The organism is Ensifer sp., from assembly GCF_031989085.1.
Classification (GTDB): domain Bacteria; phylum Pseudomonadota; class Alphaproteobacteria; order Rhizobiales; family Rhizobiaceae; genus Ensifer.
In genome coordinates this window covers 57,672-112,968 of sequence record NZ_DALZXU010000010.1, presented here as the reverse complement: position 1 = coordinate 112,968, position 55,297 = coordinate 57,672, and the positions used below count along the sequence as shown (strand labels likewise).

Here is a 55,297-nt window from a genome sequence, read left to right as displayed (position 1 = left end):
ATACATCCTCGAGAAGGCGAAGGGCGACGCCCTTCTGCCGGCCAGTGGAACGACAACGCACGCGCGGGATCAACCAGTCTTCGCACGCGGTCGGCGTCGCATTCGATAAATCGGGCCATAAGTAAGGTCTCGCATCGCGGTAAATCGCCCCTTGGATTAACGCCGTTCCATTCGGCCACACGCCGCAACTCTGGCAAGGTCCTTTGGCCGCGCGCGCGGCCAAAGGGAGTCTCGGATTTTTGCCATCTCGGAACATCCGGCGGGCTGAAAGCGCGCTCTTTATCGATGGCCCTCGGCGCTCGCGAGTAGGAATGCTCTCCCGGGCTTGCCGAACATGGCGGCCTTCAAACGCAGCCCAAAGATGGAGCGCTCCCAAATGACTGCACTAGCATCAGTCCAAACGCGAAAAAGCCGGAGACTTTTGCCCATGATCGGGCACCGTTTCGGGGGCCGGGAACGCTTGTTCCACGATGTGGAGGCTTACCGGCCCTGTTCGACCGGCAGGACGAAGAGTTCGGCCACGTTTACGTGGGCCGTCGCCTGCGCCGCAAACAGGATGGTCTCGGCAATGTCGCCGCTCTGCAGGAAGGTCATCTGCTTGGCGAGATCATCCATCTGCCGGCGGTAGCCGGGATCGGTGATCTGGTCGTAAAGTTCGGTCGCGACGGCGCCGGGCTCGATGCAGGTGACGCGGATGTTGTGTTTCTGGCCGACCTCCATGCGTAGACCGTCCGAGAACGCGGTCACCGCATGCTTCGTGGCACAATAGACCGATAGTCCCTTGAAAACCTTGCGGCCGGCGATCGAGGACGTGTTGAAGATGTGGCCGGAATGCTGCTTGATCATTTGCGGGAGGCCGCCGCTGTCGTGTTCAGCAGCCCCTTCACATTGACGTCGACCATGCGAAGCCATTCGGCCGTCTTTAACTGGTCGATGTCGGAGAGCGGCATCAGGCCGGCATTATTGAAGAGAATGTCTATCGCGCCATAGGCTTCGACGAGTTTTTTCACGCCAGCCTCCACGAAATCCGGATCGACGACGTCCATTTCGATGTCTAGCGCCTCGCCGCCCTCCCCGATGATTTCAGCCTTGAGTTCTTTCAGACGATCGGCGCGACGGGCGGCAATGCCGACCTTCACGCCGGCTCTTGCAAGCGCAAGCGCCGTTGCCGCGCCGATGCCGCTCGAAGCACCGGTGACCAGTGCGACTTTTCCGTTGATATCCGTCATGGTTCTGTCTCCTTGTTGCTATTTAGGGCTTTTCCGGAAGGGAATGGCCATCGATTTCGACAAGGAGAACTCTAGAAGGCTCGGGCTTTTCGCTCTCTCGGCGCCTTGCGGGGACTGTCGGGATCTTGCTCAAATCGCCGGATGCGAAAAGGCAACCCTAACCTTTGCGGTAGTCGCTGGGTGAGAGACCGGTTTCGCGCCGGAAGATCTGGGCAAAATGGCTAGGGCTGGAATAGCCGACCGATAGGCCGATCTCGATGATGCTGGCTTCTGTTTCCTGCAGCAATCGCTGGGCCCTGGCGACCCGCTGCCGGATGAAGTAATGCGAAGGAGGAAGACCTGTCGCCTTCTTGAACAACCGGCTGAAGTGGAACTCGCTGATGCTCACCTCCTGCGCCAGCAGACCGAGGTCGAACGGGTCTTCGAGATGTTTTCCATGAAGGCGATCGCCCGCCTGAGCTTTGCACCCGGCAACGCATTTTGCGGGCGTGTATGGGTCTCGGCGGCCGCATAGTGTCGGACGAGATGGACGGCCAGGCTCTGCGCCGGCCCTTCGACATAGAGCGGACTGCCGCGGCCCTCCGCTGTGAGCTCTTCGTAAAGCAGGCGCAGGATGTGGGAAAGTGTCTCGTCACGGTCGCCTGAAACATCCCTCAAGGCCACAGTGCCGGCGAAGTCGCCGAAGACCGCCTCGACCCCGCGTTCGAACATCGGCACCGAGACGTAAAGATGCATCACCCGAAACGGATCGCCACCCTCGGCCCGCCATCGCAATTCATAGGGTGTTCGCGACCGCGTCAGGAAGAAATCGCCGACTTCGACGCGGTTTAACAACCATTCGCCGCCAATGTCCCGTTCCTCAACGACAGCACTGCCGGACATCACCCAGACAATCAGCGGCTCGGCAACCGCCGGCACCAGAAAGGGGTGCTAATTGCGGTCGCGGGAGAGCACCTGGACGAACACATCTTTCCAGGCCGGACCGTCACCGCTCATCAGCGTGTTGCCGCTGATATAGCTTTCGAGCCCGACCGGGGAGGTTCTTTCGGAAACAGGGAGTTCCGCGGATGTTTTCTCCAAGAGGGTGGTCATAGTGCTCCTCGGGTACCGGTAGGAGATTGCTTTTCCGGGTGGTGATTTGCCAGCAACAGGTCACGAAAATGAGTGAGCCAGGTTCGCATGTCCGCAATCAACGGCGCTGATCGCTCGTGCCACCCGACCAAGCGAGATTTGAAGGAAATGCAATGGCAACCGCACGCCTGATCACTGGTGCGATCCGATAATCCTGCGCGCGCCTCGAGCGCCGATCGCGAAAATCTTCTCCTACCGTCAGAAGTTCCTGCCCCCAGCGGTGAAAGTCTCTCCGCTGAAACACATCGGTAGGAATACGCTTCATTTTGCTTCGCTCAGCGGCGGCTGCGCGGTCGGAGAGAGAGGCGGAATTGTGAGGATGTTGAGGGTTTGACTCAGCAGCTGTATGGCCGAATTTACGCTCGCGTTCGTGCGGCTGGTGACGAACAAGCCGTAGCGATGAGACAGTGCCGGAGCCTCCCCTGGTGATATCGTGACGATCCTGGTCCTATCCTCGACGAGGTTGCTGGAGGTCAACAGGCTGACGCCCAAGCCACTTTCGACGGATGCGGCAATGGCCTGCAGATTGAAACTGGTCACGGCGACGCGAAACTCGCGACCCGCCTTGGAAAGGCTCTCAAACATCAGGCGTCTGCGTTCGGATTGCCCGCCGTAGACGATGATGTCAAGCGGTTGCGTTTCATCGATCTCGTAGTCAATCCCTGCGACCCAATGCAGATCCATTTGCCACGTGTTCAGCGGCTCTGACGCGAAGGCAGAGGTCGAGGCGATGGCAAGATCGTAATAGCCTTCTCCCCACCGCTGCGCCAACGCGTCCGCCTCATCTATGCAGATGTCGAGATGGATATGCGGGTGGGTGCGGCGCAAACGTGCCAAAGCTGATGGTAAAAGGGATGGCGCGATATCCTCGCCGAGCCCCATCCGGACTGTCGCGGTGGACTTACTTTTGTCAAGCCGTGACGCCGCCGCTTCGCCCAGTGCCAGAATTCTCTTGGCGAAACCCAAAAACACCTCACCCTCGGTCGTCGGCACGACGCCGCGACCTGTCCTGCTAAGGAGGCGATGTCCGACAAGGTCCTCCAACTTTCGGATCTGAGTGCTGATGGCGGACTGTGCCCTGCCTGACTGGGCAGCAGCGCGGGTAAGACTTCCATGGCTGCACACGGATACGAATGTCCGCAATAAAGCCGGGGCAAAAGCATCTGACATTATCATTGTGCGAATTCTGATATCGTTGGCAACGGCCTACAATAATACCGGCCACCCCCCACCTGTCTAGCAGTCGACGACGTAAGAGTAGGGCCACCCGTGCACGCATCGGTCCCGTTCACTTTGACGATCCATCGATTTTTGTCGTCCGATTAGGAGAAAACTATGCTGACTGGGAAAATTGCAATCGTGACCGGAGGTGCATCCGGTATTGGCAAGGCCGTGGTTAAAAAGCTGGCGACCGACGGCGCGCGTGTGATCGTCGCGGATCTGGACATTGATCGCGCGACAGCGCTTGCGACAGAAATCGGCAAGGAATCCGCCCGGGCCTACCAAGTCGACGTCGCCAATCCAGCTTCGGTCGAAGCAATGGTAGGTTTCGCTATGACGGAGTTCGGGCGCCTGGATCTGGCGGTAAACAATGCCGGCGTCGGCGTCCAGACCAAATCCATCGCCGATGTTTCGGTGGAGGAATGGCAACGCGTGATCGACATCGACCTGTCGAGTGTCTTTTACAGTCTCAAGTTCGAAGTCCCTGCCATGTTGGCCGGTGGCGGCGGCGCGATCGTCAACATGTCGTCAATCCTCGGGCTCGCCGCGGTGGCTGGTTCGGCCTCCTACACGGCCGCAAAACACGGCGTCGTCGGCCTGACCAAAGCTGCGGCGCTCGAGTACGGGGCGCAGGGGATTCGCGTCAATGCGATCGGACCGGGTTTCATCGATACGCCCCTTCTGGCGAAGGAGATGACAAAGGAAGAACGGGCGACGCTGGCCGATCTTCATGCGCTAAAGCGTATCGGCCAGCCGGACGAGATCGCCGGGCTGACAAGCTTTCTGCTGTCCGATCAGGCGTCGTTTCTGACAGGCGGTTTCCACGCCGCCGACGGGGGATATCTCGCACAGTAGGCAAGCTTGCCCCAGCAATGATGCTTCTTGCCCTTGATGAGATGATCCGCGCAGGCGCGGCTCAGGTGGTTCCTCGGCGGTTTTGGCGGAGATCATCTTGTCCAGGGCATTCTCCGCTTCCGACCTTCAGTCGGCTCAACTGGTGTTCCGGCTGAACGGCAGTCGTGAGCGGCGACGTGTCTAGAATCGACGGAAAATGATTCGTCTCCGAACAACAAGGTAGAAACTGTGACAACTCAACCCGAACATCGGCGCGGAGACGCGCCATCCCTTTCCCGACGGCGCGTTCTCGCTATCGGGACAGCGGCAGCGGCCTTTCCTCTCATTGGCCCTGACGTTGCCAAGGCGGCCGAACGGCCCGCCGCGAAGCTCAGTCACCCCACCCCTCAAGGAGCAACGAGCATGTCCACCATCACCACTACCGACGGAACGCGCATCTTTTACAAGGACTGGGGAGCGAAGGATGCCCAGCCGATCGTCTTTCACCACGGCTGGCCGCTCAGCGCCGACGATTGGGATGCCCAGATGCTGTTCTTCCTGTCGCAGGGCTATCGCGTGATAGCCCATGATCGCCGCGGCCATGGCCGGTCCGACCAAACCGATACGGGCAACGAGATGGACACCTACGCGGCTGATGTGGCCGAACTCGCCCGCCAACTCGATCTCAAGAACGCCGTGCATATCGGCCACTCGACGGGGGGCGGCGAGGTTGTGCGCTACGTTGCCCGCGCCGAGCCCGGACGGGTTGCAAAGGCGGTCGTGATCAATGGCGTGCCGCCGATCATGCTGAAGACCGAAGCCAATCCCGACGGTCTGCCGATGGCGGTGTTCGACGGCTTCCGCAAGGCGCTGAGCGCCAACCGGGCGCAGTTCTTCATCGACATTCCCACAGGCCCCTTCTACGGCTTCAATCGTGAGGGCGCCAAGATCAGCCAGGGGCTCATCGACAACTGGTGGCGTCAAGGCATGGCGGGCGGCGCCAAGGCACAATACGATTGCATCACGGCTTTCTCGCAGACGGACTTCACCGAAGATCTGAAAGCGATCTCCATGCCGGTTCTGGTGATGCACGGGATCGACGATCAGGTCGTTCCGATCGACAACTCGGCTCACAAAGCAATCAAGCTGCTGAAGAATGGTACGCTCAAAACCTATGAGGGCCTTTCGCACGGGATGTTCGCGACCCATCCGGATCTGATCAACGCCGATTTATTGGCCTTCGTCCGCTCCTGATCCAAGACCGTTGTCGGACCGATTGGACGGTTCGGCAATTGGTGGCCCGGACGCTCGCGATCCAAACTTCCACCAACCTCCCTGTAGGAGATTTGCTGTGCTTAAAAAGAAGCTCATGGCTGCGATGGCGACGACCCTCGCGGTCACCTCGGCGGCGCCGGTTGCGGCGGCCGAAAAGCCCCGTATTGTTCTGGTTCATGGCGCCGTCATGGACGGTTCGACCTGGCGGCCGGTCCACGACCGCCTGGTTGGACAGGGATATCGCGTCAGCATCGTACAAATGCCGTTGACGGGGTTCGATGAGGACGTCGCCGCCACCAAGCGCGTGCTCGCGATCCATGACGGTCCGGTCGTTCTCGTCGGTCACAGCTACGGCGGCGCCGTCATTTCGGTTGCCGGCGTCGATCCGAACGTCAAGGCTCTCGTGTTCGTCGCCGCGTTTCAGCCCGACGAAGGAGAAAGCATCGCCGCTCTCAACGCCAGATTCCCGATGGAGAGCCACATCCGCGATGTTGGCGACGGATATATGATCGTCGAACCAGCGTCGCTTCGCTACGATGTTGCCGCCGATCTTTCCGAGGCTGACGCCGCTTTCCTCGCGGCTGCGCAGACACCGACGGCGATTTCATCCTTCGGGGTCGAATTGCCGGTAGCCGCTTGGCGCCATAAGCGCAGCTACGGCATCGTCGCGACGAAGGACAGGACCGTTTCCGCGGATCTTCAGCGCTTCATGTTCGAACGTTCCAGAGCAAAGACGAGCGAAGTCGCTGCCAGTCATAGCGTTCATATCTCGCAGCCGGATGCGATCGCACAAGTCATCATCCAGGCCGCCGAAGAATAAAAACCAGGCCGGCCCTTTATCCGGTTAAGTTCACAATAGAAATGGAGAGAAAAAATGCGGGTAACCGTTGAAAACAAGGTTGTCATGGTGACAGGGGCCGGCGGTGGCATAGGTCGTGCGACTGCCCGTCTCTTCGCCGACGGCGGCGCAAAGGTCGTCGTTACAGATATCACGGAAGCGGCGGCGCGACAAACGGCGGAGCTGATCGAGCGGAGCGGCGGCGAAGCCCTGGCTCTGGTTCAAGATGTCGCGTCCGAAGCCGATTGGCTGAGGACTCTAGCCGCCACTGTCGAACGTTTCGGCGCGATCGATGTGCTGGTCAACAATGCCGGCATCTATGTCATCGCTTCGGTGGAGGAGACAAGCCTCGAGCAATGGAACCGGATGATAGCGGTCAACCTCACCGGCACGTTCCTCGGCGCCAAGTACGTCGCGCCGTATCTGCGGAAGCAGGGTGGCGGCTCGATTGTCAATCTCTCATCGATCGCCGGCCTCCAGGGCTCGGCTGAGCACGCGGCCTACGGAGCGGCCAAGGGCGGGGTCCGTATCCTGACCAAGCATTTGGCGGCGGAGTTCGGTCGTGACAACATCCGTGTCAACTCCGTTCACCCGACCTACGTGCGAACGCCGATGGTCGAGTATGCGTCGGGAAGAACGGGACTGTCTGCCGAAGAATATGGTCGAATGCTCTCACCGCTCGGCCGGCTGGCAGAGGTGGAGGATGTGGCAAACATGATCGTCTTCCTGGCCGCTGAAGAGTCGCGCTATCTGACCGGCTCGGAATTCCTCGTGGACGGGGGTGGCACATCCACAGAAGTTGATCCTTCACCCACCGGACTGGCAGCATAAGGAACCGTCATGTCTAACATGTCTCACACTCCTGCCGACGCAAGTATCCAACTCAGCCCCCCGCAACTCTCGTTCCTCTTCGAGGCTCGAATTGCACTGCATGACGAGGTTCTGGACATTGGCCAATATCCAGGTGGCCATCGCTCGGTCTATCTGATCAAAGGAGGCCAATTTGCAGGTCCCGCCATTCGGGGCGAGGTCATCGCGGACAGCGGGGGAGATTGGGTTCGCGAGACCCCGGACGGAACCCTGCATCTCGATGTTCGGCTGGTTCTGCGCACGGATGATGGCGCTCTAATCTATGTAACGTGGCGCGGCCGATTTTGGGCTGAACCTGAAGAGCGAGAGCATGCCCTTGATCTTCATAAGCCCGATATCGGGCCACAGCCCGAGAGCTTCTACTTTAGGACAGCAGTTGAATTCGAAGTCTCGGATCCACGTTACGCATGGCTGAACAGGACACTCGCCGTGGGCACGTCGCGCCTCGCAGATGGCAGTGCCATCCATCGTGTTTTCTCTTTGGAGTAGCATTGGTACAAGTACACGGAGTGCAGTTGGCTTGTCGCTTGTCATGGTCTAATCCGCAGTATCGTCAGATCAACCTGAAAGGCCTGCGGCAGCGGCGTGCTCGACGTCGCTGCTTGCAGTCTTCAGCGTTCACAGTAATCGGTGCGGTCGACAGGCGTTCCTCTGCCGCTTGATGGCGAAATGCTACGCGTTAGAGAACCTGTCGGCGTGATTTCCTTCAGCTCTTGCTGCCAGCTGATCGGGGGTATGTATCCCAAATCTCTTTGAGCTTTAGCGATATCGAGCGCAATTTCGACGGCGCTGGTCGCATTCGTCTTCGCATCTCGATATCCTCGATTCCGTAACTTTACATGTTTCAGAAAGACGAAAGGCTAAGTATGCGTAAGACCCAAAAATGAAACGGGATGATCGCGAAGCGCCAGCCCCGATACGCCCCGGTCGTTTCGCGCGCTGGCTCTATTCCTACTCATTGGGTCTTGCTTTGGGACTGCAGACGATCACGGACTGGATCTCGACTCCCGCGACGCCGTGATGCTGGAGGTTGCACGTATTCTCGTCGACGTGGCGCGCGACGAACTTCCACAGGGAGACGGGACTGAGATTTCCGTTTCAGTGCGAAGTGAGTTCGGGAAGCCGATCTCCGTTGCCACTCTGACGTTCCGCAACCGCTGGCTGACTTGACTCCGCACCCAGCGTGCGAGGCGTTATCTGAACCTGCCCTCGAGTCGATTCGTCAGCATGGGTACGATCGCTGCTCCCGCCGTGCCCAACCGGAGATGCTGCAACAAACGGGCGAGAGCAAACGTGGTCGCCGCCGTTATGACAATCCTTAGCCAAGGGTGAACATCGGTTCGTGGTGGAGGGAGGGACACCCCCTCGGTCTGTTCCCGTATGGCAGCCAGCCGCTCCTGCAGGTCAATGACCTGCCGGCGCAAATCTGCGATTTGCTCTTCCGCGGAAAGCGTAGCGACGGATGGGGGATCTCCCGCGGGGCTTTCCTCTTCGAGCTCGGCAAAGTGCTCGCGTAATTCCTCTGACCCGCCGATAGTCTTGCTAGGGGACTGCGCCATTGTACCCTCTTTCTCTTTGGAGTGTGTTTTGCCGCCGCTTGGCCTTTGGTGAAACTCACGCACGAGGGGGTAGTTCCGTCTCGGAGCGAAAAGACCAGGCGGGCTTCCTAGGACAACTCCGGCGCCGGCTTAACAAGTGACCCGCATGTTTCCGACTTCGCGCTGTCCATGGCCGCAAGCTTTACGGGCATCGTCCCCGACAATCCTCAATGAAATCAGGAACGAAAGCCGGCCTTATTGAGTTTGTTAGACAGCTTTACTGAGGGCGGCTACAGCGAGATCACCGGGCCAAAACTCGACGAGACCGGCGTCTGGCGCGCCACCGCGATGAAGGGCAGCAAGTCAATGCAAGTCGCGCTCGATTACCAAGGCAACATTGTCGCCAACTAATGCGCGCAAGGAGATCCCTGATGAAAACCGTTACCGGACTTTTTGATGATTATGCCGACGCACGCGCAGCAGTGAGCGCTCTCGAAGAGCGCGGCGTGCCTTCCGACGATATCAGCATCGTTTCCAATAATGCTTCCGCGCGTTATGGGACTGCGCATGACAGCAATGCGGCTGAGGGGGCAGGGACCGGCGCGGGCGTCGGTGCGGCAATCGGCGGTGTCGGCGGGTTGTTGACAGGCCTCGGCGTCATGGCAATTCCGGGCGTCGGACCGGTCGTGGCAGCGGGTTGGCTTGCCGCCACGGCAGCAGGTGCAGCCGCAGGGGCTGTCGCCGGCGGGGCCGCCGGCGGAATCATCGGTGCGATGACGGAATCTGGCGTTCCGGAAGAACATGCGCATGTCTATGCTGAAGGCGTGCGCCGCGGCGGCGCGGTCGTCACGGCTCGTGTGGATAACGCGCTCTACGCGGATGCGGAAGCCATCCTGCGCCGGGGCAGCTGGGTTGATCCGGTCCAGCGCCGCGCCTCTTACGCCGAGCAGGGCTGGACGCAATTTGACGAGGCGCGCGATCCCTATACAGCCGAGGAGATCGAGAAGGAGCGTTTGCGCCTCGAAAGCATGCGCTGACACGATAAACCCCATCGTTAGACGCGGCCCCGATGGGGCCGTTTCTTTTGGCGATTGCCGCGGGACCTTAGTTTTCGTCACCCGGATATACAGATTTCTTCAGCAGACCGGCAAGATGGGATGCATTGCGGGCGAGCATTGCGATCATAGTTTTCACTGTATCCGGGGTCTTTCTCAGATCGACGAAGTTGGTAGAGCCCATCGCTTCGCCAACCCAGTACGCGACAGCATTGGCCGGAATCGTGAAGCCGACGTCATTGAGTGCCTGGAAAACCTCCGCGGAAACGTGATGGGCGCCATCTTCGTTGCCGACAACGGCAACGGCGGCAATTTTGCCATAAGAAACCATGCGCCCTCTGTCGTCCGTTTCATCAAGAAATGCGTCCATGCGCTCCAACGCACGCTTGCATACACTGGATGGCTGCCCGAGCCAGATGGGCGTGCCGATAAGCAGAATGTCGGCATCGAGTATCTTCTTGCGTATATCGGGCCAGTCATCTCCCTCGCCCTCGTCGGAGGTCACGCCTGGTTTGACGTTGTGATCCGCCAACCGGATTGTCTCGGTGTCGACGCCATGCTTTTTGAATTCCGCCGAAATAAGCTTCACGAGTTTATCGGTGGACGACGCCTCGGAGGCGGCGGAGGATTTTAAGGTGCAGTTGAAGGCAAGCGCTTTCAGGGACATCGACGGATCCTTTCGCTGGAAACGGGCTCACCGGGTCGAAAAAGCGACCAGACGACTTCTGGATGTCGCCGTTAACGCTCCGAACTGCATTACGTTTCACGGCGAGAGATCGCCGATAGGAATTCTTCGGTCTTTACGAGGTTGAGCTGGACCGAAAACCGCTCGCTGAGCAGATCGATGGCGGCATCGTGCGTTTCATCGGCGCCGCTATAGATCGCATCGCGAAGGACCGTGACCCAAAATCCGAGATCGATCGCGCCGAGAACGGTCGCCAGAACGCACATATCCGTCTCGCCGCCAGTCACGACGACAGTTTCTACGCCCTCCTGTCGCAACTGGGAAAACAGCCTGCCATCGACCCAGGGCGAATAGGTCGTTTTGTCAAAGACGCGGGCCGCCGGCACAAGGTTCTGAAGCACGGGCGCCAGCTCGAGCAATTCTTCGGGCAGGTGTTCGCCGGTCATCATCCACCACTTTTGATAGTAATCCCTCCAACTTCCAGCGGCGTCGCCCGCATGCTGAGGTGGCATAAATCGGGTGAAGATTGTCTGGCATGCATGGCGTTCCGACACTTCGACAAGCTGCGGTAGCACCTTGGTCATCCACGGCACGTGCCAGGGCGACTGCTCCAAAAACATCTGCTGGGCATCGACGCAAATATGCCGCCAGTTGCCGAGTGGTTTCATGCGCGGTTGCCTCCTTGAGATTTGACCGAACCCGCAAGCCGCCGGACAGGTTCCCAGATGCCGGCGTTTTTGCCATAGGCCAATCACCATGGGCATTTTGCGAACCTTCTTGCAGGCTTCGCGTTCTCTCGTGAGACAGGAGAGCGTCAATGGCCTCACATGCGGACACGCCCGATTTCGACCCGATCCTCACCCCGCGAAAGGGCATGCCCAGTCCGAGGCTCAACAAGCGAGAATTCACGCGACGATATCTCATGCAGTTTGAGGACCCAGCGTTTGAACCGCTGAAATCGCAGCTCACTGACGTCGCCAATGCCGCATGGGATGCCTACAAGCACTCGAGAAAGAGCCCCCACACCCGCAGCGCGGGATCCGGCTTTAAAGATCCGGCCTACGAACTCTCTGTTGACTGGATTGCCGCGAAAAAGGCGATCGATGGCGCGAAAGCACGTCATGACGACAAGACACGGACGCCTAGAATTCTGTTGATCAACGCCTCGGCTCGAAGCGAGCACACCTGTCCGGGCGAAGAATCCAAGTCATACCGCATGGTGGAGCTGGCCAAGGCGTCGATCGAGGAAAAGGGAGGTGTTGAGGTCGATATCCTGTCGCTCGACCGGCTCGCCTCTGAGTACGGTCGGAACATCCACCCCTGCAAGGCTTGCTTCTCGACCTCGCCGGCACTCTGTCACTGGCCATGCTCCTGCTATCCGAACCACAGCCTCGGCCAAGTGCAGGACTGGATGAACGAGATCTATCCGCTCTGGGTCGCGGCGCATGGCGTCATGATCATCACCCCGGTTAACTGGTATAGTCCGACCTCACCGCTCAAGCTGATGATGGATAGGTTGGTATGCGCCGACGGCGGCAACCCCGATCCCACGAGCACGCAGGGAAAGGACGCGGCGATTGCCAAGAAAATCGAGATGGACGGTTGGGCTTACCCGCGTCATCTCAAGGGTCGGATTTTCTCCGTCGTTGTGCATGGCGACACCGAAGGCGCGGAAAACACGCGGCGCGGCCTGGTCGACTGGCTTCGATCGATGGAACTGGAATCGGCTGGCGCTCTCGCTGAGCTCGATCGCTATATCGGCTATTGGAAGAACTACGCCGAGGGCCATGCCGACTTGGACAAGGACGACAATCTGCAGGACGAGGTCAGGAACGCGGCCCTGACATTGAGAGAGGCCGTATTGGCCAAGCGCAGCGGACGGATGATCTCTGCTGGAGCGCGCCTCAAACAGCCCCGTGAGAAGTAGGTACTGCGAGCGGCTTGTCCGGGAAACCCGATCGCGTCGCTCGGAACCAGGGTCTCTTGAGATAGGCGGCTGTGACGCGGGAGACATGAGGACCTCGACGATTTGGAACCCTGACGCGGACTGAACGTTCGCGATAAAATTTGGGAGGCTACGATGAACAAGAAGCCAAAAACCGACACTTCATCCAACACCGAAAAAGATCCGGACGACTGGGTGAGCGGCGACGAGCCAATGACCGGCGCACAGCGCTCCTATCTGAAAACACTGTCGGAACAAGCGCATCTTCCTGATGCCTACGCCGAAGCCTTGACGAAGGCCGAGGCATCGAAACGGATCGATCGACTGAAGCAAAAACTCGATCTGGAGTGATCTTGTGCCATCGGAGCAACCGGGGCTGTGACCGGCTCCCCCAAAGCCCGATCAAGACCGACATTAGAGCCGGAGAGTCAGGGCCTTCGCTCTCTCGAGCCAGCCAGAAACTAGATTGGCCTGAAGGGAACATTGCCTGTCATCGATGAGTTTGAGCCGAAGGTAGCCAGAAGGAGCGAAACGATGCCTCGAGGTGACAAGTCCGCATACACGGACAAGCAGAAGCGCAAGGCCGAACATATCGAAGAGGGCTACGAAGACCGTGGCGTTCCGAAAAAGGAGGCCGAGCGTCGTGCCTGGGCCACAGTGAACAAGGAGAGCGGCGGCGGCAACAAGTCCGGCTCGGGCCGTGGACATGAGGAAAGTCATGCCTCATCTGAAAAGGGCGGAAGAACAGGCGGAAAAGCGGCCGCAGCAAGACCGAAAGCAGAAAGGTCAGCGTCCGCAAAAAGAGCCGCTGCAACCCGTAAGCGAAAATGCGGAAAGCGCCCATCATTGAGCATGGCGAGCGCCACGCATAGTTACCATTTTGCCCGCTGCTGGCGGGGCGTACCGTAGGCTTTCCTGGCTTCGGATAGGACATGAGCGTCTGCCGCTTTGGTCCCGAAGCCACGGGAAGCCGCCGCCCATGCATTTTGGAGGATCTTCATTTGGCAAACGAACCACCCGGAATTCCGGCGCCGTCTTCGACCGCGCGGCATATCGACTGGCCAAGGTCGTAGCGAAGGAAGAGTGGGAGCATGCGCGACACGCGCTGCTTGCCAAAGAGAAGGCGTTGATGAAGCAAAACGACGCGCTGGCGGCCGAGCGGAGACGGCTGCCGATGATGGAAGTGGCGACCGACTACAGGTTCCTGACGGCCGACGGCGAAACGGACCTGCTGGGTCTTTTCGCTGGCAGACACCAGCTCATCATCTACCGCTTCTTTTATGCTCCCGACGTGGAAAACTGGCCGGACGGCGCATGCTCAGGCTGCTCGATGTTTGCAGACAGTGTCACTCATCACGAGCACTTGGCTGCACGCGACATCTCCCTCGTCTTCGCGTCGACCGCGCCTCAGGAGAAGATCGCCGCCTATAAGCAGCGAATGGGTTGGTCGACGCCTTGGGTGACGTTGTCGGACGATCGCTTCTCTCGGGATTTCGATGTCGATGAAATGTTTGGCATCAACGTCTTTGTTCGAGATGGAGCCCGCGCCTATCGTAGCTACTTCATGAACGGACGCGGTGTGGAAGCGATCGGTCCGATCTTTACGTTCCTGGACCTCACGCCACTTGGCCGACAGGAAACCTGGCAGGACATACCACCCGGCCGACCGCAGGCAGAGCCGTACACGTGGTGGCGACTTCACGATCACTACGGACCTGCGAGTAGGGCCTGACATCGTTGGTCGCCGGTTGACAACTGGGGCACTTTGGCCGGCGAGCCGACCTGTCACTTACGCAACTGAAACCCGTGTCGACTTATAACCATCCGATTTTTTCTTTGTGCCTCGATGTTTTCTCGCGGTTGCCGCAAGTCTGCATGCTGCACCACCGCCGTTTCCCGCCTCGTGACGTGTCGACAAACAGCCATCCACATCGCGGGCAGGCATGCAATCTCCCTCGTGGCAGAACGAAGTACGCCTTGCTCGAGATAGTTGCCAAAAAAGCGACAATGGCTTCAGGGTCATCGAAGCGCAGGACTTGGGGCGCACTCTCGCGTTCAATCAGCTTGAGTCGTCCTTCTTCTGCAAGCCCGTTTGCTGCCAGTTCGAATAGGCGGCCAAGCCCCTTCGTCAATGGTGGTTTCCCGGCAGCGAGCGCATCGAAAACCGAAAAGGACGCCTCACGCAGTTGCCTAACGCTGTTCAGGAAACCCGTGGCGGGAATGCTCGAAACTGCGTTCGCCTGAACTCTGGTGGCCAGTCCAGCGAAATGAAGCCAGTTTCCGACATCCCGTGGGGAGTTGAACAAATCGTTGTCGTGATCCGGCTTGTGCCGAGTGAAGACAGTGTTGACGAGGTCGATCCCCGAGTCTCCACCTATGAAATGTCCGGGCGTCCAACAGGTATCCGCATTATTCGACATGGATCTCAACCAGATAAGAGCAGTTATCCGGTTGCCAAGAAGCTAACCGGTATAGTAGTCTTAACCGGTTTTCCTAGCTATGGATAGCAGTTGAGGAGATCCCATGCAGACCGTTGAGAAAACCAGACATCGCACCATCAATTTGAACGGCGTAAGTCTCTTCTATAGGGAAGCGGGACGGCGCGACACGCCGGGCTTGCTGCTCCTGCACGGCCAGCCCTGCTCGTCTTTTTATTTTCGCAACGTCATCGGCCCGCTGTCCGAGGTTGCCCATGTCGTTGCACCCGACCTGCCGGGGTTCGGCTTCACCGAGGCGCCCGATGACTATCCCTACACCTTCGACGCCATGGCCAAAACAATCGACTCATTACTGCGCGAGGTCGGCATGGATCGATTCTTTCTTTACGTGCATGATTTTGGATCTGCCGTGGCCTATGCCTTGGCGATAAAGTATCCAGAACGCGTGCTCGGCCTGATTGTTCAAAACGGCAACGCCCATGACGAGGGTCTCGGGGAGCCTTGGAACCTCGTGAAATCGTACTGGGAAGATCCTACCACCGAAAACCTGGCGAAAATTCCCGAATGGCTGAACTTTGAAGGCGTGAAGCACACCTATGTCGGAGATATTCCAGAATATCTCGTTCCGCTGGTGGCACCGGATGGCTGGCATCTCGACTGGGAGCGCATGAGCCAGCCCGGACGCATTGATTTGCAACTGAGGATTTTTTCAGACTACAGTTCTCACGCGGCCAATTTCCCGGCCTGCGTATCATATCACCGCGACCACCAACCTCGGACGCTGCTCCTTTGGGGACGCCACGACCCCTATTACGATATCGCAGAGGCTGATGCATATGTCCGGGATCTCCACCGGATCGACATGCATTTTCTTGATGGCACTCACCTTCTGCTGGAAACTCATCCAGAGGAATGCATTCATCTGATGCGTAAATTCATCGCCGATGTGACGCGCGAAGATAATCTTTGATTAGTGTTGGAAGCTGAAAGGCAGCTTCCAACCCCGATCATGCCGCTGCGGGGAACGGGGCGACGGCGAGACGCGGTTCAACCAGTGCACATAACTCTGAAAATAGCGCTTTGCTCTCCGCACCCTGCGTCTGCAGCGTTACGAAAGAGGTCGAACCGGAGAAATGCGGTGTTAATGTTCAAATCTTCAGCTATCGTCGTTTGACCTAGCTCGGGCCAACTCACATCAGGTGAACGGGAGTGTCCATCGTCACACGCAAAGTTATCGCAGAGCGTGTCATTACGAAGTGGCGCGATCTCGGATTTCCGGTGGACACCCATGCGGAATTCCAGGCACTGCTCGGGCTATGGATCATTGGAGACGTATCCGTCGATGATGTGAGGCGCAGATATGTGAAGCTGCTGCGGGAACGCTACAGCAAGAGGAAGCCCGATTAACAAGATAGGACTCTGCCCCCTTGCTCGGAGAGTCACCGGAGCTCGACCCTCTTCACCTTCCCGGCCTTGCCAGTGACCGGGCGATATCGATGATATCGTCCCGCGACGCAGTTGGATCCTCTTTGTTCCAGGCAACTCCAAGCCCGATCTTCAGATCGACACCGCGCACGGGCCGAAGCTCGAAACCACGGTTCGGAAGATCCTTCGTCCATTCCGGAGCAAAGCCGATACCAAGGCCGGCGGAGACCAGCGACACCAGCGAAAAGGTGTCGTCGCAGCTGTAGGCGATGTTGCCCGTCAGCCCATGGGTCTCGAACATCTCCGAAAAGTAGCGCTCCGAATATGAAAGGTTCTGACGGGAAAAGGCGATGATCTTCTCTGCCCTCAGATCCTCGATATCGATCTCGCTTCGAAGGGCCAGCGGGCTCGCCTTTTCGACCGCCAGCAGATAGCGCTCATGCGCGATCGAGAAGAAGCGCAAAGAGCCGATGTTTTCGACCGGGCGGATGAAGCCGAGATTGATCTGGCCGTTCTCCAGTCCGCGGATGACGTCGCTGGTCGAGCCGCTCGTGACATGCAGCGCGACATCAGGGAACTTACGGCCAATCCGCGACAGAAACGCCGGCAGCACGCCTATCGTTGCCGGATAGACGGTTCCAATCTTGATCGTACGGGCCGACTTGCCCGCCGCCGATCGCGCCACATCTATCGACAGACCGACATCGCCGATGATCCTGACTGCCCGATCGTAGAACACCTCCCCTGCCCGCGTCAGCTCGACCCGCCGCGTCGAGCGCTCCAGAAGCCGAACGCCGAGCTCCTTCTCCAAAGCCTGGATGTGCGCGCTCAACGCCGGCTGAGCGATACACATCCGCGCAGCCGCTCGATTGAAGTGCAGCTCCTCGGCGACCGCAACAAAGAAGGACAGTTGGCGAAGTTCCATAGCAACCTCCTTTGAAGGTGCAGCTACGCGACGCCACACGTAATGGTCGCTTTCATAGTTCTATAATACGTGGTTTCATAGGTTGTCAAATGCTGTTTTGCAGCGATGGACGTACGGCAGCTGGTCGCTCTGAATCTTCGACGATTGCGGGTTGCGCGGCAGATATCGCAGGATGATCTGGCGCTGGCGGCAGGTATTGAGCGTTCGTACGCAGGTCACCTAGAGCGTGGCAGCAAGAACCCCACGATAGTCACACTCGAAAAGCTCGCGCTAGCGATGGAGTGTGAGATCGCCGAATTTTTTCAGAAGATACCCGATGGGACGACCGGTATTGAACCGCTCAAGAGTGGACGTCGCCCGCCGTCGGCAAGAAGCTCGAAGTAAGCTTCCAGCGACGAAGGCCGCCGTATTCCAATCGATACATTATGCGATCTGGCCCAACCACGGGGCGCTACTTTTCTCTCCCCACCGGACCAAGTCAATCTCCCGCAGCCACGCCGATATCGGTGCGGTCGCCGAGTTGTCACTGGATTAACCCTACCACCGTTCAGGTGATGCTCCACGAAAGTCTACCTGGACGCCGTAGGGGGACACCCCGCGGCAACTGTCGTCCTCGTATCGCTTCCGCTTGGCTGGCGTCTGGCGGCCTGGTAGGTGCGCTGCGACACATCCATTTGCGCCTCAGTGCAACGAGTAAAAGCGCCGATAGATCATGTAGGTCGAAGAAATGTGCGCTCTTGCACATTTCTCGGCCTGTGAGGGGCTACGCTTGCTGAGCGCCTCGGTGATTTCATCATGTTGTGATTGGACAACGCCGATTCTGCGGGCGTGACCAAGTGGCAGAGAACGGCGACCTCGCCAACTGGATGATCCCCGGCAAGATGGTCAAGGGCATGGGCGGCGCGATGGACCTTGTCGCCGGTGTCAAACGGGTCGTCGTCGTGATGGAGCACGAGGCACACGGCGAATCCAAGGTGATGAAACGGTGCACCCTACTGCTTACCGGCAGCCGCGTCGTGGACCTCGTGATTACCGACATTGCCGTCTTCGAGGAGGCAAAGGGAGGCGATGCAGCGCTAACCCTGGTGGAGCTTGCCCCAGGTGTGACGGTCGACGAGCTGCAGGCCAAGACGGAAGCGCACCTTTTCCATCGCGCTTTGACTTGTAGCAGCTGCTCGACACCCAACCGCTTTTCCGCACGTCTGTGGGAAAGGCCTGACTGCTGACGCCCAGACGAGGTTCAATCCCGAGGAGTGAGTCGCCAAGTGAGGTGGGGCAGTTCAGCAGCTTTTGCTGATTGTCGAAATGAAGTTTCTATCCCGGCCGGGTCATGCAGTTCCAGCTAGAGTGGCCCTTTCCTGCGGCTGGTGTGCTGACCGGGTGGGGCAGCCGAGGGGCCGCCGGAGTGGTGATAACGGGCCAGATCCTCCTTGGCGACGCGCTGTCCGTCCCCCGCCGGCATCCAACCACGGGAAGTATGTCCGGGTTGGAGATTAGCACCGCATGACTTCCGCCTTGGCGCTCTTATCACGTGAGGGTTTTTGGTGGTCGGCGCGGGCTCGGGCGATTCGGTCTTGGCGGGGCATGCCGGATTTTCAGCCTCCAGCTGGGAGCCCGGCTTGTCGTCTGGAACGCCCTTGAATGCGGCTTGTCGGACCTGTCCATCCGCAGCCGAAAAAAGCGCATGGACATTGAGGCCCATTGCAGATCGCGTTCGCTTGCCCGACCGCATACGCCAGCACGTGGCCGTCAGTCATCAGGACAACGGCGTCGACGGCCACCAGCGAGAATTACTGCCCGTGATAATAATCGAGGTTGTCATTTCAGCCTCGAGCGCAGTGTCGCGGAGTTCGCGAACCAATCAAGAACTGCCCGCACGCGCGCCGTGTTTCGCAGGTCTGGATGCGTCAGCAGCCAGAGATCCGTGTCCAGTTCCGGAAGCGGCGCCGTTCGGCGAGCCAACAGTGGATCATTGTCGCCTAGATATGTTGGCAAGATACCGACACCGGCACCAACGCGAATGAGGTGATATAGCGACAGAATCGAATTTGCCCGTATCGAGCACACACCGAGGCCGATGTTGCGAGTGGCTGTATGTAGAGGGAGATAGGAAAGCGTCTCACTCGGGCCGACCAAGGGAGTATCGGGTCGCCTCTCGAAAGACGTGGCGGCAAACGCCGCCTGTCTGATGACACCGAGTTTTCGGCCTAAAAGGCTTTCAGGCGGACCGTTCGTAGGGCGCACAGCCACGTCGGCTTCACGGTTTATAAGGTCCTGCAAGTCGTTGGAAACTTGCACGTCCAAAACGATCTTTGGAAATCGCTCGCGAAATCCGATCAGCTCGGACGCGAGCAACCCAGCAAAGAGCGTATCCGTCGTCGTCAAGACGACCCTGCCTGCAAGATGCCGATCCCGATCACTAACGTCACGCTCTGCGTCACGGGCAAGAGCTTGAATCTTTAGTGCCGCATCAAGAAGACCCTGACCCGCATCGGTTGGAGTGTAGCCAAGGCGAAACCGCTCGAAGACGCGAGCCCCAAGACGCCTCTCGATCGAGTTCAGCCGACGCATCAGCGTCGGCCGGCTTTGCCCGATCGCACGGGCAGCGCCGGCAAGGGAACCTGCTTCGGCAATCTGGAGAATTGTAAAAAAATCCGCCCAGTCGAGTTTCGCGTTCAACTTTGATCGCTCCGTGTTCAAAAACGAGCCTTTCGCGTTCAATCCTGCACACCTAACCTGGAACCAGCAACCGAAAAGGCAAACGACATGCAGGTTCACATCGTCCACGCCCATCCCGAGCCGAAGTCCTTCAACGCGGAACTGACAAACCGTGCACGAGCGGTCTTCACCGACAATGGGCACGGGGTCCATATATCTGATCTCTATGCCAAATCGTTCGACCCGATAGAACGCGGCCACCATTATCTTGAGCGAATAGACGATGGCGTCTTCTCACCGCTCGCCGAGCAACGGCATGCCTACGCGACCCATACCGTCCCTCATGACGTGCTAGAAGAGCTTCTTGAATTGGAACGGTCGGACCTGCTCATCTTGCAGTTTCCGCTTTGGTGGCATGCGCCGCCTGCGATCTTGAAGGGCTGGTTTGACCGTGTGTTTCTCAATGGCGGCATCTACACGAACCGAAAGAGATACGATGCCGGTCACTTCAGCGGCCGACGCGCGCTGGTATCGGTTACGAGTGGCGCGCCGGAGGCGGCCTTCGGCCCGGGTGCACGTGGCGGCGACCCTGAGGTCATGCTTTGGCCCGTTCAATACTCCCTTCACTATCTCGGCTTTTCGGTCTTGCGTCCACAATGGACGTTCGGAGTGCAGGGACACGGCTATTCGTACGAAGACGAAAGCCTCGCCAGGCATCGGTTGGAAAATGGCCTCAGAGCGTGGGAAGACCGATTACTCGCCATTCACTCTGAACCTTGCTTGCGTTTTCCGGGATGGCAAGACTGGGATGATCGGGGCCGACCAAAGAGCGGTTTGTGAACAAAGCGCCGATCGGGTTCCCGTCATTCCTTGCGCGCTCGTTGCCAAGCCTCGAACTCGGCGAGCGTATGGATGCCATGATCCAGCACAGCCTCATACACCGCAGCGCTCGAAACCGTGTCAGCGTTCCGTGGATGTTCGGCCAAGGGAGTCTTGATCCTCAATATCGCTTCCCTATGCGCTTCGGTCAGCCGCGGCATTAGGGTTTGCAAATGAGAAATGTCAGGCTGTCGCTCCGGCTGATCGATAAGCCAGATGTCGACGGTCCAGCTCTTTTGCTCCGGGGTCTGGACGGACAGCCATAAGTAGAGCCCATCTGGATATTTGTCAGGCTCGCGGTTCCACTTTCCGCTATCGTTACGGAAGCGCACCTCGACGACGAGATCTGATTCCTGCATCAGGCGAGCGCCTATAGTGGTAAATTCTTCAAATATTTGCGTATCGATTTTCGGGCAGATGACCGTAATATCTATGTCGCGGCGAACCATCAGACCCATAGCAGAGCTACCAACGCGGACAGGTTGTCCCACGCGAGAAAGAATTTCGTCCAGCCGCAAAGCCCGCACGACCTCGTCCGCCTCAGCCTGAAGGCGGTGTTGAACCTCAAACAGATCAGACATTCCGTTTCCTACACTCCAGAATTTCGAACAATCGATTCGGCCCCGATCGATCAGCCTGTAGGATCGCTCCATCGTCGCGTCAAAAGATCATTGGCCGGCGCCGAATGCGGCAATCTTTCAGGACCGACGCGCAACCCATCCAATGCGATCGCGATAAGGCGATCGCGAGCGTTTCGAGCATCTTCCAGCCAATCGTCACGACCCAAAGCTTCAAACTGATCGACCAGCGACCATTTTCCGAACTGCTCCAGGAGTAACGCTATATCGACCTTTGTTACGTCGTCTCGCAGCACACCGGCGCGGTGACATCGATCGACAAGGACGCCAACGAGTTCGTCCAGCCTCGTGAATCTGGACGCCATCTCATCGGTGATTGAGATCGTGCCAGCGATTGGTCCCAGCGAGCCGCCACCAAAGGCGATAACCGCGCGAATGTAGTCCGCGAAACCTTCCCAAGGGTCGCTACTCGCCAAGCCAGCTTCAGCGGCGCTGACCCATTCCTGCAGCGACAACTCACACAGATACTGGAAAAGCTCGTCCTTAGTTCTGTAGCGCCGGTAGAGGCTGGCTATGCCGACGCCGGCCCGCTTGGCGATCATGGCAACGCTCGCGTGACGCCCCTCCAGCGCCAAAACCTTTTTTGCCGCTGCCAGCAGCGCTTCGTCATTTCGTTCGGCTTCCGCGTGCCGCGCAGCTTTCCGGTTCATATCTCAATGCCTCTTGCGGAGTAAATCGCTCCGTTATAGCTTCGAATCAAAACGGAGTAAAACGCTCCGATTGGTTTGCAAAGGAGAAACGATGCGTGCAGTCGTCATGAAAGAGTTCGGCCCGCCAGATGTCCTGGAACTCGCCGAACTGCCGGATCCTGTTGCCGGTCCCGACCAAGTCGCCATCGACGTAGCCTATGCGAGCGTCACCTTCGTCGAAACGCAGGTTCGAGCCGGCAATGGCCCATTTGGTTCCCCCGTGCTTCCGCGAGTTCCCGGCAACGGTGTCGGTGGCGTCATTGTGGCCACCGGCCCAGGTGTCGATGTGTCGCTAATGGGAAAATGCGTTGTCGCAACAACAGGGGGGACTGGAGGTTACGCCGAGCGCGCCGTGGCTCGATTGAGCGACGTCGTTCCAATTCCAGAGGGCATTGGCATGAGAGACGCTGTTGCCCTGCTTGCAGATGGTCGAACGGCGCTCATGCTGTTCAAGCAGGCTGCAATCAAAGCCGGTGAGCGGGTGCTGATTGAGGCTGCCGCAGGTGGCGTGGGGAGCTTGCTTGTCCAGCTTGCGCTCCAGGCCGGTGCTTTTGTCGTTGGCGGATCAAGCAGCGGACAAAAAGCGGAGGTCATTCGTTCCCTTGGAGCGCATTCCGTCGACTATAGCAGGCCTGATTGGATTGAGCTCACACGAGAAATCCTCGCGCGACAGGGCGGCACATCGTCCCTGGATCTTGTGTTTGATGGAGTGGGAGGCACGATTGGAACGCAAGCATCGACACTTCTTCGTCCTGGGGGCCGGCTCAGCCTTTACGGTGTCGCAAGCGGTTCCGAGACCGACACTACGAAGAGCCACCCCATCCAGGTTATCGGACTCTCCAGTGCGCCCAGTGCCTCGGAGACAATCGCATTAGTCAAGGAAGCTCTCGACCTTGCCGCGATCGGCAAAATCCAGCCTCTGATCGGACAGATCTACACCTTGGCCAATGCCGCACAGGCGCACGCAGCGATTGAAGCGCGCGCAACCGTCGGCAAGACGCTTCTGACAACAAACCGACCTAGCGTGTCGCCATGAACATTTCGGCACAGAAATTGCCAGAGCGAGCCGGTCTGCGCGCGTGGTGCGCCCTGGCAGTGCTCGCAACCACCGCTGTCCTCGTCATGATGAACATGTCGATTCTGTATCTGGCACTTCCGACGATCAGCAAAGCCCTGGCGCCAAGTGGTGCCCAAATTCTCTGGATCATGGACGCTTACGGCCTGGTCATCGCCGGTTCTCTGATCACAATGGGCGCGCTCTCCGACAGGTTTGGCCATCGTCGCCTGCTTCTGGTCGGTTCGGCAATTTTTGCCGGAGCCTCAGTCCTTGCGGCTTGCGCGCCGAACCCTTCGACACTCATCGCGGCGCGTTCGCTCCAGGGGTTGGGCGCTGCCGCACTCGCCCCGACCTCCCTTGCGCTCATCAAGGCGATCTTCCATGAGCCTGGCCAACGCACGCTGGCGATAACCATTTGGATGGTCGGCTTTCTTGTCGGCGGAGCTATCGGCCCGGTGATCGGAGGCCTAGTCCTTACGTACTTTGCCTGGACTGCTGTCTTCCTTCTATTTGTCCCCGCCATGGTGGTCCTGATTTGTACGGCACCCATGCTCATTCCGTCACAACGATCCTGCAGAGCTGCTGAGTTGGACTTCCAAAGTGCGCTCTTGTCCATTTTGACCCCGCCGTTGATCGTTCTCTCGATCAAGCAGACCACGTTGTCTGGCTTTGATGCACTAACGGTCGTCGCGCTGCTGACAGCCTTGTTCCTCACGGCGGTGTTCTTCCGCCGGCAATCTAGGCTGGCACGTCCCTTTCTGCCTCTCTCTATCCTCCAAGACCGCACATGCGCATTATTGCTCGTAGGCATGACCCTGGTCGGCGCGATACTCTTTGGCACCAGCCTCATCACCTCACAATATCTGCAACTGGTGTTCGGGTTCACGCCGCTCAAAGCAGGCTTGTGGCAGCTCCCAGGCGCCACTATCAACGCAGTGCTTGCCGTATGGGTTTCAACCTTGACGGCACGATATAGGCCTCAAGTACTGATGGCAGTGGGTACCCTGGTGGCACTGGCCGGGCCCCTCCTTCTGCTGCTCGGAGGCCAGGATCCATTGGTGCTCGTCGCCGGGTCAGCATTCCTGCTTGCTGGGCTCACGCCATTTATGAGTCTTGGAACCGGTGTGTTTCTACAGGCCGTCCCGGAGGGTTCGGCTGGATCAGCCTCTGCAATCACTGAGACCGGTGCCGAGCTGGGTGCAGCGCTTGGGATCGCCGTCTTCGGCAGCCTGGCGACGTCTGCTTATCGAACGTACATGGCAGACCGCCTCACGGGTGATCTGCCTGACAAGGTTTCCATTGCCGCGCTGGAAACACTTGCCGGAGCAATCTCGTCCGCCGAGATGTTGCCCGTTGACCAAAACGCCGTGCTTGTTTCCCTCGCCCGGGAGGCATTCTCAAGCAGTCTTTACATCCACGCGCTGACGCTTTTGCCCGTCGTGCTCAGCCTCTCACTCATCGCACTCACCCTTCCAGGAAAAACACAATGCAACCGAACGCCCTGAGCAAAGCTCGTCAATCGATCATCGTTCCGGCCCAATCGGGCCGATCGGTTCGTGTATCGAAAGGCGACCTCGTTCGCATTACCGATCCGAAGGGCCAGCAGGTCGCCGATCTCTGGGCCATCGTAACGTCACCGCAGCTTGATTGGCTTAGTACGTCACAGACCCGCGACATCGGTGAGCGCATGTTTCCAGCGGTTGGCGAGTGGTTCTACAGCAATCTCGGCCGACCATTGCTAAAGCTTGTCGAGGACGGCTCGCCCGGGCCCCATGATATGTTGTTTCCTGCTTGCAGCCGAGAGCTTTACGAGCGCGTTGGCTTACCCGATCACCCTAATTGTCGGGACAACATGCTGCAGGCTCTTCGAAACGAAGGCATCACATGTCCCTTCGTTCCTGATCCTGTTGATCTCTTCCAAAATTCGCCGCCGCAGCCAAACGGTCGACTTGACGTTCTGCCATCCGTCAATCCGCCGGGTGGTTACGTTGTATTTCAGGCAGAATGCGATCTTCTGTTGGTGGTTACCGCATGCGCGGTAGACTTTCATCCAACCAATGGCTCTTGCTGCACGGAGATCGCGATCGAGATCTCCCGCGGCACCCAATCTCAAGAACCCCCATTCTGATCGTGCCCTTCCGCACGGGCGGGAGCATGGCTGGGAGCGACCTTTTGCTGCAAGGCCACAGGTCGCATCGCTGCTGCCGAATCCAATCATCCATCAGCGATAGGTCATTCGCTGACATTCAGTAGGAGAATAGAGATGCCGATCATCCGTGAAATCGTCTTCGAATCGTCGATACCGTCGCGCCTTGCTGCCTTCTGGGCGTCCGTTCTCGACGACTATGCGGTCCGCCCCTATGACGACGCCGAGATTGCCCGCCTGGCTGGGCTCGGCTTAACACCTGAGACCGATCCGACTGTGATGGTGGATGGACCTGGTCCGTCGCTCTGCTTTCAGAGGGTGCCATCGCGCGACTACACCAACAACCGTATCCATCTGGATCTCGCGGTCGATGACGTAGCGACATGGGTCGAGCGTGTTGCTTCCCTCGGCGCTCGCATGGAACGGCGCGAAACTGGGTACACCGTGATGAAGGATCCCGAGGGCAACCAGTTCTGCATCACCCTGACAGGCGTGGCTGAGTGCCTGCCTATGGGAATTGCGCCGGGGCAACAGCGAAAAGGATAAAACCTGGCTCGCTTGTGCTGGCGGCTGAAAAATGGACCGGCGCAGCAAGAGGGCGACATGGTTTCGCTCATGGCAACGGCCATCCGCGTGCCGTTGTCGTCGTGGACGTTATCGCCGATGCTGTCCTGGAATCGTTTCCTCAGCGACGACCATAACTTCGGCGGCCGTCGTTCCGGAAAAAATCGGGCCCGTTGATGCGATTGCTCTATCCAGCGGTGTATCCGCCATCGATCGGGTAGAACCCACCCGTGCAGAAGCTTGCGGTGTCAGACAGAAGAAAGGCGATGAAGTCGGCTACCTCTTGACGCGTTGCCATCCGATCCATCGGGTGTGACGCGGCAAATTTTTCAAGCACCTCAGAAGGTCTTTCTCGCATCCGTGGAGTGTCCACGTATCCGGGGCCTACAGCGTTGACGCGAACAGAATGTTGAGCGAATTCTATCGCTGCCGTTTTGGTCAGTCCCACGACACCATGCTTTGCCGCTGTGTAGGGGCCCACACCCGATATGCCCACAACCCCGTTCGCCGCTGATAGATTAACGATGGAGCCTCCACCGCTTTCGATGATCGCTGGAATCTCGTATTTCAGCCCATAAAATATCCCGCCGAGGCTCGTCGAAATTACAGTCTGCCAGTCCTCGACCGTCTGCTGGGGAATGGTTTTTCCCACTGTTCCTGGAGTGCCGGCGTTGTTTACGGCCAGATGCAGGGCACCAAACGTTTCTACGGTTTTTCGGACCAGGTTTTGAACGGCCTCAGGGTCAGAGACATCGCAGACAACGCCAAATGCTGTTTTTAGCTCAGGATCCAGCTCACGCGCCTTGGACACAACCCGCACGGGGTCACGGGCTGCGACAACAACTTTTGCACCGAGGCGATGCAGGGTTTCAGCGACGGTTTCACCAATGCCATCCGTTGCGCCAGTCACCAGCGCGATCTTTCCCTGGAAGTGTTGCATTACATTGCTCACTTTCTTCGATTGAACCTCAGCCTAATCTACGAAACGGCTCTGTCAGTATGATCGCGAGAGCGATCCTTCAGTCCTTCGACGGCCTTGCGGCAGAGTTCGGCGAAAATCGCCTGTTCCCCGGGTGTCATGACGGATGCCACCAGTTGGGCTGCCCCACGACGCTGGAGGGCGGCCCTTTCCATGAAAGCGCCCCCTTGAGCGCTTAGTCGGGTTTCCTGGGCTCGGCGGTCAGTGTCTTGCGACGATTGCTCGATGAGGTCTAGATCCTTGAGAACGCGCAACGCCTTTGAAAGCTGGGTGCGAGACACACCCAATCGTTCGCTCATCGTCGACGGACGCAAAGCGCCCTCCAGGCGCAGGAGTTCCAGAACGTCATATTGTCCCCACGACACAGCTTCAGGGGTGAAGCGGTGTCGTCGCGCAACCAATTCACACTGTAGAACGGACAGTGCAAGTTCGAGATCTGTTGAGCCAATAGTTTCCATAGGGAAACTATGTGTGTCACCATGCGAACATTTCAAGCCCTTTCAGACACAAGGAAATGCAGTATCCGACACTAAATTGTCTTGGTCCTTCTCAAATGAAGAACGGATAGGTCGAATCGCCGGCACCTTTCGGTGTTCAAAGAGCGACGGCCTGGATTGGCAACATGGCCATTGGGATGGTGGCTAGCAGTCTCGTCCGAGGCACTCCATCGCGCGCCTGCACCGCGACGCCAAGAAGGATAGTTGCATAGTGATCGGCGAGGGCCTGAGCGTCTGCCTCCGGCTTCAGCTCTCCTTCTGCGATCGCCCGCTCCAGACGCTTGAGCAACAATGCGGACCTGCCCCGGCGATACTCGGCCAAAAACTCCCGCACATCCTCGTTCTCTGCCGCACAATTGGTTGCCGCTGACACGATCATACAGCCTTGCGGCCGGCCCTTTCGTGTGCAGTTTTCAATTGCCTCGCGCAGGCTCCGCTCGATGGCTCGTGTTGCTGTCTTCTCTTCCGCCATGGCCCGAACGGCGAAGCCGCCTTCTTCGGCATCGTAGAGCGCAACCGCCTCCTGGAACAACTCCCGCTTCGACCCAAAGGCGGCATAGATTCGTGCGGAGGCGATCCCCAGCTTTTCCACCAGATCGGCCATCGACACGCCCTCATAGCCCCGCGACCAAAAGGCATCGCGCGCCTTTGCCAGTGCAACGTCGCGATCAAACTCTCGCGGTCTCCCCGCCATCACGCCCTCCATTCCTGAACGATCAACAAATAATTCGCTTGACACTTCAATGCAAGCTTACATTATTTGTTAATCGACAAAGAATTGTCGTAAAGGAGATAAACATGACCGCATCGCACTACGACGGCGCAACACCGGCAACAGGCATAGACGGGCGAAGAGCCGCGGCACTCGCGCTGCTCGCCTTCGCCCAGCTCATCTATTCAATCGACATCAATATCGTCTTTGTCGCCCTGCCCGAGATTGGTGCTGGACTGGGCTTTTCGGGCCAGACCCTGCAATGGGTCGTCAGCGCATACATGGTGTTTTGCGGAGGGTTCCTGCTTTTCGGCGGAAGGGCCGTGGACCTGATCGGCCAGAGGCGCATATTCATCTTCGCGCTGTGGCTCTATGCGCTGTCATCGCTCGCCGGCGGACTGGCCTGGTCGCCAGAGATTATCGTGGCAGCGCGTGCGATACAGGGCATCGGAGCGGCGTTCCTGTTCCCAGCCACGCTCTCGCTGATCAACCGTTTGTTTGCCGAAGGACCCGAACGCAACCGAGCGCTGGCCGTCTGGGGTGGAGCAGGCGCAAGCGGGCTGAGCATTGGCGCGTTGGCAGGTGGCTTCCTGACCGCGACCTGGGGCTGGCCCGCCGTCTTCTACGTCAATGTGCCGCTGGCCGGTCTCGCGATCATCGCGGCCTTTCTGCTGATCCCGCGCGATCCAAAGCAGCATCAGAAGCGAAGCTTCGATCTGCCGGGCGCGCTCACGGTCACGGTCGGCGCTACTCTGCTCGTGTTCGCCCTGGTTGAAGGACCCGAGATCGGCTGGGAGGCTGCAAGTGTCCTGTGGGCACTTATCCTGTCAGCGATCTTTCTGATCGCCTTCGGGATCATTGAGGCCCGCAGTTCCGACCCTTTGATGCCTCTCCGGCTGTTCAGGAACCGCAACCTCGTCACCGGGATGATCATTACCTTCCTCTTCATGGGAACATTCGGCGCAATCCCCTACTTCCTAACGGTGCTCTTCCAGAATGTGCAAGGGCTGACCGCGCTGCAGACTGGTTTCGCGTTCCTTGTGCCATCGATCACCATTTTGACCGGCACGCAGATCGGTGAGCGTATGGCGACCCGGCTTTCCATCCGCACGACATTGATCATCGGCATGGTCGTTGGTGCGATCGGCACTGCACTGCTGGCGCCCGGCGCGGCGGCCGACAGCGGTTATCTTGCCATCGTGCCGGGTTTGATCATTTCTGGTGTTGGTCAGGGAGTTGTCTGGACAGGCATGTGGATCGCGGCCGCATCCGGTGTGCGTCACGACGAACAAGGCATTGCATCAGGCATGGCCTCGACGACGCTGAGCGTCGGCAACGCAATCGGCCTTGCAGTGCTGCTTGCCATCGCCAACCGGCACACCGACGGCCTGGAAGGGGACGCCCTGCGAACCGCCGTTGCCGAGGGCACGCAACTTGCGTTCCTGCTTGCCGCCGCCGGTATCCTCGTGAGCCTCGTCGCGGTCTTGGCCCTGCCTCCAAAGAACAAAAACCCCGCAGAATGAGTGGGTCGCAAAGTCATGCGGCTACGTCCAGTACCTGTTACTGATCGTCAATGAGGAGCGCCGATCCCAATGGGGTCGCGCACTTCCGGCACCTCTCATCCAGAGGAATGAAGGAGCCGAAGAACATTTCCTCCGACGGCCCGACATCGTCTGGATCTGCCTGCTGGGACTCATGGCAGGTCACCTATCGGGGTCAGTTCCAGACGGCTGGGCAGTTCGCCCGGATGACGGCCTCAACAACAAGGACGCCGAGCTGATACTGCAAGCCTGAGGCGATCTCGGGAGAGAAAAGCGATAAGCACGTCTCTAGCGACTTCGCGCTGACACCGGCTATTACTGAGTCAATCGCCCTCACTTCGCGAGAGTGCGATCCCAGTATTCCTCCACCAGCCTCGTTGCCAAGCGAGCTGTTGAGACGTAACCGCAATTCGGCATCGGCGGCGTTCCTTGAAAGGTCCGAGGCAGTGAGCCAACCCAATGCCACTGTCCCGCGTCGGGTCCGGCCGTCTCTTTCCGCACCCGGCCGATACAGCCGACGCCGTCAAACCCGAGCCAATCGGGATCGGCCGGCGGGTCGTTCTTATCAAGCCCGGTGCGGCGCCAGCGGTAGCGGGGTGGTAGGACATTCCTTTAATTACATCCGTCGGAATACGGTTTGCGCCCAAGTTCGTCGCAAATCGTTTGCCACGACGCTGGGCCCATTCCTCTTATTCGTAATAGGACGGTCATGGGAACGTTCCTTAGGTCCTCGATCGTGTGATATCCATGTCGGTGGAGCTCGGCGATTAGCCGGGGCCTCAACTTCAAATCGGAAAGCTTCGTGATCATTCGTGCATAAAAGCAGGCTGCGTCCGCGCGTCAATGGCACGATTTTGCAAGTTTGGAGGTGAGACCAACGTCCTCGCAACAAGAAAAGGCTTGGGTGTTAAGGCGGGGCACCAGTACGCAAGCTGCGGCAATCGCATCGACAGCCTCCTCGCGCTTCGGGTCACACTGGGCAAGTAACTCTAACGCCTTGAGCGGAATCGAACCGACGGCACTTTTGGGGGACGATTGACCGCGTCAGCATAGTGGAAATGAGCGTACCAGGCGCCGGCAGCGTAGCCGCCGGAGCCCGTTCGCGCGCGGCTTGACCGGTTAAAAGGGTCGCCGCAGGAGGTTCAGCATAGCGCCGTCCAGAGGACGAGAACCGGGACCGACTACCCCCGGCAAGCCGCTCCGCTTAAGTAAGGGATCGCAACCAGACCAACCTGGCCACCTTGCCCTCACTTCCCAGCTCTGACCAACGACCGTGCGATGTCGATGATGTCGTCGCGGGCAGCTGTCGGATCGTCCTTGGACCAGGCGACACCAAGCCCGATGCGAAAGTCGACGCCCCTCACCTTTCGAAGTTCAAAATTGCGATTGGGCAGATCCAGCGTCCATTCCGGTGCAAAGCCAATGCCAAGGCCGGCTGAAACCAGCGACACCAGCGAGAACGTGTCGTCGCAGGTATAGGCGACGCTCTTCGACAGATCGTGCTCCTCGAACTTCTCCGCAAAATATCGCTCGGTATAGGAGAGGTTCTGGCGCGAGAACGAGATGATCTTCTCGCCCTTCAGATCCTCGATGTCGATCTCGCTGCGGGCAAGCAGCGGGCTCTTCTTCTCCACTGCCAACAGGTAGCGTTCATGGGCAATCGAGAAGAACCGGAGAGAGCCGATGTTTTCGACCGGGCGGATGAAGCCGAGATTGATCTGGCCGTTTTCCAGCCCGCGGATGATGTCGTTGGTCGAGCCGCTGGAGATGTGCAGTTCGATATCAGGATACTTGCGACCAATGCGCGCCAGGAACGCCGGCAGCACGCCGATGGTTGCCGGATAGGCCGTGCCGATCCGGATCTTCCTCACCGCCTTGCCGGCAACCGAGCGCACCATCTCCGCAGACAGATCGACGTCGCCAAGGATCCGGATACAGCGATCATAGAAAACCGCCCCTGCCCTCGTCAGCTCCACCCGCCGTGTCGAGCGGATGAACAGCTGCACGCCTAGTTCCTTCTCCAGCGACTGGATCTGACAACTCAAGGCCGGCTGGGCGATATGCACCCGGGCCGCAGCTCGACCGAAGTGCAGCTCCTCGGCAACCGCCACGAAGTAGCTCAACTGGCGAAGTTCCATGGCAACGCTCCATTGGTCGTGGGGTCGGGCAACTCACGATTATCTGAATTTAAGATAGCTGAAAATCAGATATAGATGAAGACCCCATCTTGAACAAGGTGGGCATCGTGGCCAAAACGCTTGGAACGCCGAGGCATAAGGCGCTAATCGCCCTGTTAATTGAAAAGCGTGAGGCCGCAGGCCTGACGCAAACGGAACTCGCTGCCAAACTGGGCGAATATCAGTCGTTCGTCGCCCGCCTCGAAAGTGGCCAACGCCGGGTGGATGTCGTAGAGCTTCTCGAAATCGCAGCGATACTCCGGTTCAACCCCAACGAGGCTCTCGACCGGCTTTCTGCGTTGGAGTGTTGAGCGAAACGATCGCAACCGTTCCGCTCGATACATTATGCGATCCTCTTGGCCCAAAGAGTGAACATGCAATCGCAACGGCCACTATTTGGCCAAAGCGAACCAACGACTTGTCCGCTTATGGCGACCCATTGATCGAACTTCCATACACCTGGCGAAGCATAGATCGAAACGCCCATGCCGATACTCATCGATGAGACCAAGATCGGTCAGTCATCGCGCCCGCCGTGGGCCGGGAAGCTTCAATCTCCTCACCGAGCCAAGCCTACCGCCCGCGCACCACCGCCCCAAGGTCGTTCTCGACGAGCGTGACGTTGGTCCGACGGACTTCGCGTGCGCGACATGAGCGGAACAACTGGCATCCGCACGCCGACGCTGCAATAATTCAGCTTCATCGAGGGAGGCAATGATGCGGAAGAGTGCGCCGGATTTCAGCCTTGAGGGCAAGGTGACTTTGGTGACGGGCGCCAGCCGTGGCATTGGACATGCTTGCGCACTGGCCTGTGCTGCAGCAGCGCTCATCGTTGCGCCCGCGCTTTTTATTACCGTGGCCTGCGCGTTGGCGCCACCTTCCGGCGCCGTTTCGACGATACGACCTATAGCACATTCGACGACCTGGCGGGGTGGGAAACGCTCGGTGCGCGGTGCTCAAAATGCGAGCGCGAAGGCTGGCTCGATTGCTATGAGCGCGCGCGTCGGTTTCAGGCAAGGCCCATCTTTCCAGTCTCACAAGCCGCCTGCGTCGCCTGCGGCCGTGGCTTTCCTATCGGCGATCATGACTGAGCGTTGGGAGCGCTAGGTTCAGCCCGCGAACGGATAAACTGCGGGCAGAAATTCGCAAAGAACTAGGTTCAGAATTTGCGACGTACAAGGAGAAAAGTTTGTCGATGGCCTTTTCCAGGCGGTTCTCCATAAACGTGTCCGTTTGCATATGTATAGCCGATCTCGACCAGCCCTTGTTCGGCCAACCGCTTGCAAGCCCTTCGCGTTGCCTCTTCGGCGGCACGATCGACGCGGCCATCGAGCTCGCCATAGATATCGGCGGCTAGGTGAACGACGGGTTCCCATTCATCGGCAACGGAAGCCAGAATGCGCCGCATGGTGTTTCCGTGCCCTTTGCTCATGTTTTGAGCATATACCACCGGAACCGCAAACCAGCGATAGACTATGTCGATCGATCCTCAAGCCAGTTCGCAGAGAGCATGAGGCCCGGCGCTGGGAAGACATGAGCTAGTTCAACCCAACGCTCGCGACGGTGATCGGTGCTTACGACGCCTGCGATGAGCCGGCCGGCAGGTCGTGCAGTTCCTGATAAGACAGACGCGAGGCGGCGGCAGGGCCGGCCCACGCGCGCCGCTCAAGCGGCGGCGCGGGCGCTCTCCTCGATGTCGCCGGCGTTCTCTTCGGCGCCGGGCTGCAGGCGGTGCAGGAAGGTGACGGCGCGTTCGGCATGGGCCGCCATCTGGAACACAAGCCGCTTGTCGTTCTTCAGGGATTTGAGCCACCAGGCGATGTAGGCGACGTGATCGTCGCGCGGCTCGATTGCAAGGCCGAGGTCAGCCGCAAGGAACACACTTCCGAGCTCCGCCAACAATTCCTCTTTGGCATAGCCTTCATCGCCCCATTTCTCACGGCCGAGATTGCGGTCGAGACGGGTGGCGCTCATTGTCCAATGGATTGCCTCGTGTCCGAGGGTGGTCGCGTGTGCCTCGGCAGAGACGAAGGCGTCGAATGGCGGCATCTGGATGAAATCGCCGGCCGGATGATAGAACGCTTTGTTGCCGCCGTGGCGGATGTCGGCGCCAAGATTGGCGAAGAACCGATCGGCCGTTTCGATCCGCTCCTTGCCGCTCTCCGGCGCTGCCGATGGCGTCGCATAGTAGTGTTCGGGCAATCCGTCGATCTGGTCGGCGTTGAAGACGCTGTATCCCTTCATGAACGGGATCCGGCGCTCGATCTCCTCGCCCGCGTCGTCGGTTTCCTTTCGCTCGATGGCGTTGGCGTAGACGACAAGGGTGGACTTCTCACCCTTGCGCACCTGCGCGCCGAGTTCGGTCGCCTGTCGATAGGTCATCCAGTAGCGCGATGAATAGCCTTGCTCTGCAGCGGTCATCCAGAGAAGCACGGTATTAATGCCGCGATAGGCAATGCCGTTGTGGCGGAGCGGTCGCACTGGCGTGCCGCCGGCACCCCAAGGCTGCATCCATGGCCGCGTCCCGGCCTCCAGCTGCTCGACGATGCGGTTTGTGATGCGCTCATAGACATCACTGACTGTGGTAGTGGTTGCTGCAGCTGGTGCCTTCTTGGCCATTGTCCTGCCCTTTCCCTTGATCTCGCGAAGCGGGAGCCCTTCGCTCCTGCTTTCGAGTTCGCGCGGAGCAGCGGGGGATTGGGGGACAAGTGCGTTCGCGGGGAACCGGCTGCACTTAACGCGACGCAGTGGCGTGGAGGAAGCTGGGCGGAAGGTACTTGCAGGGGCGAAGGGGGCAGAGCCCCCTCGGCCCCTCGTGTTCGCAACAAAAGGGCGGCTCAAGCCGCGCTGTTGTTATTGATCGTAACCGGAATCCGCGGAGACGGCCGGAGGCTGGCTCAGTGCCGCAGGCATAGAGCGCGGCCGCCTTGCGGAACGCCCGTACAACGAGACCAATGCTCGATTGCGAGCCCGTGCCGAATCGATGGCGAATCGCCACGTTCCGATCACCGCACTACGTGTAACCGTGTAACTCTTATGTAACGGTGCTGGAGAAGTATTGTTGCCGGGCCGCCTGCTCAACTCAAGGATCCCGCCTTTATGATAACGCCCCGGGCCGTAGCGTTTACCCTTATATCCGCCGTTCTTCTAACTTCTTGTGCCACTACCGACAACGATGAGCCTGTCCGTAATGGCGAAAAGAAAGCCGCCACCCGCGCAGCAATATCCATTGCCGAAGCAAGGATTATCGAAAGCGAGTGCCCTACTTTGCAGTTAAATCACCAAAAGCACCTGGGCGTGGCAGTTCTATACCCTGTGCTTGCGCAACCCAGATACAAAGCAAGCTTCGCAAACCATATCGATCTGGATGCAGTTATCGCCGAAACAATGTCGTACAAAGACTCTGTTGGACTACGCGGCGCTTCGCAAGAAAAATGGTGCCAATTTGGCGCAGACCAAATGAGGAAGGAGACAGATGCAGGTCAGTTTCTTATCCGACGGCCTGCAGGCTCCAAGTCACCAGTGCTGCGTAAAACAGGCGCGTATTCGTTGCTTTGAGGTGGCGAAGGCTGACGGGTGAGCGAGACGGTCTTCATTCATCGCTCTGGCGTCCTTCGCGCGGTGGGCCGAAAAGGCCCCGGCCGGAGCCGGGGCTTCCCTTGGATCAGCTCCAGGGGATGACGGCCATGAGGTCTTCATCGTCCTGGCCTGGGTACCTGCCGAGGTTGGCGTTGAGCTTGCCATAGCCCGTGTTGACGGAGAGGCTATAGTACTTGCCGCCCTCCTGGTTGGTCTTCTCCCAGATGCCACCGATATCGATGTTTCGGCCGCGGGGGCTCTTGGCGAAGAGGCGGAAGGCGGGGGCTTTTTCGTTGGTGCTTTCGTAGGCCTCGCCGGTGATGTCGAGGTCGAAGGCCACGGAGGCGATATTGCCGGTGATTTTCTTGCCGTTGAAGCGGATGAAGTTGACGAGGTCGGTCATTGCGGGGTTTCCTTTGTTTCGCGTTGCCGATGGTCACGAAAAAACGGACGGACAGAGGATCGGGCGCACCCGGAGGGCCGCAGCAGCGCGGAGGGCCGAAACCGGGGCGATTTTGGCGCGCGAGGAGAACTGCAGGTTTGGGGAAAATCGTTCCGGGCGAAGGTTGCGACCGATACGGCCGGCCGTAGTGATCCATTGTCTGAGGCAACGCGACACACGGTATGATCCGGTGCGCGGCGATCTCGGGCTTTAACCGCCTCGAGCATGCAAACGTTGGCGGTCGTTGCCATCCCTTGGCCGGGCCGCATGCCCAGAGGGTAATGACGGTAACGCCTCCATGACCCCCTCCCCCACGATGCCTTCGTCGGCTCGCGGTCGCGACGTCGACATGGGCGGCGTCTGGGACAAGACGGCTGGCTTGAGCACGACAAAATTGCACCCGAACCTCCCGAGGCGCGTTGGTGTGAATCCACCAGTCGACCGGCTCGATTCACTGACTGCAAGACCGCGATGACAGTTTGATGCAAATTGCGACGATTGATGTGATCGGAGCACAGACCGTGTCGGCTGCTCTGCCTTGTCGGCAGGATTAAAGCTGGGACCTGGCGCCGACTACACACAGCGTGTTCGCGAAAAACTACGGTGATTCCTACAATAGCCAATAGAGCCCGTTTTGGCCTAGCCTCGCATCAGGAGGAGACGCTCATGGGAAAATTCCTTCCATCACCGACCTTGCAGATAGCGAGCTGCGCGAAGTCTGCCTGGTGGCAGTATTCTTGCTTGCCCAGGCAAACTGGGCCAACGGTTCTGATGACGATATGTGGCGAGACGTCCTCGACGAGGCGTATCGGCGTGGTTGGACGGACAGGCGCGTCTCGGTTGAAACCATCGCCTTAAATTAGGTCCGGCTTGCAGAATGGAGGCATTGCCCTACCCTCCCTGGCAGGAGGACCCTGAATGGCCGATGTCACACCCCCAAAGCGTCCACAGAACTACCCCGATCGCCAGCTCGACTGCGAGGAAGCGATGGAGGCCGCATTTCAGGCGGTTGTCGAGCGCGCCGCTGCGGCCGGATGGAGTAGCCAAGAGACCGCACTCGGTCTGATCGGGCTGGTGCAGGCGCACATCCATTCAATGCGCGAGAACGAGAAAACCGAACTGGCCATCGCGCGGGCAAGGGGACCACGGGTGCTGCATTGACACGCTCAATGCCGATGATCCCAAAATCTTGGTGTTGACTCTCCGCCTCAATGAGAACATTTGTAGAACGAACCCATTGAGAAGGCCTGCAGAATGAGCGACGAAGCTGGCGCCAGTAAGAAGCCTGAAGGCGGCATAGTCGAGCATCTCTGCGAGCATCCGGGCTGCACAACGTGGGGAAGCCTCGGCTTTGCCCACGGGCGGGCACCGCCAAATTGGTACTGCTTCGAACACAAGATCGAGTGGCCTCCGGTCAAGAGATCCTAAATCCACCGGCGATGCGGCCGCCAACACAAAACCGAACAGACCAACGCTCCGGGAAGGCACCCCGGACAAGGAGAAGTCATGTCCGCCGCTCAACAAACCATCCTCGACGAGGCAGAGCAAACTGTCGACGAATTCGCTGCCGCCCTCGGCTGGCACAATGGCGACGCCGAGGCCACCATCAGGACGCTGCTTGCCGACTGCAAGGACCTTCGCGAACAATTGGCCCTGGCGGAAATTTCGATGAGCCTTGGCTTTACGCGCGGATGGCGCCCGCGGCGGGAACCGGCCGTGAATGGAAGCGAAAACACTTCAGGTTGACGTCATGCCGGAACAGAATGGTCTAACCCGTCGTCAACGCATGCACACCCTTAGCAAAGCCGAGGAAACCCGCCAAATCGTCAGGATTGACTGCATGTATTGTCGCATCACACGCCGCTACCGCTGCAGCGACCTCCTGAAGCTCTGCGGCGACGTGCCGATCGACGAAATCGCGCCCCATTTTCGGTGCGACGTGTGCAAACTCAAGGACTATCTGAGGGCGCAATTCGAGTTGCCATATGGCGCTGACACTGGGAAGCTCGCCATCCGGAAGCTGGTGAAGATCAAGGTGGTTCATAAGCCAGTGTGGAAAGACGATTTCTACTGAAGGTGAGCAACTACGATGTGCAATCTCTATAATTTGACCACGAACCAGCAAGCCATTCGCGATTTCATCTCAATCACGCACGATCTAGCCGGCAACCTCGAGCCGTCCGTCGACATCTATCCCGATCGCTTCGCGCCTATCATTCGCAACAACGAGGACCGGCGCGAACTCGCTATGGTGCGTTGGGGGATGCCTTCATCCAGCAAAGCGCAACTCGACGCAGCCACGAAGCGCGCCGATAAACTTCGCGCCAAGGGCAAGGAAGTCGATTTCGATGCGCTGTTGAAGATGGAGCCCGACGGCGGCACCACGAACGTCCGCAACACCTCGAGCAAGCACTGGAAGCGTTGGCTGGAAGTCGGGAACCGCTGTGTCGTTCCGGTCACCCGTTTCGCCGAACCGGACCCAGCGAGCAAGGTCGAGGGCGGACGCACGCCCAATGCGTGGTTCGCGAGCACCGGCGATGACCCTTTGATGTTCTTTGCCGGCATCTGGGTGAAAGACTGGACCAGTGTTCGCAAGGTCAAGGATGGGCTCGTCACAATTGATCTCTTTGCCTTCCTGACGACGGAACCCAACCGCATCGTTTCTCCTGTGCATCAAAAGGCGATGCCCGTGCTCCTGACGTCAAAGGACGAGGTGCAAACTTGGCTGACCGCTCCCTGGTCGGAAGCCTATGCCCTCCAGCGCCCCCTGCCCGACGACAAGCTCAGGATCGTCCAACCGGCGGAAAATCTTGCCGTGGCCTAACGTCTCGCCTCGGTCGCGCCGAAAGTGTGTGCAAGACTTCGATAGCGAAGGAGTGTGGCCATGCCCGATGATGAAAATATTGTCCGCTTCGACAAGCCGATTCAAGTCATTGAATTCAATGATGACTATGAAAACAGCCTAGGCTCGACGCCTCCCAGCCCCGTGGCCTTCGATGAACTTCCTCATTTGGTCCAGCAGGCCATCAACGAGCGGGAGGACCGGAGCGGGTTTGGGGCATTTCGCGCGAACGCCCTCTTGCTACCCGATTGTCACCCGAGCGGATTCATTTACGTCGCCGTCAATCCAGCGGCAAAGATTGCGTGCTGCTTCTACACGGATCGCCGGCTTATGAGCAAAATCCATCCTCATCTGATTGATAGTACGATCGGTCCAGTTTGGATCGAACCCGATGAAACCAGAGATCAAGGTGAGGAGTTCGACGAAGTGCTTGCTGCCAAGCAGTTCTTTAAAATCTTGAACGATATCGAGGGCAATGACTGAAGAACCCAAGCCCCTATACAGATGGGTGCTTACCTGGCCGGGTGAGATCGACCATGACTTCGTTGGCTATGATGGTGAGCAGCTCGTGGGCAGGATTTACCGCGTCGACTACTCGCCCCTAAACGGAAGATGGAAATGGCAGGTCGGTCGCATCCCGGGAGTGCGGGAAAACGTCATGCCCCATAATGGGTGGGCAGATACCGCTCGCCAAGCTGCGGCGAAGACCGAACAAAACTATCTTCAAACGATGGACCGGAACCAGGCTTTTATAGGCGGCCGCAAATAGCGGGGTCGCATGGCCGTGGCGACGTGTCTACCCACAGATCTGCGGGTTGAGGGCACGAATGACCTGCTTCATATAAGCCCCAGTTTTCAAATGTGGAGTGCTGAACATGGGCAAGTCGATGACCGAGACCGCGATGGCTCTATCCATAGAAATTGGCGAGCGTATTAGAATGCTCCGCCAGATGCGGGGGCTATCACAGGAGAAAGTCGCGACAGCGCTTGGCGTTACCTTCCAGCAGATTCAGAAATATGAGCGGGGTAGCAACCGTATCTCAGTCCCGACTTTGATCCAGCTGTGCGAGGTTTTAGGGGCCCATCCAATGGAGATCATTGGTGACGTTCGTGCCGCCGACACCGAGCGCCCGAATGTTATTCTACAGCGACTTCAACTTGCTGAAGACAAGCTCTCCAGGATGCAAAAAATCATCGCTGAGCGTTGAAGCGCCATCTTTAGTAAACGGTGCTATTTTTTGAGCTCAAACACATCGACGTTATCCGCAAGCTCGCGCATGCCCTTGAACGAAGGGTGCCGCAGCTTTCCGTCGCTGGTGATCTCTGTATAGGTGATCTCGGCGACGAAGGCCGGTTCGCAGAACACGGCGTTCTTGCGCTTGACGGAAACGGGCGGCGCCTTCGCCGGCATGGCAGACAGCTGCTTGCGGAGATCCCGCGCCATCTTGTCGGTAAAGCCGGTGCCTACGCCCCCGACGTAGACCAGGTCGTTTCCCTGTCTCGCCGCCAGCAATAGCCGCGAGATAGCACCGGGCACTTTTGTCGAAGGCTCATACCCCACCACAACAAAACCGTCGCTCTGTGTGCATTTCAGCTTCAGCCAGTCACCTATCCGCCCGGATCGATACGGCGCCTGTCGATTTTTCGCGATGATACCCTCAAGGCCGATCTTGCAGGCCTGCGCCAGAACGGCCGCGCCCTCGCCTTCGATCTCTTCCGACAGCCGGATCACGGCGCTCGATTGATCGATCGCAGTTTCGAGGAGATGCCGGCGCTCGTGTTGCTCCATGCCGCGCAGATCGTGGCCGTCGAAGTAGAGAAGGTCAAAGGCATAGAATTGAGCCTCACCGGCAACGCGCTTGCCGCCCCGGCCACCGAGTGCCGCCTGTAGCATCCCGAAGTTCGAGCGGCCCGCGTCGTCGAGAACAACAGCCTCGCCATCGAGGATCATGGTAGTCGGGCCGAGCGCCTTTGCCGCGGCCTCGATCGCCGGAAAACGGTGGGTCCAGTCATGGCCGCCGCGCGTGATGATCCGCACGCCGCTCGGCTCGATATTCACCTCGAGGCGATAGCCATCCCACTTCATCTCGAATGCCCAATCGCCGGGCGGCACGTTCTTGGCAAGCAGTGCGAGACACGGCTCGACGCGATCAGGCATCGGATCGAAAGGCAAACGGGGCCGATCGGGGTCGCGCGGCTTGCGCGCCTGCCCGCGCAACACCGCGTCTTCATCGAGGAGCAAATGTTTCCGGCGCTTTGCTTTCGGAGGTGATTTAGCCATTCCTCATTAAAGGCACAGCGGAGTTAATGAGTCACGCTGGAACCTTTTGCTCAAAAACAGATTGAAGTGATCCAGCAGCCCTCGACGAAGCGCTGCAGTCACCCCCTACACATCGAGGCCACCGCCATGCGCCACGAAGACACCAGAGAACAGTACAGCAAGGTAGTTCGCGGTTGGAACACTCGGTATGACCTGGAAGAGTTCATCCGGGCACACGGGCTCCAGCCACTTTTCGCACGTGACCTGTTTAGCAAATTTGGACCCTATAAAGTCGACCTTGACCGCAAGGTCGAAGAACTCAGAACGGCTGGCCAATCGAACTCCGGGCATTAATCCCATGCTTGGAACAATCTGTCGGGCCGACAGTTCATCTATGCACCCACCGGTAACCAGGCGGTCGTTCTTCCCAATCCGACGGCCGCCTGGAATTAACTTCCTCCCGGGTAATCGTTGCCCCACCCCCCATTAGGTATATACTTCTCTCATCGCTGGACGTTTCACGGGCTCTGGTGACTGGAAGATTTTCGTGCTTTCGCCCTAGTAGAAGGAGGACGCGATGAGTCTCAGCCACCACCGCGACGCAATTTTCCCCGAACAGATGACTGAGGTCGCCGACATCTTCAGCGAGCTGCTTCAGCAGCGCGGGCTCTCCCGCTCCAGCGAAGAGGCCGAACTGTTAGCAGCACGGCTCCTCAGCCTTTACCAGAGTGGCATTCACGATCGGGAACCCCTCAGGCAAATGGCCGGCTTTATCTAAGTCTAACGCCCGACGTCGAGGGCCACAAAACATTCACTCGGCACAATCGAGGCTTTTCCATTCGGTGTGATTAGTACATTATCCGCCGCCGAGAGGAGGGCATGATGACCTACGATTGGGAAGGTGCACGCAGGAGGCGGTTCCGACACGCGAGGATATGGCTGCTGCTAGCGCTTTTCGCGTGGCTCGCGGCCATCGCGCTGACATCCTGAGACGAAAAAGCGGCCTCCCATTGACGATGAGTGTGCGTAAGGAAGGCCGCAAGTAAGGTCATCGAGCATCCAGTATATGCCTGAGTCGGCTGGATGTCACATTACACCTTGCCGATGATGACAAACACGATGGGTCGGATCGCTTCAGCGAAGCGGACGCCGATCCCCATGAGCTTCCACCGCTTCACATCATCGGTGACGGGCTTCATTTCGGCCACGTCAGCACCGATCGACGTCACCGACGCCTCGACGTCGCCGACCCGGTCGACCAACTGATCCATCCGACTATGGACGCCGGCGCGGCTGGCAGCCGCCTTGTCCTCTGCTCGCGTCGCGCCGTCTTCCAGTCGCTTGATCGAGTCCTGCAGGCCTCGCATGCCCGCCACCAACTCGCCGAGTTGCCGATGCACTGACGCATCAATATCTGCAGGTGCCATCTAGCGCCCTTCCCCGTGCCTCACGCATTCCGCGTTCCTCCAGACGCCGCCGGCGCAGAGGCCGACCACAGTTCGGTCTATCTTACGTTGATCTGCCGGCGTCGCCCCTCGCGCGCCAACCAGGTCAGTGCCGACCACCCGCCGCAGGCCGTCGACATTTGCTGGCGCCGAAGTCCCACAAGCCGTCAGGGCAAGTGTCAAATTGTTCTGCCTTTCAATTGCATGGGTGACGGAGCGGGCGCCGTCCGCGCGAAGCTCCAGGACGGTCCAGGTAATGGCGGCAAGCACAAGCACGCCGCCGAGGATCTTCGGCCAGGCGATCATGCTGGATCGAGCCGTTTGCGGATGAAGAGGAACGCGCCGACCGCAAACGACGCGACAATGATGCCGGCCAGCGGCCACTGCAGCGGACCATTGCCGGTGAAGGCAAAGGCGATCGTCGACAGAATGCCAGCCGCCCAGATGACATTTTCCTTCGTCACGACTTCCGGCGCTCTGGCTGCGGCCGGCTGGGTGCTCGTCGAGACGAACTCGCTCTTGGCCCAAAGGCCAGCCTCGGCCGCGCGACGGTTGAGGAGGCCCTTCACCCGCTTGCCGCCGGCGTTGACCCATTTCATCAGCTCGGCCGGCACGGCATCATCGTCGCTCTTGTTAAGTTTTTCAGCAGCGTCGACTTGCCGAGTCCGCCGGTGTTGAGGTCGAAGGAGACGAGAACCGCGAACTGGTTGTCGGTCAGCGGCACTTTGACCAGGCGCGAAACCCGCTCCTCAAACATGGAAAGGTCGGACAGGAGGATCTCTTCCACCTTGACCTCGGTGATCACCATCGTCGGCGTCACCGTCGGCGCGCCGGCTGCACTCGTGTGACTGTAGCCGATGGTCCAAATACCGCCGACGTCCCGATACGCCCTCGTCTTGAGGCCTTCCACTGTTTGACGAGCGCAAGGCCCGCCGCATTGATGCGTCGTTCATTCATGTTTGGAACCTATTTGGTTAGTGGGAGTTAAAGCGCCAGACTTTGGTCGCGGCGAGCGAGCTGCGGGGACTGAGGCGCTGGGTTGGAAGATGGATTTCGAAAGGATAGGGCGAGCTCGGATGATGGTCCGGCTGCCAAGGCATCGGGTGCAATTGGCAGAGATCAAACTCCCCCTCTTATGTGAATTGCTGGAAATCTACGGGCTTGCGGTGGTGAAGCGCGACGAGTTGCGCGCGCGGAGAATCCGGCGCGACCTGGTCGCCGAGTACGATGAACTGTGCCAAGCGATGGAAGATGATGCTATCCAGCTCATCGCGTGCGCCCGGCCGCGTCTGGTGCGGTGAGGTCTCATGCGCAGAAGTAAGAGATATGATTGGGATGGCGCGCGCCTGCGCCGGATGAAGGTGGCGAGATTTGGGATCGCCGTCGCTTTGGCGGGTCTACTGGTCGCAGTGGCGACGCAGGTTGTGACGAGGGCACTTTAGTTTGTTTCCTGCCGATTATCTTTCCCTGCACCGCCGCCCGGCTGTTTGAGCTCGAGGCGCGTGGTCGCCCCGACGGTCCGGTTTGCCTTGTGCGTGACGGTGACAATCCTGTAGGTACCATCCACCCCTGGGCGCGCGCCGGTCAGCGAAAATTGCGCCTCTGCCTGCGCGTCCGGAGCGATGTCGAGTTCCACGCTACCCTCTCCCGCCTCGCTTTTCCGGCCTTCGGCGCGTAGCTTCGCTTGCTCCTCATCACCGACGGTCATCCGAACAACATTGTTGGCTTCCGGCGCGTCGTCCGCAGTGTCGATTTCCACCTCTGTCGATTTGAAGCGGGCTTCCTTGCGATCAAACGCCTGCAGCTCTTTCGCCTTCCCGCTGCACACGCTCCGCTTCCGTTTCGGGCCGAGGACGTGCCGTCGGTATCGGCATGCGTTTCTGCGTCGTGTTATGGCGACCGGTCGAAGGCTTCGCTTTCTCCGAAAGATAGAGATCCTGCGCTGCGCGCTGGCAAGATCATCGTAGACGCTCTTGATTTCACCACGCCCGACCTTCTGCAGCGATTTCATGTAGGCGTCGTTCACCTCCCAGAACCACGCATCCGGGTTCATGATGCGATAGCGGTCGCCGAAATCGTTGCGCTGACGGTTGCGCTGCTGCTCATCCATGCCGCTCAAGCGCGTGCTCGAGCGGTGACATCGTCGATGCCTTGCGTCACCGCCTCGAGCGCCGGGTTGGCAACAGTGGCGACACCCGACCTGACCTGTCGAGCTGGGCTTGGCTGGCCCACTTGCGGAACTCAATCTGCGGGCGCCACCGCAGGATCTGATACTGCACGAGGCGTCAAAACCTGACGAGCCCATTCTCCAGTTCAAAGAGCAACTGTAATAGTGCCGGAGAGGCGATCGCAAAGCGCATGACCGTGGCATGACGGTTTGCTGTGACGATGCCCGCGTCTTGCAGCCGCTGAAGATGCCTGAACGCCGTCGGCTGGGACACTCCGACGGCGCGCGCAAGAGTACTTGCGGAAAGCGTCCGACCCGACAGAGCCGTCAAAAGCAACAGGCGTTTGGGGTGCGCAACAGCTTGCAGGAAATTTGCGACGCGGCTCGCTTTGCTGTCATCCCACGTCAGCATGCTCCTCCTCCTCGACAGCTTAGAATTTCGTGGCCATTTGCTGCAAAGAGGCGTTTATCGTTGATGCTCGTTAGGACAAGCAACCGGTAGTACGGCCAGTACTGCGATCTATTCCCGTCGATACATTATGCGATCATTTTGGCCCAGAACGTGAACATCCTAGCAACGAGTCCTCCAACGCACTCTTGACGGACGGCTCCCTTCACTCATCGTGCACTTTGGCTTCGGACCCCGATTTTTGCCTTCAAACTAACCGCAGTTGTTCACGACGCTACACTCCAATCGCAGGCTCTGGTAGGAACATTTGTAGCATCGACGACCTCGCCGCGTTAGGGAGATTCTTTCTTGCAAGACGTTCTGGAAAGCCCCCAGGAAGTGCGGATTCACCTTGTAAGACCCACCGCACCGAGTGCGCACAGGAAGACGAGGCAATCGCGTTGCGCTTTCTGATGGACGATAGCGCGCTGGGCGTCGTTGCTCATGAGCTTGGAATTGCCAATTCAAGGACACAGTCACCACATGAAGCCGTACACTTCCAAGCAGATGGGCGACGCATGCGAAATGATAGTAGCCGCAGAAATGACGCTGGCAGGAATTCCAGCCCTTAAAGTACCAGACAATTGGCCCCATTACGATGTGATTGCCCAGCCGTTTGAAAAAGCGGCGCAACGCATCTCAGTGAAAAGCCGCACGTTCAAGACGGGAGCGGCGTACGTTGAGTACAAGGCGAGCGACCTGTTCGATTGGATAGCCGTCGTCATATTAGCGAATGACGGCTCGAACAACCGCTCCATCTACATCATTCCTCGCGCAGCAGCCGATGCCGTGGCCCGCCAAGACAAGCCAACCTCCAAGACTGCAATGCTGCGTTACTGGCGCATCGATGAAATCAGCAAGCTGTTTGAACGCTATCGCGACAACTTTACGCTGAGCGAGCCGTTGTGACCCCAAACTGCAGAGCGACATGCTACTGGCATCATAAAGTCATCCCGATCCACTCATTGATGAGCAAATAAATGTCCATTCCTATTGTTACAACCCCGACTATCGTTGGCCATGAGGATGCGACACCTCTCGGTATTGTATCTGCGCAATGCGCTTTCGGCATGAACATATTTAAGGATATAGCGACGGCGTGGCGTGATGTAGTTGGGGGTAGAGCTCAAAGTCTGCAAAATACTCTGTCAGACAGCCGAAAGCAGGCATTGTCAGAACTGGAAGCGCAAGCAGTGGCACTTGGCGCCACCGGGGTGGTCGGCCTTGACCTAGATTTTACCGAATTCAGTAGCGGTGGCGGTATGGTAATCGTCATAGCAACGGGCACGGCGGTCAGATGGGGCGTCGCCTCTGGCGTCGATAACGGCGAGCCCGACTACCGCAACGTTATCAAGGCGGCAATCGACGCCTTTTCGGGCAATGCCCCTGCAGCGCTTTTGAAAGTTTATAACGGGTTCGAACGAACAAAGCAGATTGCCGGTATTCGAGCGGCTGTCGAGTATGTGTCACGGGACATTAGACGACAGGCAAATGAAGCCAAGATACGGTTTGGTAGTCACTTCAAGCTTGAGGTTGGTTACTTTATGGGCCGCGCGATGCAAGACACCTCTTTTCCACCGGTGGAGCAGCATTTCGAAAATCTTGCGGCTCTTCATCCGTACTCTACAGACGAGTGGGAAGCTCTTCATTCGACTTTTATTACGCATTTTGACACGTTGACCACTGAACACAAAAGCGTTCGGCCTCGTTACGAAAGGGTACTTCTCGAAATAGAGCGCGGGATTTCCATGGCCCAGTCGCTTGAAACTGAGCATGGGGAATTGCTAAAGCTTGGCAGCGGTTGTCAGTCTCCTGCCGTAGCGGAGTGACCTCCCCTAAATTGTACAGCATCAGCACGCCTTCCTTACGCGTAAGCAGGCGGACGAATACGCGATTAGGCGGGTCCGCCAATGTCCGACGTGGCTACTGGTTGAGCCATTATGCCAAGGGGCGTAAGACTTCCCCGCCATCAGCATTTCTGTCACACGACGATTGTGCGGTAGCGATGATTGCGCCGCCGGGCCCAGTCGTCGATGTCAATCACCGAGGGCGGGGTCGACGTTGGTATTCCTTGCCGACGGATACTTGTCCGCTTCACCGAGCAGTGCCCCGGCGTTTGCAGTCAGATTGTTGAACAAGTTCAAGGATTACGAGGAGGCTTGGTTCAGTCGCAGCCAACCTCCGCGCACCGATTTCGAAAACATCACGACTGGTGCGGATTATATCGATACTCCGATTTAACGCGATTGACGCGGGGCCGGGGCTGCGGGCGACTATCGCGATGGACTACTAATGCACTCGACGTGATAGGTTAGACGAGCCAGCGACGCGATTTTATCTACGCCCGCGCTTGAGTTTCGTTGTTCATTCCCGCTCACTCACGGTGGAGACCTCTTGAGCTGCCCGTTCGACGGCCACTAGCGCCTTGTGGGAGGTTGCGGAGCCAGACCTTTCGATATCCTGCTGGCCGACTGCCACGCTTCGTATTCTTCTTTCCCAAACGTCTCGGGGGTGACCTTTTGGAATGGCAGATTCAGGATGTTGAGCCCCGCGCCGGCCTTCAGAATCACCTGGTCCGCTTGACTGATTGGGCCGGGCGATCTTTTGACCGCAATCCATTGCGACCTGGAGATGATGAAAGCAGCGAAATCGGCGAGCTGCAGGCCGGCGAGTTCCGAGGATTTACGAAACGACACCCTTGGCCCCTGGATAACATCCCCCCAATTGGGAAGCGCCCGCTCGCGCCCGGCAGGAATGATCCCCTCGTCGACAAATAGGGGAAAGGGCAGAGAAAAGTCTTCCGGTCCTTGATCCCGCATCGATCTGATGTGGTGAGTCACACCTGAGCAGAGCATCAACAATGCAAGCTGCGACAGGTTTTCCAGATCCCAGTCACCGACCCGGTTTGGATACTGGCTTTGCGGATGGTCGAGCATCGTAAAGTCATTGACGGTCTGATGCACGATCGGAAGAGCAAGCTTGCTCATCACGTGGGCCATCAGATCGATGACCTCTGCCCGCCGTTGTGGCGAAACGGTACTCCATGCACCCGTTCCGCTATAGATCTCGGTAAAATGCAGTTCATCGACGCCGAACTCGCCGTGCACCCCCTCAATGAAGATTTTCATTCCTTGCTCGACATGCTCGGCGATCGTGGTGGGGACAATGACGGCGGTCCACGATTTGCGATCACCTGGGAGGAAGACTGAACCCGAATCCGCGCCAGGATTGCCGGAATCATCCGCATAAATTGCTCCGCCCATCACGACCCCCTTTTTCCTTTCAGCGCAACCGTCGTCCACACTTGTCGTTCATCACCGAGACAGCCGGCGCCGAACCGCCCCGACCTGCTTACATGGCATTGAACAGGCGATCAAACCCGCTAATCTTCTGGATGAACACATCAGAGTGAGAGCCAAATGGCTACGTCTGTTGCCGAATGAATGTCGCCGAGTGCCGGTACGCTCTTGCGAGCCGAGCAACTTCTGGATCGATAACGATCGCAGGAGATTGCATGGCCGGCCGGCTCCAAAAAACTGAAGCGAAATGCGTTCCTCCGCAGGAAGGGCGCTGTTGGTATCGTGACCGTCAGTCCAGCCGACCAGATGGGCCTCCTCGATGAGTCTTGGGAACGTCTCCCGGCTACCGACCTGGCGACATTTGACACAAGCCCTCCGCTTTCCGGCGTGGCTCGGATGAACGTGAACGCGCGTGATCCGTGCCATGCCCGCGATTACGATTCAAACCGAAGATGTGGGTGCATCTGAACAGGCAAATTAACCACTAATTGTCAAGCGCTACCTTGTAAAACCTGCGCAAATCACCCATCATCTACTCAACATCGCGTGGCAGCGTCAGTTGCCGCGCACTACGTGTCCCCGATACGGCACGATAAGGGAGGTAAAATGGGATCGATTTACAAGGAGCCAATCCCGACACGCGCTTCAAAGGCGAACATTTCAGCATTCGCTGAAGAGGTCGCTATCGAGCTTTCATTCGATCCCGGTGACCCCATTGAGTCGGTTGTATCGGAGCTCGGGGGCGCGATTTCGTATCGCAATCCGATCGGAGAAGAAATTCCGGAGTCGATACGCGTGGAGCCCTCTCGTAAGTTTAAGATATTCCTGTCTAGCCTGACCTCGTCTAGTCGAGACCGTTTCACAGTCGCGCATGAGCTGGGGCATTTCTTCTTGCATTTTCCGCTCGTAGCCCAAGCCCATCCCGGATACGGAATGAGGGCAACAAGGTGGGTTGATGATAACAATCCGGACCTTCAGCGGTGCGAGTGGGAGGCGAACTGGTTCGCGGCCGCTTTTGTCATGCCCGAAGCTAAGGTCAGAGCTTCGTTCAACCAAGGCGGCGTGTACGCTATCGTTTCGGAATTCGGCGTTAGCGAGAAGGCAGCGCTAGTTCGCGCGAAGAGCTTGAATCTGCCGGTGGCCTAAAATTGAGCTTGTGTCCGGAGTATCGCGTACGGCTTTTTCTATCGGTTGACCTCGTCGGATCCACTGCCTTCAAGAGTGGGTCCGACGTCGCGGCAGACGCTCTCTATCCAGAATGGGTGGAGAGCTTTCGACAATTCTACCAGCAATTCCCCGAAACTCTCGATTCATCGTATCGCCAAACCAAGAGCGCCCTTTCTGGTGATGATCAGCTGATCAATGGCGGTCCAAAGATCTGGAAAACGATTGGTGACGAGATCCTATTCTGTGCGCGGATCATCAGTCTGAGGCATCTTTCGTGCTGCATCTCGTCTTTTTTGACCGCCCTCGACAACTACGGCAGGATGCTTGAGAACTCTGGCGTTCCTCTCGACGTCAAAGGGGCGGGGTGGTTGGCATCATTTCCAGCAGAGAACATTTCGATTTCAGTTCAACGCGGCGGCGCTAGTGGAAAAGCTGGAAACCAGGATCTGCTTTCGGAGGAGTTCGAGGACGAAGCGGACAGGTTTCCGTTCAGGTTCGACTTCTTGGGCAAGGGTCTCGATGCGGGTTTTCGGATCGCGAAGAATGCATCGACGGATCGGTTTACGTCGTCCGCAGAATTAAGCTTTTTGCTCGCACAAGCCACAGTCCAAAATATGTTCTCTGGACGGTTCACCTACCACGGTCGAGAGACGTTTAAAGGTGTCATCAGGAACCAACCCTATCCTGTCGTGTCCATTGACACAGAAAGGAACCCTGAGAAGCGAAATATCCGCGAACGCGAGCGCATTTTGACGCGTGAGTCTGAAGCTTCGCCGCTCGCGCTTCACGACTTCCTGTTGGCGTTCATGAGCCATGAAAATATGGAGATACCGGTTCTTTCTATGGATGGCGGCGATGAAGGCTTGGAGCCGCCAGCATCGTATCAGCGCTTCAAAAGAGCCTGGGAAGTTGGAGCCAAGGAAAATCAGGAACGCGATGACAGCATCACAGCTTCCGAAAACGCGGAGAATGAAGGTGGCGAGCATTTGTCGCCAGCAATAACGAACTTTGCAAAGCAAATGAGTAGTGACGCTTCGAGGTTGACGTCGAGGGCCTCAGCCGAAGAATTCAACGGCGAAACTATTCGCGCAGCGCCCCGCGCACTTTCCTCTGCTCAAAGCAAGGCCAGCCGGAAAAAGCCGAACGGTAGTGACGACGAAAACTCGGCTGGCCGCTAACAACTAAGCCGTGCACATATGAAGCGCGCCCGATCTCGAAAAAACGGTTGCAGCGCGATTATTCTAGGGGACTTCAAATGATCGGCGATGAAGGCTTCAAGGCAGCAGGCGAGATAGCAAAAACTACGACTAAGGCGATCGAGGCTGGTGAGAAAGGCGGGAGTTATCTCGCGAAAACATTCGAAGACGCCATTCACGCCCTTGCCGGAGCTGCCGCTGACTCAGCTGCAGCATTCAGAATAAGAAATCGTGCGTCGATTGCCGTCAAAACGGAGAAACATCTTCGCTCACTTGGACTCGATAAAAGTTTCATCGCCATGGAGGAACGCGCAGCGGTCCCTTTGATCGAAGCGTTTTCAGTTGAAAGCAACGATGACCTTCAGGAGTTATGGGCCTCCTACATCGTCACTGCTATCGATCCAAACAGTCCGGCAATCGGAGTGACGGCGATGATCACTAACGTAATAAGCAAGCTAGAGCCGGAAGACAAAGGCGTTCTCGACAGTCTTTTCGAACTAGACCTCGCTGAGCCCCGCCGAGAATCAATTAAACTTAAGAATGCCGATTTCAACACGACCGAAGAGTCATTGAATTTTTCGCTCGCTCGTTTTGTCGCCCTCGGGCTTTTCTCCTGTGACAATTCAGGAAGCGTCGGATTTGCGGCAGACGATGGACACAAGATGCCTTGTAACGTCGAGATTTATACGTCGATCGGCTGGTTCCGTGCGCTTCCCCTATTGCTCATGTTTAAGCAGTCTGTCATGCGGTGACCAAGAAAAATGCCCGCCGGATAAGACCAACCCGCGTTGCGAGATCACGACTTCTTTTTCGCTGGCGCCTTCGGCTGTATTTTTGGCGCCTCGGTTCCAGCCCACGCGAGGCCGTTCATGAATGTGCTGCAAGCTTGGATCGGGCCGACCAACACGGTAGCGCCCGCTAGGTTCCCGCTGACCTTTTGGCGTGCCTTTGCCACGTCCGCGTCCGAAGCTCCTAGCGCCTTTGCCTTTGCAAGATTGGCCTGCGCGTCGGCGCGCATCTGCGAAACCGAACCGTATCCGCCATATGCCGGGCAGTTCATTGCCACGGCTTCTGCGCCTGCATAGCGGTTAAGATACGCCTCCATTGGAGTTGCGGCAGGCGTGGTATTGCAACCGGCAAGCGACAACGCCGCTGCACCGGCAACGAATAGTATTCTCATTTATGGTATCCCCCCTGAGCCTTTACAACTTATCGTGTACCGTTGCCTTCGTTGCCAAACAAGTGGCTCTAGATACAATAGCCCGGCTTGAGGGACCGGACAGTGAGGGAGGTAATGAGCAATAGTCCCGGCAAAAAGGTAGGCCTGTGCCCTGGGTGGCGAGGAGCAACTTAAAGCACTTGAGGAATTTCTACGCGCCCACGACAGTGCACATTGACTATGCGAGCCTGTCATCTCTTGGTAGCAGCGACCACGCGCTGATTGTCTCGATCGACCTGAAGTGAGCTATGAAGAACGAAAACCCGCCGTCGCCCACTGACGCTCGCACAAGGAAGGCAAGAAGGGATGACTTCAAGGCCGCAGTAAAAGTCCAATTGGCCCAGTGCGTTGGTTACCTTTGCTCGCATCCTAACTGTCAGCGCCCCACCATCGGGCCCAAAATGGGTGACCTGGGTTCAGTTAACGTCGGCATCGCAGCCCACATCAAAGCTGCCGCAGCAGGAGGTCCTCGCTACGACGCAAACCAGACGCCCGCTGATAGGAGTGCATTCGACAACGGGATTTGGCTTTGCTCGGATCATGCACACATCATCGATCATGACGAAAAACAGTTCACGAATGAGATTCTGAGAGGATGGAAACGCGATGCCGAAGAGCGCGCGTTTCAACAACTCGTCAGCGGACGGGGTCCTGCAGCGGTCTATCCCCCGGCAAACGAACTTGTAGATGAGTTGCGCGAACTGAGGAGCTTGCTGGGTCTACCAGCAAAGGCCGCCCTTCCCGCCATACGAGAGAAACTGAAGGCTGGAGCGCTAGTTCAGATTGAGGCGTTCGAAGCAAGCCCCCGCTGGCCCCAGCATCCGGTCAACCTTGAACTTGCGATAGAGGGAAGCGCAAATACCACCTCCTTAGATCTGTCCCGCATCCCACAGGTGCTGATGGCGGTCCAAAGGATCGTTGTCGTGTCAGGGCCCGGCACAGGAAAGACAACTACACTCCTCCAGGCGGCGCGCACGATGATCGCGTCAGGTCCCGTTCCGGTTTTTGTTCCGCTTGGGGAGTGGGCCGAGGCCCACAGCGACCTGTTTACGTGGCTTGTGGGTCGTCATGGGTACGAGGGCCTAAATTCCAATCACGTCAAGCTTCTTGCCCATCACGGTGAAGTGGCGCTGTTTCTCGATGGTTGGAACGAAGTTCCTGCCAGCGCGCGAAGACGGCTGATCAAGGAATTGGAAGGACTACAGAGGGACTACCCCCTACTCCACCTAGTCGTTAGCAGCCGACGAGAAACTCTGGACGTGCCGATTGTAGGTAGGAAGCTGGACGTTCTCCCGTTGTCGGAATCGCAACAATCCGACATCGCGAACGCCATGCGAGGGGAAAGCGGGCGCAGCATCCTCGACACGGCTTGGCGCACACCCGGCCTTCGAGAACTAATCGTCATCCCGCTCTACCTGCGAGCACTCATCGAAGCTTCATCTTCCGGAACACTTCCCGAGACAAAGGAAGAGATACTGCGTCGTATGGTGGACGAGCATGAAAGCGACCCGGCAAACGCTGAGATCTTCCACCGCGATCTTCAGGGGTTTCATCACGCCTATCTGGCTGCACTGGCCACAAGGGCGCAGGAAACGGGACGCACAGCGTTGCCGCTGGTGGAATCACGAGCGGCCCTCGGTCGTGTAAACAAAGCGATTGTTGAGGAGGGACTATCCGCGACTCCACCTAACGCAACCGCCATTCTCGACTCTCTCGTTGCGGGCCACTCTCTCATTCTTGCGGGTGAAACCTACGGGTATCAGCATCAGCAGTTCCTAGAGTGGTTTGCCTCAAAAGAGGTGGAAGATGCATTGCGATCGGCAGGTCAGCTTGCCATGGATCATCCCTTCGTCACGAGCCGCCTCAACGAAACAGGCTGGGGCGAGGCAGTCTTGTTCGCTTTTGAACGCATGTCTCGTGCCGACACCCAGGGCTGTAGCCGGATCGCCGAGGTCGTCGAACTGCTCCTGGGTATCGACCCACAATTTGCAGCAATGGTCATCAAACGATCCGGAGCAGTGGTGTGGGAAGCAGCAAAACAAACTGTCATCACGTTTGCGCGCTCCTGGCACAGCCCGGGCCAACCTGATCGCGCCGCGCGCTTCATGATCACAAGTGGGCGACCAGAGTTCGCGGACCTCATTTGGCCCTTGGTCTCAGGAACTGACCACCAGGTGCAGGCTGAGACTATCCGGCTCGTCGAGAGGTTTAATCCCGCCGTTCTTGGGAGCCACCTGACGGTCGGCTATGGCACGCTTTCGGACGAGGCTCGCGACACACTCGTCGGAGAACTTGCATACCACGGCGACAGCGCAGGCATGGATGCAGCGCTCAACCTGGCACTGACAGAACCCAGTTTGTCGATACGCTACCGCGTTTTCGAGGCTCTTGATTTTCGGGGAGCAAGCTCAAGGGTCGAAAGACTGATCAAAGGATCCAGCGACGCGCTTGCTCAACAAGTGGCTCAGCGAGGCGATTGGGATAGCGTGCGCGATGTATCCCTAATCGAAGATTTGGTGAATCGGCAGAGTGTGCTCATTGCTGCGGATCCATCGCCGGTTCGTCGCCTCGCGCGAGCGACAGCATCATCTCGAGGTACAGAATTGGGTGAAGCGATCACGTCCGCTCTCCACGATCCTACTTTTTCCTACCAAAACGAGGGCGAGCACGTTGTGGCTGAGGCGTCAGCGCGGCTTCCGGAAACTGTTGCCAAAGCACTCGAGTGGCGTCTGATAAATGGATACGAATTGCCCCACAGGCCATATGGCTACTTCGATGCGTTGGCGCCAGACGACGGCGGGCCCATCTCTCGCATGCTGTTAGACGGCGACTTTATCAAGGAGCGAGCGCGTTACGCTGCTTACCTCGTAGGAACCGACACGGTAGGAGATCTCCTGAAACGGTTCCTCGAAGAACGTCGCGATTTCCATGCTGTTGGCCTCCGTACGGAAGCGGCTTATGCTCCCGTGCGAGCGCTGGAAGAGATATTAGAAAGCACTCGGGCCGACGTACTATTCGCCGCTCTGCAAAAACACGCAAGCGTCATTAAGCCAGTCGAAATTCGTAATCTTTGCGACATCATAATTGGCCACGGCAGGCATCATGGACGAGAGACCATAGTAGTTACACCAGAACAGCGCGCACTGGCTGTTTCCTTGATGGATGGATGGGCTCGACAGTTGTTCGACCAACAGGCGTCTCGCGCTGAGTTGGGAAGGCTGACACGGGCTATGCGACGATTGCCTGATCCTAGCCAGGCTGGCGTGCTAGGCAGGATGCTGAATGCG

At 58.2% G+C, this 55,297-nt stretch carries 58 protein-coding genes and 7 pseudogenes (1 of these 65 running past the window's edge); 40 read left to right on the top strand and 25 right to left on the bottom strand.

Annotated elements, in window-relative coordinates:
- Positions 1-480: 480 nt before the first annotated feature.
- From RTP54_RS27990 to RTP54_RS27980, 3 genes and pseudogenes are all read right to left on the bottom strand, one after another.
- Positions 481-1,229 (bottom strand): annotated as a pseudogene (locus RTP54_RS27990) (SDR family oxidoreductase).
- 157 nt (positions 1,230-1,386) lie between these two features.
- Positions 1,387-2,321: pseudogene (locus tag RTP54_RS27985) on the bottom strand (helix-turn-helix domain-containing protein).
- A gap of 300 nt (positions 2,322-2,621) precedes the next feature.
- On the bottom strand, positions 2,622-3,530 hold the full coding sequence (locus tag RTP54_RS27980) for a LysR family transcriptional regulator (RefSeq protein ID WP_312367164.1): 909 nt from the start codon (positions 3,528-3,530) through the stop codon (positions 2,622-2,624).
- A 165-nt stretch (positions 3,531-3,695) separates the two neighbouring features.
- On the opposite strand from RTP54_RS27980, the gene RTP54_RS27975 reads away from it, so the two are divergent.
- The 8 genes and pseudogenes from RTP54_RS27975 to RTP54_RS27940 all read left to right on the top strand — a co-directional run bounded on the left by RTP54_RS27975 (position 3,696) and on the right by RTP54_RS27940 (position 9,973).
- Positions 3,696-4,436: a glucose 1-dehydrogenase gene (locus RTP54_RS27975; protein WP_312367100.1), complete on the top strand. Its 741-nt coding sequence runs from the start codon at positions 3,696-3,698 to the stop codon at positions 4,434-4,436.
- 402 nt (positions 4,437-4,838) lie between these two features.
- Positions 4,839-5,669 (top strand): alpha/beta hydrolase, encoded by an 831-nt coding sequence (locus RTP54_RS27970; RefSeq protein WP_312367098.1) that lies wholly within the window; start codon positions 4,839-4,841, stop codon positions 5,667-5,669.
- A 97-nt stretch (positions 5,670-5,766) separates the two neighbouring features.
- Positions 5,767-6,510 (top strand): alpha/beta hydrolase, encoded by a 744-nt coding sequence (locus RTP54_RS27965; RefSeq protein WP_312367096.1) that lies wholly within the window; start codon positions 5,767-5,769, stop codon positions 6,508-6,510.
- A 54-nt stretch (positions 6,511-6,564) separates the two neighbouring features.
- On the top strand, positions 6,565-7,359 hold the full coding sequence (locus RTP54_RS27960) for an SDR family NAD(P)-dependent oxidoreductase (protein ID WP_312367094.1): 795 nt from the start codon (positions 6,565-6,567) through the stop codon (positions 7,357-7,359).
- A gap of 9 nt (positions 7,360-7,368) precedes the next feature.
- Positions 7,369-7,887 carry a DUF3237 domain-containing protein gene (locus tag RTP54_RS27955; protein ID WP_312367093.1) on the top strand — a complete coding sequence of 173 codons (519 nt, stop codon included), beginning with the start codon at positions 7,369-7,371 and terminating at the stop codon, positions 7,885-7,887.
- Between the two features lie 450 nt (positions 7,888-8,337).
- On the top strand, positions 8,338-8,568 hold the full coding sequence (locus RTP54_RS27950; RefSeq protein WP_312367163.1) for a DUF6894 family protein: 231 nt from the start codon (positions 8,338-8,340) through the stop codon (positions 8,566-8,568).
- A gap of 638 nt (positions 8,569-9,206) precedes the next feature.
- A pseudogene (locus RTP54_RS27945) lies at positions 9,207-9,347 on the top strand (PepSY domain-containing protein); the annotation flags it as partial.
- Between the two features lie 20 nt (positions 9,348-9,367).
- On the top strand, positions 9,368-9,973 hold the full coding sequence (locus tag RTP54_RS27940) for a general stress protein (protein ID WP_312367091.1): 606 nt from the start codon (positions 9,368-9,370) through the stop codon (positions 9,971-9,973).
- Between the two features lie 67 nt (positions 9,974-10,040).
- Here RTP54_RS27940 and RTP54_RS27935 read toward each other — a convergent pair whose 3' ends face one another.
- Together RTP54_RS27935 and RTP54_RS27930 are read right to left on the bottom strand one after the other, a co-directional pair.
- Positions 10,041-10,658 carry a flavodoxin family protein gene (locus tag RTP54_RS27935; protein WP_312367089.1) on the bottom strand — a complete coding sequence of 206 codons (618 nt, stop codon included), beginning with the start codon at positions 10,656-10,658 and terminating at the stop codon, positions 10,041-10,043.
- A gap of 89 nt (positions 10,659-10,747) precedes the next feature.
- Entirely contained in the window at positions 10,748-11,344 is a 597-nt protein-coding gene (locus tag RTP54_RS27930; protein ID WP_312367161.1) for a cysteine hydrolase, read from the bottom strand.
- A gap of 149 nt (positions 11,345-11,493) precedes the next feature.
- On the opposite strand from RTP54_RS27930, the gene RTP54_RS27925 reads away from it, so the two are divergent.
- The 4 genes and pseudogenes from RTP54_RS27925 (at position 11,494) to RTP54_RS27910 (ending at position 14,353) form a co-directional block, all read left to right on the top strand.
- On the top strand, positions 11,494-12,603 hold the full coding sequence (locus RTP54_RS27925) for a flavodoxin family protein (RefSeq protein WP_312367087.1): 1,110 nt from the start codon (positions 11,494-11,496) through the stop codon (positions 12,601-12,603).
- A 153-nt stretch (positions 12,604-12,756) separates the two neighbouring features.
- Positions 12,757-12,972: a DUF3072 domain-containing protein gene (locus tag RTP54_RS27920; RefSeq protein WP_312367085.1), complete on the top strand. Its 216-nt coding sequence runs from the start codon at positions 12,757-12,759 to the stop codon at positions 12,970-12,972.
- A 183-nt stretch (positions 12,973-13,155) separates the two neighbouring features.
- Positions 13,156-13,471 (top strand): annotated as a pseudogene (locus tag RTP54_RS27915) (plasmid stabilization protein).
- A 129-nt stretch (positions 13,472-13,600) separates the two neighbouring features.
- Positions 13,601-14,353 (top strand): DUF899 domain-containing protein, encoded by a 753-nt coding sequence (locus RTP54_RS27910; RefSeq protein ID WP_312367083.1) that lies wholly within the window; start codon positions 13,601-13,603, stop codon positions 14,351-14,353.
- A gap of 82 nt (positions 14,354-14,435) precedes the next feature.
- On the opposite strand, the gene RTP54_RS27905 is transcribed toward RTP54_RS27910, so the two are convergent.
- A complete protein-coding gene (locus tag RTP54_RS27905) occupies positions 14,436-15,041 on the bottom strand; it encodes a CGNR zinc finger domain-containing protein (RefSeq protein WP_312367081.1) in 606 nt (201 codons plus the stop codon).
- A gap of 103 nt (positions 15,042-15,144) precedes the next feature.
- Between RTP54_RS27905 and RTP54_RS27900 the strand changes: the two genes are divergently transcribed.
- Complete coding sequence (locus tag RTP54_RS27900; RefSeq protein ID WP_312367079.1) at positions 15,145-16,029, top strand: alpha/beta hydrolase; 885 nt, start codon at positions 15,145-15,147, stop codon at positions 16,027-16,029.
- A gap of 239 nt (positions 16,030-16,268) precedes the next feature.
- Positions 16,269-16,466, top strand: a complete 198-nt coding sequence (locus tag RTP54_RS27895; protein ID WP_312367078.1) for a hypothetical protein — start codon at positions 16,269-16,271, stop codon at positions 16,464-16,466.
- Positions 16,467-16,518: 52 nt separating this feature from the next.
- Here RTP54_RS27895 and RTP54_RS27890 read toward each other — a convergent pair whose 3' ends face one another.
- On the bottom strand, positions 16,519-17,409 hold the full coding sequence (locus RTP54_RS27890) for a LysR family transcriptional regulator (protein ID WP_312367076.1): 891 nt from the start codon (positions 17,407-17,409) through the stop codon (positions 16,519-16,521).
- 105 nt (positions 17,410-17,514) lie between these two features.
- Between RTP54_RS27890 and RTP54_RS27885 the strand changes: the two genes are divergently transcribed.
- On the top strand, positions 17,515-17,793 hold the full coding sequence (locus tag RTP54_RS27885; RefSeq protein WP_312367075.1) for a helix-turn-helix transcriptional regulator: 279 nt from the start codon (positions 17,515-17,517) through the stop codon (positions 17,791-17,793).
- Between the two features lie 440 nt (positions 17,794-18,233).
- Positions 18,234-18,635: pseudogene (locus RTP54_RS27880) on the top strand (CoA-transferase); the annotation flags it as partial.
- Positions 18,636-19,227: 592 nt separating this feature from the next.
- On the opposite strand, the gene RTP54_RS27875 reads toward RTP54_RS27880, so the two are convergent.
- Positions 19,228-20,130: a LysR family transcriptional regulator gene (locus tag RTP54_RS27875; protein WP_312367071.1), complete on the bottom strand. Its 903-nt coding sequence runs from the start codon at positions 20,128-20,130 to the stop codon at positions 19,228-19,230.
- Positions 20,131-20,175: 45 nt separating this feature from the next.
- Here RTP54_RS27875 and RTP54_RS27870 point away from each other — a divergent pair, with 45 nt between their 5' ends.
- Positions 20,176-20,907 carry an NAD(P)H-dependent oxidoreductase gene (locus RTP54_RS27870; protein ID WP_312367069.1) on the top strand — a complete coding sequence of 244 codons (732 nt, stop codon included), beginning with the start codon at positions 20,176-20,178 and terminating at the stop codon, positions 20,905-20,907.
- Positions 20,908-20,930: 23 nt separating this feature from the next.
- Here the strand turns inward: RTP54_RS27870 and RTP54_RS27865 are convergent, their stop codons facing one another.
- On the bottom strand, positions 20,931-21,527 hold the full coding sequence (locus RTP54_RS27865; RefSeq protein WP_312367067.1) for a hypothetical protein: 597 nt from the start codon (positions 21,525-21,527) through the stop codon (positions 20,931-20,933).
- Between the two features lie 50 nt (positions 21,528-21,577).
- On the bottom strand, positions 21,578-22,234 hold the full coding sequence (locus tag RTP54_RS27860) for a helix-turn-helix domain-containing protein (protein ID WP_312367065.1): 657 nt from the start codon (positions 22,232-22,234) through the stop codon (positions 21,578-21,580).
- 91 nt (positions 22,235-22,325) lie between these two features.
- Between RTP54_RS27860 and RTP54_RS27855 the strand changes: the two genes are divergently transcribed.
- The 5 genes from RTP54_RS27855 (at position 22,326) to RTP54_RS27835 (ending at position 26,217) form a co-directional block, all read left to right on the top strand.
- The gene (locus tag RTP54_RS27855) at positions 22,326-23,309 is read left to right on the top strand and encodes a zinc-binding dehydrogenase (protein ID WP_312367063.1); all 984 of its coding nucleotides are present in this window, start codon (positions 22,326-22,328) and stop codon (positions 23,307-23,309) included.
- A complete protein-coding gene (locus RTP54_RS27850; protein ID WP_312367062.1) occupies positions 23,306-24,835 on the top strand; it encodes an MFS transporter in 1,530 nt (509 codons plus the stop codon). The genes RTP54_RS27855 and RTP54_RS27850 overlap by 4 nt, the downstream gene beginning before the upstream one ends.
- Complete coding sequence (locus tag RTP54_RS27845) at positions 24,817-25,458, top strand: urea carboxylase-associated family protein (RefSeq protein ID WP_312367060.1); 642 nt, start codon at positions 24,817-24,819, stop codon at positions 25,456-25,458. Before RTP54_RS27850 ends, RTP54_RS27845 begins: the two co-directional genes overlap by 19 nt.
- A 135-nt stretch (positions 25,459-25,593) precedes the next feature.
- Positions 25,594-26,022 carry a VOC family protein gene (locus RTP54_RS27840; RefSeq protein WP_312367058.1) on the top strand — a complete coding sequence of 143 codons (429 nt, stop codon included), beginning with the start codon at positions 25,594-25,596 and terminating at the stop codon, positions 26,020-26,022.
- Positions 26,023-26,079: 57 nt separating this feature from the next.
- A complete protein-coding gene (locus tag RTP54_RS27835) occupies positions 26,080-26,217 on the top strand; it encodes a hypothetical protein (protein WP_312367057.1) in 138 nt (45 codons plus the stop codon).
- A 10-nt stretch (positions 26,218-26,227) separates the two neighbouring features.
- Here RTP54_RS27835 and RTP54_RS27830 read toward each other — a convergent pair whose 3' ends face one another.
- From RTP54_RS27830 to RTP54_RS27825, 3 genes are all read right to left on the bottom strand, one after another.
- The gene (locus RTP54_RS27830) at positions 26,228-26,980 is read right to left on the bottom strand and encodes an SDR family NAD(P)-dependent oxidoreductase (RefSeq protein ID WP_312367056.1); all 753 of its coding nucleotides are present in this window, start codon (positions 26,978-26,980) and stop codon (positions 26,228-26,230) included.
- A gap of 38 nt (positions 26,981-27,018) precedes the next feature.
- Complete coding sequence (locus tag RTP54_RS31125) at positions 27,019-27,477, bottom strand: MarR family winged helix-turn-helix transcriptional regulator (RefSeq protein ID WP_409517223.1); 459 nt, start codon at positions 27,475-27,477, stop codon at positions 27,019-27,021.
- A 136-nt stretch (positions 27,478-27,613) separates the two neighbouring features.
- Complete coding sequence (locus RTP54_RS27825) at positions 27,614-28,210, bottom strand: helix-turn-helix domain-containing protein (protein ID WP_312367055.1); 597 nt, start codon at positions 28,208-28,210, stop codon at positions 27,614-27,616.
- A gap of 104 nt (positions 28,211-28,314) precedes the next feature.
- Between RTP54_RS27825 and RTP54_RS27820 the strand changes: the two genes are divergently transcribed.
- A complete protein-coding gene (locus RTP54_RS27820) occupies positions 28,315-29,751 on the top strand; it encodes an MFS transporter (protein ID WP_312367053.1) in 1,437 nt (478 codons plus the stop codon).
- A gap of 1,265 nt (positions 29,752-31,016) precedes the next feature.
- Here the strand turns inward: RTP54_RS27820 and RTP54_RS27815 are convergent.
- Positions 31,017-31,907, bottom strand: coding sequence for a LysR family transcriptional regulator (locus tag RTP54_RS27815; RefSeq protein ID WP_312367052.1), 891 nt, complete (start codon positions 31,905-31,907; stop codon positions 31,017-31,019).
- A gap of 107 nt (positions 31,908-32,014) precedes the next feature.
- On the opposite strand from RTP54_RS27815, the gene RTP54_RS27810 reads away from it, so the two are divergent.
- Positions 32,015-32,257 (top strand): multiprotein-bridging factor 1 family protein, encoded by a 243-nt coding sequence (locus tag RTP54_RS27810; RefSeq protein ID WP_409517226.1) that lies wholly within the window; start codon positions 32,015-32,017, stop codon positions 32,255-32,257.
- A gap of 406 nt (positions 32,258-32,663) precedes the next feature.
- A pseudogene (locus RTP54_RS27805) lies at positions 32,664-32,772 on the top strand (3-oxoacyl-ACP reductase); the annotation flags it as partial.
- A 333-nt stretch (positions 32,773-33,105) separates the two neighbouring features.
- Here the strand turns inward: RTP54_RS27805 and RTP54_RS27800 are convergent.
- A complete protein-coding gene (locus RTP54_RS27800; RefSeq protein WP_312367050.1) occupies positions 33,106-33,354 on the bottom strand; it encodes a hypothetical protein in 249 nt (82 codons plus the stop codon).
- A gap of 257 nt (positions 33,355-33,611) precedes the next feature.
- A complete protein-coding gene (locus tag RTP54_RS27795) occupies positions 33,612-34,565 on the bottom strand; it encodes an ArdC family protein (RefSeq protein ID WP_312367049.1) in 954 nt (317 codons plus the stop codon).
- Between the two features lie 480 nt (positions 34,566-35,045).
- On the opposite strand from RTP54_RS27795, the gene RTP54_RS27790 reads away from it, so the two are divergent.
- A complete protein-coding gene (locus RTP54_RS27790) occupies positions 35,046-35,504 on the top strand; it encodes a hypothetical protein (protein ID WP_312367048.1) in 459 nt (152 codons plus the stop codon).
- A gap of 106 nt (positions 35,505-35,610) precedes the next feature.
- Here RTP54_RS27790 and RTP54_RS27785 read toward each other — a convergent pair whose 3' ends face one another.
- Positions 35,611-35,928 (bottom strand): DUF736 family protein, encoded by a 318-nt coding sequence (locus RTP54_RS27785; protein ID WP_312367047.1) that lies wholly within the window; start codon positions 35,926-35,928, stop codon positions 35,611-35,613.
- A 957-nt stretch (positions 35,929-36,885) separates the two neighbouring features.
- On the opposite strand from RTP54_RS27785, the gene RTP54_RS27780 reads away from it, so the two are divergent.
- From RTP54_RS27780 to RTP54_RS27755, 6 genes are all read left to right on the top strand, one after another.
- Positions 36,886-37,128 (top strand): hypothetical protein, encoded by a 243-nt coding sequence (locus RTP54_RS27780; RefSeq protein WP_312367046.1) that lies wholly within the window; start codon positions 36,886-36,888, stop codon positions 37,126-37,128.
- A 345-nt stretch (positions 37,129-37,473) separates the two neighbouring features.
- Positions 37,474-37,713: a hypothetical protein gene (locus RTP54_RS27775; protein WP_312367045.1), complete on the top strand. Its 240-nt coding sequence runs from the start codon at positions 37,474-37,476 to the stop codon at positions 37,711-37,713.
- Complete coding sequence (locus tag RTP54_RS27770; RefSeq protein ID WP_312367044.1) at positions 37,688-38,041, top strand: hypothetical protein; 354 nt, start codon at positions 37,688-37,690, stop codon at positions 38,039-38,041. The genes RTP54_RS27775 and RTP54_RS27770 overlap by 26 nt, the downstream gene beginning before the upstream one ends.
- A gap of 15 nt (positions 38,042-38,056) precedes the next feature.
- Positions 38,057-38,791, top strand: a complete 735-nt coding sequence (locus RTP54_RS27765) for an SOS response-associated peptidase (RefSeq protein WP_312367043.1) — start codon at positions 38,057-38,059, stop codon at positions 38,789-38,791.
- Positions 38,792-38,851: 60 nt separating this feature from the next.
- A complete protein-coding gene (locus RTP54_RS27760) occupies positions 38,852-39,292 on the top strand; it encodes a hypothetical protein (protein ID WP_312367041.1) in 441 nt (146 codons plus the stop codon).
- 392 nt (positions 39,293-39,684) lie between these two features.
- On the top strand, positions 39,685-40,017 hold the full coding sequence (locus RTP54_RS27755) for a helix-turn-helix transcriptional regulator (protein ID WP_312367039.1): 333 nt from the start codon (positions 39,685-39,687) through the stop codon (positions 40,015-40,017).
- 23 nt (positions 40,018-40,040) lie between these two features.
- On the opposite strand, the gene ligD is transcribed toward RTP54_RS27755, so the two are convergent.
- On the bottom strand, positions 40,041-41,090 hold the full coding sequence (ligD, locus tag RTP54_RS27750) for a non-homologous end-joining DNA ligase (RefSeq protein WP_312367038.1): 1,050 nt from the start codon (positions 41,088-41,090) through the stop codon (positions 40,041-40,043).
- A 556-nt stretch (positions 41,091-41,646) separates the two neighbouring features.
- Between ligD and RTP54_RS27745 the strand changes: the two genes are divergently transcribed.
- Positions 41,647-41,847, top strand: coding sequence for a hypothetical protein (locus RTP54_RS27745; protein ID WP_312367037.1), 201 nt, complete (start codon positions 41,647-41,649; stop codon positions 41,845-41,847).
- A 313-nt stretch (positions 41,848-42,160) separates the two neighbouring features.
- Here the strand turns inward: RTP54_RS27745 and RTP54_RS27740 are convergent, their stop codons facing one another.
- The 3 genes and pseudogenes from RTP54_RS27740 to RTP54_RS27730 form a co-directional block, all read right to left on the bottom strand.
- The gene (locus RTP54_RS27740) at positions 42,161-42,496 is read right to left on the bottom strand and encodes a DUF1515 family protein (RefSeq protein WP_312367035.1); all 336 of its coding nucleotides are present in this window, start codon (positions 42,494-42,496) and stop codon (positions 42,161-42,163) included.
- Positions 42,497-42,715, bottom strand: a complete 219-nt coding sequence (locus RTP54_RS27735) for a hypothetical protein (RefSeq protein WP_312367157.1) — start codon at positions 42,713-42,715, stop codon at positions 42,497-42,499.
- A 101-nt stretch (positions 42,716-42,816) separates the two neighbouring features.
- Positions 42,817-43,471: pseudogene (locus tag RTP54_RS27730) on the bottom strand (lysozyme).
- Between the two features lie 119 nt (positions 43,472-43,590).
- Here RTP54_RS27730 and RTP54_RS27725 point away from each other — a divergent pair.
- On the top strand, positions 43,591-43,815 hold the full coding sequence (locus tag RTP54_RS27725) for a hypothetical protein (RefSeq protein WP_312367033.1): 225 nt from the start codon (positions 43,591-43,593) through the stop codon (positions 43,813-43,815).
- A 137-nt stretch (positions 43,816-43,952) separates the two neighbouring features.
- On the opposite strand, the gene RTP54_RS27720 is transcribed toward RTP54_RS27725, so the two are convergent.
- Complete coding sequence (locus RTP54_RS27720; protein WP_312367031.1) at positions 43,953-44,633, bottom strand: hypothetical protein; 681 nt, start codon at positions 44,631-44,633, stop codon at positions 43,953-43,955.
- 166 nt (positions 44,634-44,799) lie between these two features.
- Positions 44,800-45,093, bottom strand: a complete 294-nt coding sequence (locus RTP54_RS27715) for a metalloregulator ArsR/SmtB family transcription factor (RefSeq protein WP_312367030.1) — start codon at positions 45,091-45,093, stop codon at positions 44,800-44,802.
- Positions 45,094-45,612: 519 nt separating this feature from the next.
- On the opposite strand from RTP54_RS27715, the gene RTP54_RS27710 reads away from it, so the two are divergent.
- Complete coding sequence (locus RTP54_RS27710) at positions 45,613-46,038, top strand: hypothetical protein (RefSeq protein WP_312367029.1); 426 nt, start codon at positions 45,613-45,615, stop codon at positions 46,036-46,038.
- A 71-nt stretch (positions 46,039-46,109) separates the two neighbouring features.
- Positions 46,110-46,958: a YbjQ family protein gene (locus RTP54_RS27705; RefSeq protein WP_312367028.1), complete on the top strand. Its 849-nt coding sequence runs from the start codon at positions 46,110-46,112 to the stop codon at positions 46,956-46,958.
- Between the two features lie 588 nt (positions 46,959-47,546).
- Here RTP54_RS27705 and RTP54_RS27700 read toward each other — a convergent pair.
- Positions 47,547-48,392 carry a DUF3800 domain-containing protein gene (locus tag RTP54_RS27700; RefSeq protein ID WP_312367026.1) on the bottom strand — a complete coding sequence of 282 codons (846 nt, stop codon included), beginning with the start codon at positions 48,390-48,392 and terminating at the stop codon, positions 47,547-47,549.
- Positions 48,393-49,034: 642 nt separating this feature from the next.
- On the opposite strand from RTP54_RS27700, the gene RTP54_RS27695 reads away from it, so the two are divergent.
- The 3 genes from RTP54_RS27695 to RTP54_RS27685 all read left to right on the top strand — a co-directional run bounded on the left by RTP54_RS27695 (position 49,035) and on the right by RTP54_RS27685 (position 51,543).
- Positions 49,035-49,574 carry an ImmA/IrrE family metallo-endopeptidase gene (locus tag RTP54_RS27695; RefSeq protein ID WP_312367024.1) on the top strand — a complete coding sequence of 180 codons (540 nt, stop codon included), beginning with the start codon at positions 49,035-49,037 and terminating at the stop codon, positions 49,572-49,574.
- 2 nt (positions 49,575-49,576) lie between these two features.
- Positions 49,577-50,773 (top strand): hypothetical protein, encoded by a 1,197-nt coding sequence (locus tag RTP54_RS27690; protein WP_312367022.1) that lies wholly within the window; start codon positions 49,577-49,579, stop codon positions 50,771-50,773.
- 77 nt (positions 50,774-50,850) lie between these two features.
- Positions 50,851-51,543 carry a hypothetical protein gene (locus RTP54_RS27685; protein WP_312367020.1) on the top strand — a complete coding sequence of 231 codons (693 nt, stop codon included), beginning with the start codon at positions 50,851-50,853 and terminating at the stop codon, positions 51,541-51,543.
- Between the two features lie 44 nt (positions 51,544-51,587).
- Here the strand turns inward: RTP54_RS27685 and RTP54_RS27680 are convergent, their stop codons facing one another.
- A complete protein-coding gene (locus RTP54_RS27680; RefSeq protein ID WP_312367018.1) occupies positions 51,588-51,971 on the bottom strand; it encodes a hypothetical protein in 384 nt (127 codons plus the stop codon).
- A 287-nt stretch (positions 51,972-52,258) separates the two neighbouring features.
- Between RTP54_RS27680 and RTP54_RS27675 the strand changes: the two genes are divergently transcribed.
- On the top strand, positions 52,259-55,297 hold the 5' portion of the coding sequence (locus RTP54_RS27675) for a hypothetical protein (protein WP_312367016.1). It continues 1,410 nt past the right edge of the window; the window shows 3,039 of its 4,449 coding nt (coding positions 1-3,039); its start codon is at positions 52,259-52,261; its stop codon lies off the right edge, out of view.

Bases quoted from the DNA above. Each gene is read 5' to 3' on its own strand.
- RTP54_RS27840 (WP_312367058.1), top strand. From the start codon at position 25,594: ATGCCGATCATCCGTGAAATCGTCTTCGAATCGTCGATACCGTCGCGC.
- RTP54_RS27910 (WP_312367083.1), top strand. From the start codon at position 13,601: ATGCATTTTGGAGGATCTTCATTTGGCAAACGAACCACCCGGAATTCC.
- RTP54_RS27850 (WP_312367062.1), top strand. From the start codon at position 23,306: ATGAACATTTCGGCACAGAAATTGCCAGAGCGAGCCGGTCTGCGCGCG.
- RTP54_RS27835 (WP_312367057.1), top strand. From the start codon at position 26,080: ATGGTTTCGCTCATGGCAACGGCCATCCGCGTGCCGTTGTCGTCGTGG.
- RTP54_RS27955 (WP_312367093.1), top strand. From the start codon at position 7,369: ATGTCTAACATGTCTCACACTCCTGCCGACGCAAGTATCCAACTCAGC.
- RTP54_RS27930 (WP_312367161.1), bottom strand. From the start codon at position 11,344: ATGAAACCACTCGGCAACTGGCGGCATATTTGCGTCGATGCCCAGCAG.
- RTP54_RS27885 (WP_312367075.1), top strand. From the start codon at position 17,515: ATGGACGTACGGCAGCTGGTCGCTCTGAATCTTCGACGATTGCGGGTT.
- RTP54_RS27695 (WP_312367024.1), top strand. From the start codon at position 49,035: ATGGGATCGATTTACAAGGAGCCAATCCCGACACGCGCTTCAAAGGCG.
- RTP54_RS27865 (WP_312367067.1), bottom strand. From the start codon at position 21,527: ATGTCTGATCTGTTTGAGGTTCAACACCGCCTTCAGGCTGAGGCGGAC.
- RTP54_RS27860 (WP_312367065.1), bottom strand. From the start codon at position 22,234: ATGAACCGGAAAGCTGCGCGGCACGCGGAAGCCGAACGAAATGACGAA.
- RTP54_RS27825 (WP_312367055.1), bottom strand. From the start codon at position 28,210: ATGGCGGGGAGACCGCGAGAGTTTGATCGCGACGTTGCACTGGCAAAG.
- RTP54_RS27765 (WP_312367043.1), top strand. From the start codon at position 38,057: ATGTGCAATCTCTATAATTTGACCACGAACCAGCAAGCCATTCGCGAT.
- RTP54_RS27820 (WP_312367053.1), top strand. From the start codon at position 28,315: ATGACCGCATCGCACTACGACGGCGCAACACCGGCAACAGGCATAGAC.
- RTP54_RS27685 (WP_312367020.1), top strand. From the start codon at position 50,851: ATGATCGGCGATGAAGGCTTCAAGGCAGCAGGCGAGATAGCAAAAACT.
- RTP54_RS27785 (WP_312367047.1), bottom strand. From the start codon at position 35,928: ATGACCGACCTCGTCAACTTCATCCGCTTCAACGGCAAGAAAATCACC.
- RTP54_RS27815 (WP_312367052.1), bottom strand. From the start codon at position 31,907: ATGGAACTTCGCCAGTTGAGCTACTTCGTGGCGGTTGCCGAGGAGCTG.
- RTP54_RS27905 (WP_312367081.1), bottom strand. From the start codon at position 15,041: ATGTCGAATAATGCGGATACCTGTTGGACGCCCGGACATTTCATAGGT.
- RTP54_RS27960 (WP_312367094.1), top strand. From the start codon at position 6,565: ATGCGGGTAACCGTTGAAAACAAGGTTGTCATGGTGACAGGGGCCGGC.
- RTP54_RS31125 (WP_409517223.1), bottom strand. From the start codon at position 27,477: ATGGAAACTATTGGCTCAACAGATCTCGAACTTGCACTGTCCGTTCTA.
- RTP54_RS27830 (WP_312367056.1), bottom strand. From the start codon at position 26,980: ATGCAACACTTCCAGGGAAAGATCGCGCTGGTGACTGGCGCAACGGAT.
- RTP54_RS27845 (WP_312367060.1), top strand. From the start codon at position 24,817: ATGCAACCGAACGCCCTGAGCAAAGCTCGTCAATCGATCATCGTTCCG.
- ligD (WP_312367038.1), bottom strand. From the start codon at position 41,090: ATGGCTAAATCACCTCCGAAAGCAAAGCGCCGGAAACATTTGCTCCTC.
- RTP54_RS27725 (WP_312367033.1), top strand. From the start codon at position 43,591: ATGATGGTCCGGCTGCCAAGGCATCGGGTGCAATTGGCAGAGATCAAA.
- RTP54_RS27740 (WP_312367035.1), bottom strand. From the start codon at position 42,496: ATGGCACCTGCAGATATTGATGCGTCAGTGCATCGGCAACTCGGCGAG.
- RTP54_RS27925 (WP_312367087.1), top strand. From the start codon at position 11,494: ATGGCCTCACATGCGGACACGCCCGATTTCGACCCGATCCTCACCCCG.
- RTP54_RS27970 (WP_312367098.1), top strand. From the start codon at position 4,839: ATGTCCACCATCACCACTACCGACGGAACGCGCATCTTTTACAAGGAC.
- RTP54_RS27900 (WP_312367079.1), top strand. From the start codon at position 15,145: ATGCAGACCGTTGAGAAAACCAGACATCGCACCATCAATTTGAACGGC.
- RTP54_RS27710 (WP_312367029.1), top strand. From the start codon at position 45,613: ATGAAGCCGTACACTTCCAAGCAGATGGGCGACGCATGCGAAATGATA.
- RTP54_RS27715 (WP_312367030.1), bottom strand. From the start codon at position 45,093: ATGCTGACGTGGGATGACAGCAAAGCGAGCCGCGTCGCAAATTTCCTG.
- RTP54_RS27920 (WP_312367085.1), top strand. From the start codon at position 12,757: ATGAACAAGAAGCCAAAAACCGACACTTCATCCAACACCGAAAAAGAT.
- RTP54_RS27975 (WP_312367100.1), top strand. From the start codon at position 3,696: ATGCTGACTGGGAAAATTGCAATCGTGACCGGAGGTGCATCCGGTATT.
- RTP54_RS27760 (WP_312367041.1), top strand. From the start codon at position 38,852: ATGCCCGATGATGAAAATATTGTCCGCTTCGACAAGCCGATTCAAGTC.
- RTP54_RS27705 (WP_312367028.1), top strand. From the start codon at position 46,110: ATGTCCATTCCTATTGTTACAACCCCGACTATCGTTGGCCATGAGGAT.
- RTP54_RS27745 (WP_312367037.1), top strand. From the start codon at position 41,647: ATGAGTCTCAGCCACCACCGCGACGCAATTTTCCCCGAACAGATGACT.
- RTP54_RS27890 (WP_312367076.1), bottom strand. From the start codon at position 17,409: ATGGAACTTCGCCAACTGTCCTTCTTTGTTGCGGTCGCCGAGGAGCTG.
- RTP54_RS27870 (WP_312367069.1), top strand. From the start codon at position 20,176: ATGCAGGTTCACATCGTCCACGCCCATCCCGAGCCGAAGTCCTTCAAC.
- RTP54_RS27770 (WP_312367044.1), top strand. From the start codon at position 37,688: ATGGAAGCGAAAACACTTCAGGTTGACGTCATGCCGGAACAGAATGGT.
- RTP54_RS27780 (WP_312367046.1), top strand. From the start codon at position 36,886: ATGGCCGATGTCACACCCCCAAAGCGTCCACAGAACTACCCCGATCGC.
- RTP54_RS27935 (WP_312367089.1), bottom strand. From the start codon at position 10,658: ATGTCCCTGAAAGCGCTTGCCTTCAACTGCACCTTAAAATCCTCCGCC.
- RTP54_RS27855 (WP_312367063.1), top strand. From the start codon at position 22,326: ATGCGTGCAGTCGTCATGAAAGAGTTCGGCCCGCCAGATGTCCTGGAA.
- RTP54_RS27775 (WP_312367045.1), top strand. From the start codon at position 37,474: ATGTCCGCCGCTCAACAAACCATCCTCGACGAGGCAGAGCAAACTGTC.
- RTP54_RS27680 (WP_312367018.1), bottom strand. From the start codon at position 51,971: ATGAGAATACTATTCGTTGCCGGTGCAGCGGCGTTGTCGCTTGCCGGT.
- RTP54_RS27795 (WP_312367049.1), bottom strand. From the start codon at position 34,565: ATGGCCAAGAAGGCACCAGCTGCAGCAACCACTACCACAGTCAGTGAT.
- RTP54_RS27790 (WP_312367048.1), top strand. From the start codon at position 35,046: ATGATAACGCCCCGGGCCGTAGCGTTTACCCTTATATCCGCCGTTCTT.
- RTP54_RS27700 (WP_312367026.1), bottom strand. From the start codon at position 48,392: ATGGGCGGAGCAATTTATGCGGATGATTCCGGCAATCCTGGCGCGGAT.
- RTP54_RS27800 (WP_312367050.1), bottom strand. From the start codon at position 33,354: ATGCGGCGCATTCTGGCTTCCGTTGCCGATGAATGGGAACCCGTCGTT.
- RTP54_RS27755 (WP_312367039.1), top strand. From the start codon at position 39,685: ATGGGCAAGTCGATGACCGAGACCGCGATGGCTCTATCCATAGAAATT.
- RTP54_RS27980 (WP_312367164.1), bottom strand. From the start codon at position 3,530: ATGTCAGATGCTTTTGCCCCGGCTTTATTGCGGACATTCGTATCCGTG.
- RTP54_RS27940 (WP_312367091.1), top strand. From the start codon at position 9,368: ATGAAAACCGTTACCGGACTTTTTGATGATTATGCCGACGCACGCGCA.